The following is a 57,671-nucleotide window of genomic DNA, read 5'->3' as shown; positions in this document are numbered from 1 at the left end:
ATTAATAAAATAACCGCGCGGGGAAAATCAATATTAAATAACGGCGAAGTCGCCTTAGTGGGTTCTGGCCCCGGCGATGCTGAACTATTAACAATTAGAGCCATGCGTTTTATTCAACAAGCCGAAATTGCTATTTACGACAGACTAGTCAGTGACGAAATATTAGCATTGTTACCTGACAACTGTGAACGCTTTTATGTAGGAAAAGAACAAGCTAAACACTGTGTTCCCCAAGATCGTATCAACGAAATTTTAGTAGAAGAAGCTCTTGCAGGTAAAAAAGTATTACGTCTTAAAGGTGGGGACCCTTTTATTTTTGGTCGCGGAGGCGAAGAAGCTGAATATTTGCTCGAACATGGTGTTAGCTGCCACGTTTGCCCAGGCATTACAGCGGCATCAGGTTGTACTACTTATGCTGGCATTCCGCTTACCCATCGTGGTGTGGCACAAGGGTGTACCTTTATCACGGGTCACATCCAAAATAATGGGTTACTTAACTTGCCATGGCAAAGTTTATGTTGTCCAACTCAAACCGTAGTGTTTTACATGGGAATTAATACGCTGCCTAAAATTGCAGAAAAACTAGTAGAAAACGGCCGAGATATTAATACACCCGCCGCTTTAATTCGTAAAGGAACACAGCCAGAACAAAAAACCTACCGTGGTACTATAGGCAACTTAGCTGAGCTTGTTGAAAAACATAATATAACACCACCAACGTTGATTATTATTGGTGATGTGGTGAATCAACTAACTACAGAGCAGTTGGCTACGCCAGGATTTTTAAATGCAAAAAATTACACGTCTCAAACGGATAACACCATTGATTCACAAGCAAAAATAGCATAGTAAGGATGAGTATGAAACAGTTCTTCGTAGTCAAAAAAGCACTCTATTTACTACTCTCTTTGAGTATATTTTCCGTGACAGCCTCAGACAAAGAGCCCAATGCAACTAAACTTTATAAACAACATTGTCAATCTTGTCATGGCGTAGGAAGGCTAGGGGCAATGGGGCCAGCTCTTTTTCCTGAAAACTTATCGCGCTTAAGAAAAACCAAAGCTACAGGTGTTATTCAGCATGGCCGTCCAGCAACGCAAATGCCAGCATTTAACAAAATACTAAAGAAAACGGAAATTGCTAGCTTGGTTGATTACATTTATACACCCGCACAAAAGCTGCCAGAATGGACAATGGCCGATATTAAAGCAACTAATATTCAACATTTTGATCAGAGTAAATTACCTAACAAACCACAATTTGACGCCGATTTAATGAACCTGTTTATTGTGGTTGAACTGGGTGATCACAGTGCAACTTTACTTAATGGAGACACATTTGAGCCTATAACTCGTTTTAAAACTCGCTTTGCCTTACATGGTGGCCCTAAGTATTCGCCTGATGGACGCTTTGTCTATTTTGCCTCGCGCGATGGTTGGATAAGTAAATATGATATTTACAATATGAAAATTGTCTCAGAGATAAGAGCGGGAATTAACACCCGTAATTTAGCCGTATCAAGTGATGGAAAATATGCAATTGTTGGTAATTATTTACCTCATAATATTGTCATTCTCGATACCAAAGATTTATCACCAATAAAAATGGTTGAAACCAAAAACAGCGAAGGTATAAGTTCAAGAGTTAGTGCTGTATATAATGCACCACCACGACATAGTTTTATTGTTGCATTAAAAGACGTTAAAGAAGTTTGGGAAATACCTTATAGCGATAAAGGAGGAGTTGAAGTTTATAAAGGTTGGGCACACGATTACCGTAAAGATGGTGGTGAAGGTAAAGTTGAAAATTGGAAAAGTGATGATGCCTTTCCAATCCGACGTATTAAAACTGAGGATTATTTAGATGATTTTTTCTTCGATCCTGACTACATTAATCTTATTGGCACTGCGCGGAATAGCCACAATGGTCAAGTAATAAATCTTGATACTAAGAAAAAAGTATCCACTATTGAGCTTACTGGCATGCCACATTTAGGATCAGGTATTACTTGGGATTATCAAGGTAAAGCAGTTTTTGCATCACCTAATATTAAGGAAGGCAAAATAACAGTGATTGAAATGGAAAATTGGCAAGTAATAAAAGAAATAAAAACAGAAGGGCCTGGTTTCTTTATGCGTAGTCACAGTAAATCACCTTATGCTTGGGCTGACGTTTTCTTTGGTCCCAATAAAGAAAAAGTACATATAATTAAAAAAGATACCCTTGAAATTGTAAAAACACTCGCGCCAGCGCCAGGTAAAACAGCGGCTCATGTAGAATTTACCAAAGATGGTAAATATGTACTCCTGAGTATTTGGGATAACGATGGTGCTGTTATTGTTTATGATGCTAATACGCTAGAAGAAATTAAGCGTATTCCAATGAATAAACCCTCGGGTAAATATAATGTTTATAACAAGATTAATTATGAACGAGGCACAAGCCATTAAATTTATTCTGAATATCAGTTACTTTATCTGATATTCACTCAGTAATCTTAATGATTGCTTATAGCCAAAAAGCAGAAGTGAACTAGACAAATGAGTAAACTCGTTTGCACCTGCGAGCTTCAACATCTATGATCAAATGTACACCGACGAAAATCACGATATTTTACGTCTTAACTTCGTGCGTCTTGCGATCAAGTCATGGCTTGCAATCCCTTCAACAAAAAATCACTATTTACACTATAAGTAGGGCTTCGGGCTTGTTCAACACCCGAATAAGGTGTCGGCTGCGCGACACCTATTGTTATATTTACGTTTACACCGCACTGTTTTTTAAAAGTAAATGTGACAAAAATAGTGGCAGTAAATTATTAATTAATTGAGAATTGCTTTCGTTAGTTTGATTTAATAAAACCCAGCCATTAGTTCCCATGACTTCAACTGATTTAATATTGATGCTTTCAACTTCAGGTTTTTTAAAGCACCAATCACCTGATACGCGGGATATACCAAAATCTGTATTTATGCAACTAATGTTGAAAAACTGCATCAAACCTCTTTGTAAATATAACAAGCCTTACTAACAGGCTAAAGTAATGGTTGGCTAAAATTGTGTAACGAAGCGAAACGTAGCCAACTGTTACGAGTCCGACTTTAAAGCCTTGTTGGACTAAGTCACTACCTGCTCGGTGTGTCAGAGTTGGTGTTATTTATGCTATGGGAATTTGCTTTTTGTAACGTCAGTTACATCAAGCCAATTTAGTAGAGTTGCCATCACTTTTGAACTATCCCTGCATCACTCAGCGTTTATTACCCAGCTATTACACCTAATTTTTATGTAATAAGCAATCATCTTTTTTAAGCGCACAACTGTTATTAGCCTGAACAATCAAGCACGTTAACTGTTTGATTTTTATCAGCAATCTAGGCTGATACTAAGCGTGATTCAGACATAACACCTTTTCGTTTAGCAAATAATTAAAAATTTCAAAGCCGAGACTAAGTAACTTAGTCTACATCAGCATACTTTTGCGAGGTTTCATAGCATGCCTGTTGAATGCGCATAAATGCATCAACAATTTCAGGATCAAAATGACTACCTTTCCCTTCTAGAATGATTGCCACTGATTTATCATGAGAAAAAGCTGGCTTGTATACCCTTTTACTGATTAATGCATCATAAACATCGGCCAATGCCATTAATCGAGCTGATAATGGAATATCATCTCCTGACAAACCTAATGGATAACCACTACCATCCCACTTTTCATGATGACCGTAAGCAATTTCTTTAGCAAAACGTAAAAAGTTATTATTAGTATGCATTGTGTTAATTGCCGCTTCAATAGCATCGTGCCCATAAGTCGAGTGTAGCTTCATTATTTCAAATTCATCGTCAGTTAACTTTCCTGGCTTAAGCAAGATACTATCGGGTATGCCTACTTTACCAATATCGTGCAGGGGGGCAGATTTATAAAGCATGGTTATATTTTGCGGAGTAAGAAAATCTTTAAATTTGTCTAATTTTCTTAATTCCTCCGCAATAAGTTTAACATAGTACTGTGTTCGTCGAATATGATTGCCTGTTTCAGGATCCCTAGATTCAGCTAATGCGCCCATAGACACCATTGCCACGTCCTGCAATTCTTCCATTTGTTGAGTACGTTCAGCAACTCTTTGTTCTAATATCAAATTTTGTTTTGTGAGTTGTTCACGGGCATCTTTAAGAGCCAAATGGTTCTTAACGCGTCCTGCTAAAATAGCGGGTGAAATTGGTTTAGTAATATAATCAACAGCACCTAACTCTAAGCCTTTTGCTTCATCTTTTATATCAGCTTTAGCGGTTAAAAATATAATGGGAATATCTCTGGTTAATAAATTTTCTTTTAATTTTTTGCAAACTTGAAAACCGTCCATATCAGGCATCATAATATCTAATAATATTAGGTCAGGAAGTTGTTTTTCCATAATTTTCAGAGCAATCGCTCCATTTATGGCTGCCATTATAGAATATTTATCATTTAGCACACTTTTCACAACATTAATGTTACTGGGCGTGTCATCTACCACTAGAATAATTTTTCTAATATTGGTCATTTTTCATCTCGGCTTTGAATAGCAATGTGAATATTTGATAATATAGTAATAATTTCTTCTTTAGCGCTTTCATAATCATAATTCTGTAATGCACTATACAGGTGTTTTAATGATGGGTTGTGAGTTAACTCTGTTTGTTGAAGAAGTTGTAGGCAAGTATCCATGGCTTCTACATCAAAATTATCAATTTGTTCGTTTATCTTAGTAAGCAACCCTTGTACATCAATATTTTCAGTATGAATTATTTCTGGTACATTCCTTACCGCAGAATGGATTGTCTCCAATGTCTGTACAAGTAATTCTATCACTCGTTTTATCTGGGCTTTAGTGTCTAATTTATTTCTAATTGACTGCTCTGCTTTTTCAATAGTTTCATATAAGTGTCTTGCGCCAATATTGCCCGCAATACCTTTTAATTTGTGCAGCTGAAATTCTATCGTAGACCAATCTTGCTGAGCCATTGCTTTTTGTAATTGTTCAGCCGTGTTTTTTTCATCCTCTACAGTCTTGGTTAAAATTTGCAAATAGGTACTGCTGTTACCTGCAACACGTAATAAGGCAGTTTCAACATCAAAACCGGGTAAATCAGGTATGTTCATTTTGTTATCTACTTTTATATCCATTTGATAATCATTGATATTTTGATCTGTTAATATACTGATTAAAGTAGAAAATAGCTGTGATGGGTCGATCGGTTTACTTATATGCTTGTTCATTCCTGCAGCAAAACATTTTTCTCTATCATCTGCCATGACATTGGCAGTCATAGCAATAACAGGAAGACTATCCCATTTTTTGTGTTTACGAATTTCACGTGTTGCCTCGTATCCATCCATTTCAGGCATTTGAATATCCATCAGAACACAATCAAACATATCTATATCTAATTTGTTAAGTGCATCCTTACCATTATTTGCTAAAGTCACAAAGGCATTCGCTTGTAATAGCAATTCCTTTGCAACTTGCTGATTAATTTCATTATCTTCTACAACTAAAATACGTTTGCCAGCTAAGCTTTTTTGATTATTTTTTTGTGTAGCTTTTAGGTGGGCTGTTTTACTGAGTCCTGAACTCAATTGACACTCATGAAAAATACTAATCATTGAATCAAATAAAGTTGAAGGGCTAACTGGTTTTGACAAAAAACTTGAAATACCTACCGCTTTGCTTTGTTCTATTACATCTTCATTATTGTATGCACTCACCATTATAATTCGTGGAATTGAGTTGATGTTAGGATCTGCCTGTATCAAACGACTGGTTTCAATGCCATTAAGTTCAGGCATTCGCCAATCCATTAACACCAAATCAAAGGGAGAAGAAGTTTTTAACGTTATTAATGCTTCTTTACCACTTTTAACAACCGTTGGTTCGCAGCCAAATTGTGCTAGCGTGGTACTTAAAACTTGTCTAGATGTTTGATTATCATCAACAACTAATATTCTAAGGTTCTTGAAATCTTCTGCATGTAGCGGCCAATATTCTTGCTGTTCAACACTCTCAAATTTTGCAGTAAACCAAAATTGGCTGCCTTCGCCAACTTTGCTATTGACACCAATTTCGCCATTCATCATTTCAGCTAAGCGTTTACATATGGCTAACCCTAAGCCTGTACCGCCGTATTTTCGAGTAGTAGATGCATCTGCCTGTGAAAATGATTTAAAAAGCTTTTGGGTTTGTTCCTCATTCAACCCTATACCAGTATCGATAACGCTAAATTTAAGGGTAGTTAACTTATTTGAACGTTGCTCGCAGTATACTTGTACTTCAATTTCCCCTTTATCGGTGAATTTAACTGCATTATTAACTAGGTTTAGTAGAATTTGGCCTAAACGAAGCGGGTCACCATTGATATATTGAGGAACATTTGCATGTATATTTAATACTAACTCTAGTTGCTTCTTCTCTATTTGCATTTGTACTAAATTAGCCATATCTTGCAGCACGTTTTCCACCGAGAATTTGGTTTTTTCAAAGGTGAGTTTACCAGCCTCAATTTTAGAAAAATCTAAAATGTCATTAATTATTCTCAATAGAGTTTTGGCTGAAGTGTCTATATTGAGTAAATAGTCTTCTTGTTTAGCTGTCAACTCTGTGCATAAAGCTAGATGAGACATGCCTAAAATAGCATTCATTGGTGTTCTGATCTCGTGACTCATATTGGCTAAAAAGTCTGATTTTGCTTGAGTAGCTAGTTCTGCGATAGCTTGGGCTTCTTTTAAATCAGAAATATCCACAATGACACCTAATAATCCTCCTCTATTTCCGTCACTTAAATCAAAGGTGTTGACCCAATACAATACATGATGGTCTTTATCATCAGCAAACCGTTGAACCAATTCATGATGTTTTACTCCTCCTGTGGCTAATAGTGAGGAATCTTCATTGTGATAGGCTTGACGATCTGTTAATGGTATATAGTCCAAGTCCAACACCGACTTACCAATTATATCTTTTCTGTCAATGCCATAGGCTTGTTCGTAAGCTTTATTACAACCAATAAAGATACCTTGAGGATTTTTAATAAAAATCGGGTTGGGGATGGTATCGATTAAAGCCGACTGAAAACGAATTTGATTTTGGCGTTCCTGTTCGGCTTTATAGCGAACACTTATATCATCAATTATCCATAATATACCTTTTTCTAAATCTGGAGGATAATTAGAATCTAGTGCTTTCCCCGATAATGAACAATAAATTTCACGCCCTGTATTTGTACACAATAGCTGTTGATATTTAACATTTTTCCCTTGTTTTAATTGGTTTTTAATTTGGCACTTAAAATCTTGATAGTGCTTTATATTAACAAATAAATTTTTTGCTTCTAACCCAAGAATATCTTGGGGAGTATTGAAATCAAGTAATGTCGCTAAGCAATCATTACATCTTTCTATTTTTTCACCTTGACGCAATAACATAATGCCAACTTGAGCATTATCAAAAATATTTTGTAATTCCCATTTTATGTCAACTAATTTTTTTTCAACCCGTTTCCTTTCATCTACTTCTACTCGTAGTTTTCGGTTGGTTCGGCTAATAAAATAGACAATTAGTAATGCGATAAAAATAACCACAGATACGATTTGCCAGAGTCGAGTCCAATCAAACTCTTGTTCAGTTTTAACGTTTATCCATTGGTCATAGAAAGATCGTTTTTGCTCAGTTGGAATGGTTAATAGCGTTTCATTCAATAATTCAACAAATTCTGGCCAATCTTTTCTCACCGCAATAGCTAAATTAAATTGATAAGGTGTGGTTGCAGCAACTTTTAGATTTTCTACATGGCTACTGCGGATGTTATAAGTAGTGGCGGCTAAGGTATCGAAAGCTACATCAGCTTGACCATCACTGACTGCAATAAGAGCTTCAGTTATGGTGTTATAACGTTTTAAACTCAGATCAGGAAAATCTCGACTTAAGGTTTCGGCAGAAACATAGCCATCAACAACAGCCACAGTTTCACCCGTCAGATCTTCTAAACCATTTATGAAGTGAGCCTCTTGCCGAGTAACAAGTACCATAGGCACAGATTGATATATTTGAGTAAACAAATACTTTTTAGCGCGTTCAGGGGAAGGAGTCATGGCTGGGAATATGTCTACTTCTCCTTTGTCGTGAGCTTTAATCACATCAGACCAGGTCTCTCTTTTCACTGGTGACATTTTAATATTAAGCTGTTGTGCGATCCATTTCATATACTCTGAAGCAATACCTATATGTTCATTCTGTTGGGATATAGCTTCAAATGGTAACCAGTTAGGATCAACACCTAGACGAATTTCTTTATGCTCAGCCAACCAATCTTTTTGTTTTTGTGTAAGTTTGAATGATTCAATATAGTCAGTGGAAGCTTTCAGGTAATTGTTTCTTATATTTTCTATTTCTTCAGTTGATAGGGTGTTTAGCCCTTTTTGCAATATTGACAAGAGAAGTGGTTCTGTATTTGTAACTCCGAAGGCCATGCCTATTGGCGCTTGTTGGTATACGCCAACTAGTTTAAGTTGGTTAGGAAAATACTTGCTTGTGAAATATTCACCTACAAAATTATTGCCTATATAAGCATCAACTTTACCTGTTACTACTAGCGTTAATGCTGACAAAGTACTGTCTACAAGTGTAATATTAATTTGTGGAAAATCCCTGATAATAACATCCGTGAGATAATGTCCTTTTTCTAAGACAATGGTTTTATTTAACAAGCTTTGCATATCCGACACTTGTTGATTGCCACGATTAACAAAAATGCCGATTAAAGTTTCCATATAAGGTTGGGTGAAAAGTAATTTTTTTCTCCCTAAATCAGATGGAGTCATAGAAGGCGAAATATGTAACTTACCCGTTTTAAGTTTAGGATAAAGTACACTCCATGAATCTAACACTATATTTGCACTAAGGCCTACACGCTTAAGTACAAGTTGTAGTATTTCCGCGCTAATTCCTTTGTATTGATTTAGTTCAGCTTTATATTCAAAAGGGGGCCAATCAGAAGTGGCTGCGATGTTTATCGACGAATGTGAGACTAGCCATGTCTGTTCTGCTTCGGTAAAATTTATGTTGCTTTGAATTTGACTAAAATTAGCATTTTTTTGAGCAAAAGCGGAAACATTAAAAAAAACAAAAAGAGTGAGGATAAATTGAAAAGTTAAAAAAGAGAGAGATTGTTTATAATATTTCATCCTTGACCCTTGCCGTGCTTAATAAAAATTAATTGCAAACTGAGTTTGTACTATTATTACGCAATAAAAATGACACATTATTTTATCCACACTCCCTCCTCTTTGTTTTAAGTCAGTATTACACATAACAGAAAAATATAACAACTTTTACAATAGCAACAATAATGGTCGCAATTGTAAATATTGCTCATAACAAAGAAAAGTAAGATAAGTTAGGGCTAAAGTATTACAATATCAACTTATCTACCACTTAAAAGGCGCCTCGTTAGTGCTATCAACTTTTTTCAAAACAAAACCACTTATTGATGACACAAGTCGTGAATGGATCTTTGACACTTTTTTGTGGTGTATTGAGCAGCTTGACGGAGCTTTTTTTAAACAACATAGCCAGTTAATATTGCCCAACAATAACTTTTATCCTGGTACTTCAACCAGTGTAGAAGAAATGGCAAATACAATTTTTTCAAATACGACTAAATACACGGGCATGACAGCTTGGCCACTCAGACTCGTACCTTCTGAAAGTTTTATCCCAAAATCATTACCACTGTTATCTTTTGAATCAAGCCTTCGAGGTGACAAATGTAAAATTAATTACCATAGTAACTATGAAATAAACAATGAAGGAGCTGTCCCAGCAATTGACATTGTTTTTCATTCGAGCCAACTAAACCAACCTCAAGATTTAATTGCCTATTTAGTGCAACATCAAGCTGGAATATTGGTGAATCAACATGCAGCAATCTCATCTAATATCAGCTCACCTGGGGGAAAAGAAGTTTTAGCACAAACCATAGACTTGGTAGCCTGCTTTATGGGATTTGGTGTTATTTTTGCTAACACTGCCTATCAATTTAAAGGGGGATGTGGCTCATGTAACAACCGAAGCCTTAATCGCCAAGCGGCCTTACCTGAGTTAGAAACCGTATACGCACTCGCCTTGTTTTGCGTTTTGAAAAACAGTGATATGAAGCCAATCAAAAAGGTACTAAAATCTCATTTATATAAAACATTCAAACAAGCACATAAAGAAATCTCATTATATTTACAACAAACCTCGAATAATAAACATTTAAAATTATTCAGTGTAAATATAAACTAGCGCTTCCAAAAAACGTTGATTAAAGCACCAGCCATAATAAAAGTCCCACCGATAATAGTCGTGAGTATTGGCACTTCACTAAAATATACCCAACCAATAATCACTGCAAATACCACTTGCACATAAGAATATGCTGTCGCTTTATTGGCGTCAGCACAATGCAGTGCTTTAGTTAGCCCTACCTGCCCTACTTGGGTAAAAATACCAACAAGAATTAATAAAATAGATGCAGCTATACTTGGTACAACAAAGTCAGTACCTAGCATCAGCATTGAAACAGGAAAAGCAACGATAGGAAAGTAAAATATAATGACCGAACTATCATCAGTTTTAGTCAGTTTTTTAATTATTACATAAGCAACTGCACTACCAAATGCGCCCAAAATACCAGCACCAATGCTTAACCATGGATACTGAACGGTATTTTCTATTACTAACTTAGACTGAGTTAATTGTGAGTGCTCTAAATTAGGTTGAATAATAATAAATAAACCAAGTAAACTAATCACAATGCACGCAATGGTTGAGCGCTGAATTGTTTCTTTCAAAAAGAATATTGCCAAAATTGCTGTAAATACAGGGTGTAAATATTGTAAAAAAGTAGCTTCTGCCAATGGTAACGTAGTTACAGCATAGTAAACAAACATCAACGCAAATGAGCCAACCGTGCCACGGGCAATTAACAGCTTTTTATTATTTCCCCATATGGGAATCTTTTTACGTTTAATATCAGCATAACTCATGATAGCAGAAACAATAGCTCTGGCAGCAACAATCTCTAACACAGGAATACCTAAACCACTAACCTCTTTTACACAAGCGGCCATCAAGGAAAAACCTAGGGCAGAGATGAGCATATACCAAACACTCATTGGTACTGAATTTTTTATAGATGAAAACATTTACTGTAGTACTCATGCAGTAAGATAAAATGAATAGTTCATGTTAAACTAGGACAACCCAATCAGTCAGTATTAACTAAAACCGAGTTGCAATAGCTTATCACGAATCGCTTGATAACGTTGTTGTTCGCAAGAAGCAAACCCGGTTAACTGCCTAACTTTATTACGCCCAAATAATGGCATAGTCAAACCAGCAAAAAACCTACAATAACTTTCAAGCGTTAATGGCGTTTGCGTTTTCCCTTCAAGATGGCGAGACAATACCCCAGCATTGGCAATGAGCATATCATCACTGGGCCAAGGTACTTGTTGTGAATATTGAAGTTGTGCAATATTGCCACGACAAACACTACAATGCCCACATTGAATTGGCGCATTTATATCATCAAAATAACGGCTTAAGTTATAACTTAAACACCCATCAAGTTGAAAAAATCGCACTAAGGTAGCAATGCGTTTAATTTCTTTTTCTTCTTTATCAAGAAAATAGTCCGTTAAGTTTCTGGCTAACACAGGATTGTTTAATTCATGGGTATTCACCTTAAATACTTCCGTCATCCCTGATGTTTCTAACACAATCATTTGCTGTTCGTGCAGGTACTCCAATGCTGCTATGACTCGGTTTCGTTCAACTGACTTGTCCTGCAACAAGGTTTCAAAATTTAAACTTCCCCATACTTTCTTAAATGCCGTGGCTTTAAAAATAGTGGATAAAAATGCTTTTCTTTGCTCATTAAAGCCAGCAAATATTTGCTCTATCGGTTGTAAAAGTTTGATTTTAAAGTCGGCAAAATAAGCGTACATGGGTTCAATAACGCCCATTAACTCTAATTGTACCAACAAAGTTTTTAACGGAAGTTGTTTAATGTTACTGGCGTTAGATAATGATATTAACTGTAATTCCCACTTGTTTTCATGTTGGTTTATATGAGTTGTTTGGGTTTCTGCTTTTATAGTATCAATTACATATTCTATGCCGCTCAATTCTGGTGTATCACCATAAACAAAGTTTTCTACTGTATTTAAGCCATCTAAATTCGCTAACGTAATACAGTGAGAAAGGTTGCCATCGCGCCCTGCTCGACCTATTTCTTGAGAATAATTTTCAATCGATTTAGGTAAATCGTAATGGAACACAAAACGAATATCACTTTTATCAATACCCATACCAAAAGCAATAGTCGCAACAATAACCTGTATATTACCCATCATAAAATCAGTTTGAATTTGACTACGCATATCACTGTTCAAACCCGCATGATAAGCACAAGCGTTAATACCTGCTTGTTGCAAGTAAGTTGCTACTTGCTCAGCACTGTGCTGTAGAGTGACATAAACAATGCCGCCCCCCGTTTGCTGTTTTATTTGCTCAACTAAACAAGTATTTTTATTGGCGCTACTCACAGGCAATACGGTTAAATCTAGGTTTTGTCGATAAAACCCCGTTTGCACTATGTGGTGATGATTAATGGCAAATTTTTCTGCCATATCCAATTTTACTTTTTTCGTCGCCGTTGCCGTTAATAGTAAAGTTAATGGAATATTCAACTCATTACGGTAATTAGGAAGTTTCAAATAATCTGGTCTAAAATTATGACCCCATTCTGAAATACAATGTGCCTCATCAACCACTAACATAGAAACAGGCACAGATTGAATAAATTGCCTGAAGCGCTCATTTTTAAAACGCTCTACCGACACCATCAATATTTTAATTTCACCATGTCGTACAGCAGTCATCACTTCTTGTACTTCATTTCCCTTTAAAGTGGAATCAATACTCGCTGCCGCAATTCCTTTGCTTGCCAAAAAAGCTAATTGATCTTTGATCAAGGCGAGTAACGGTGAGACAACCAAAGTTAAGTGCGGTAAATGTAAAGCTGTTAATTGATAGCATAGTGATTTACCAGAGCCTGTAGGGAAAATTGATAAAGTTGAATGTCCCGCAAGTAATTGTTTAATGGTTTGTTGTTGTCCATCCCTGAACTGGTCAAATCCAAAAATCGCGTTAAGTGATTGAGAAGGATTTGCTTTAATTCCGTTCATATTTTATTCCTATGACATTATTCCCATTAGTACATGTTATTATATCTTAACTATTCCAAAATGAACCTTTCAAAAATAAAATTTTCAAAGTAAACCGCTCATCACTCAATATTAAGTTCATTATTCAATGTATTAAAAAACATTTTTATTGCCTTGATTTCACTGAGAGTTAATCTTATTCCCAATTGATGCCACCCAGTATCTTCAATTGCTTGATCAATGGTTGTTGCAGCACCATCGTGAAAATAAGGTGCTGTGTTTAATACATTGCGTAATGAAGGCACTTTAAAAAAATAACTATCCGCAATATTACCTGTAGCTTGAGCACGTCCCTTGTCAATTTTATTAGGGTATGGGTGAACTATTCCCATCTTCATAAAAAGCTGCCCCCCTAATGCAGAGCCATTATGACAAGCTACACACCCCTTTGATATAAAAGTAATTAAACCCATTTTTTCTTCATTATTAATAGCATTAAGATCGCCTTGCAAATATTTATCAAAACGATCATCACTAAGCAACGTACGCTGGAAAGAGGCCAGTGCATTTGAAATATTGTCGATATTTATTGGTGAGGCCTGCATAGGAAAAGCATGTTGAAAGTCGCTTAAATAACCGATACTTTTCAGGCGAATAATTACTTCATCTTCTGAGGTCATCGCCATTTCATTTGGATTAAAAATAGGAAAGCTTGCTTGCTCTTCCAGTGTTTTTGCTCGGCCATCCCAAAATTGTGCTACATGCAGGGCTGTATTCCAGGTAGAAGGCGCATTGCGTGTACCTTTATTGCCTAAAGCACCCACTGACTGGGATAAATGGTCAACACCAGGTGCACCATTAATAATATTATGGCAACTATTGCATGATTGAGTCTGATTAATTGATAAAGCAACTTCAAAATACAGACGTTGACCCAGTTTTATTCTTTCAGGTGTGTCAATTTCATGCTTGAGAAGCGACTTAGGTAAAGGAGAAAAATAACTGAGTGCAGTTTCATGCAGTGATTGTTGCGCATTGGCTTGGCAAAGCCCATTAACAAATAACAATAACGTAATCGCAATAAAATATAATTTAGTCATTATGGTTAGGTTATCAAGTAATAAATAAGCTAGCACCCCATTAATGAGGTGCTAGTGAATATAGTGAAGCAAAATTCTGCTTAGTTCTGCTTAATTTAAATCAAAACGATCTAACTGCATCACTTTAACCCACGCCTTAACAAAGTCGTTAACAAACTTTTTATCGGCATCATCCGATGCATATACTTCTGCAATAGCTCGTAATTCAGAGCTAGAGCCAAAGATAAGATCTACAGGTGTTGCCTGCCATTTTAACTTACCTGACGCACGGTCATGACCTTGATAAATTCCTGGAGTCGCAGCATCTTTTGTCCACACCGTAGACATATCTAATAAATTAACAAAGAAGTCATTGGTTAATACACCTGGTTTTTGCGTGAATACACCATAGGAAGAACCATCAAAATTGGCATTTAGTGAACGCATACCACCAATAAGTACGGTCATTTCAGGTACATTTAATCCCAGTGTATTTGCTTTATCTATTAACATCTCAGCAGGTGACATATAGCTTTCATCCGAATAATAATTACGGAATCCGTCAGCCTTAGGTTTCAGGTAGTTAAATGACTGAACATTGGTTTGTGCTTGACTAGCATCTGCACGACCTGGAATAAACGGCACCTCAATGGTTTTACCTGCTTTTTTAGCTGCATTTTCAATTGCGGCTGCACCACCTAATACAATTAAATCAGCTAGTGATACCTGTTTTTTAGAAGACTTTTTATTGAACTTCTCTTGAATTGTACCTAATTTAGCTAACACCTTATTTAACGCTTTCGGGTTATTAACCTCCCAGCTATTTTGCGGCTCAAGTCGAATACGAGCACCATTGGCTCCGCCACGCATATCCGTAACACGATGACTTGCAGCAGCTGCCCAAGCAGTTCTTACTAGTTCAGAATTAGTTAAACCTGAATCAAGAATTTGTTCCTTCAGTGTTTTAATATCCTTGCTAGTAATAGTTTTGTAGTTAACCGTTGGTATAGGATCTTGCCATGACAACACTTCACTTGGTACTTCACTACCAACATATCTAGCACGAGGCCCCATGTCGCGGTGAGTTAATTTAAACCAAGCTTTACCAAAGGCTTTATCAAACTCCGTTGGATCAGCTCTAAAGCGTTCAACTATTTTCCTAAAACTAGGATCTTCTTTTAATGCAATGTCGGTTGTAAACATTATAGGTGCATGACGCTTATTAGGTATATGCGCATCGGGTACTAAATTTTCAGCCGCTTTATTGTCTGGTATCCACTGTTTTGCTCCGGCTGGACTTTTAGTAAGCATCCAATTAAAGTTCATTAAATTATCAAGGTAGTTTGATGACCATTGCGTAGGTGTTACTGTCCATGCGCCTTCTAAGCCACTGGTTGTAGTGTCTGCACCAACACCTGTACCACATTTATTTTTCCACCCTAAGCCTTGTGCTTCAACCTCAGTTGCCGCTGGCTCTGCACCTACACACTCATTTGGTTTTTTTGCTCCATGAGCTTTACCTAAGGTGTGACCACCTGCAATTAGCGCAACAATTTCTTCATCATTCATGGCCATGCGCCCAAATGACATTCTAATATCATCAGCAGCCAATAGTGGGTCTGGTTTACCGTGAGGACCTTCAGGGTTAACATAAATTAAGCCCATTTCTACGGCAGCAAGAGGGCCTTTTAATTTACCCTTTTTATCTCTACGCTCATCGGTAAGCATATTGGTTTCAGGACCCCAATACACTAAATCAGGTTCCCAATCATCGCTTCTACCACCGGCAAAGCCAAACGTTTTAAAGCCCATTGATTCTAAGGCAACATTGCCAGAAAGTACCATTAAATCAGCCCAAGATATTTTACGACCATATTTCTGCTTAACAGGCCACAATAAGCGTCTCGCTTTATCTAAATTGGCATTGTCTGGCCAACTATTAAGTGGATCAAAGCGTTGTTGTCCTCCGGATGCACCACCACGGCCATCATGAACACGATAAACACCCGCACTGTGCCAAGCCATTCTGATCATCAAAGGGCCATAATGACCCCAATCGGCAGGCCACCATGTTTTAGAGTCTGTCAGTGTTGTTTGAATATCTTTTTTTAGCTGATTTATATCAAGACTTGCGAATTCCTTTGCATAATTGTATTGCTCACCATAAGGGTTAGATTCAATGCTATGCTGACGCAAAGGACTTAAGCTTAGTTGCTCAGGCCACCAAAATTGATTTGTTTTAATATTGCTTTCTGCTGATGCCGTTGCCGGCATAGTTAAAGTAAATAACGCCACTGAAATTGCAGCTGCGATAGGGAGTGTTTTTGTAAACATTATTTATTCCTCTCTTTTATGTAATTATTTATAAATAAATTCACACAAAGCTTAAGAGGTTTAATGTTTTTTTTAAAATTGATTAAATCAAAGATAATGTTTAGTTTTTTAGATGGTAGAGGTCAGAATTGAAAAATAAAGCCCAGTAAACCATAACCGTCGCCTGGAGATGACTTTGTGATTTTATTACTATAAAAGCAGGTGGTTACTCTAATTAAGCCCCACCAATTAATCTAGATGTTTTTTCAGCCGCAACCACTGAAATTTCAACTAATAATGCCTCGCGAGCCATTTTAGCGGCAACACAAGCACGTGCAGGTGCATAGCCTTCAGGCACCCATGCATCCCATACGGCATTCATTTCATCAAAATAGCTCATATCCTTAACATAAATAGTGGCAGATAAAATGTGCTCTCTGTCACTACCAGCTTGAAGTAATAACTCATCCACCTTAGCTAACATAGTTTGTGTTTGCTCGGTAATATCTTTAGTAGCGTCTGCGGCGACTTGACCACACAAATAAATAGTACCGTTATGCTTAACAATACGACTCATGCGCTGTTTGGTTTCTAACCTTTCAATTGACACTAATTATTTCTCCAACATATCAATAAATTTTTGGGATTGTTCTATGGCCGCATTCATGTCTTTAATTAACACGGCAACGTCTTTTTTGATTGAAACCATCTCACCTTGCAATGATCCAACCGCTTTTGCATTCAGGTTATGTTTTAAGAAAAGGCTATTATCTTTTAGTGCAGACAGTACAGGCGCCATTTTACTTTCGGCTTTATGCATCGAATTAATTAATGAACGATAACGACGCTGTGTTTCTTTGAATTTGCTTGCACTTTGTCTTCTAAGGTTCGCACTAGAAATTTGCTCTATTTCTTCTTGCCATTCGTCAAATAATGCCTCTGAAACATCTTCTATTTTTTCAATACGCGAGCTAACAAGCTCCGCTGCTTTTTTAGAATCTTCATATTGTTCTTGAATAACATTGTATTGTTCTTCAAGTTCACCGCCGTCAAAATTAATTAAAGCGGTCATTTGTTCTAATGCCGATTTAAACTGTTCTTGTGCTTCTTGCTGAGACTCCTTTGCCTCAACAACACGGTCAACCATAATATCGCGTTTGTGAATACCTACCTTTTCCATAGCAGAATAATAGGCACTAGAGCACGATGCCAAGGCAATAATACTCATAGCAATACATATTTTTTGGGTAAAATTAAACATAAACTTCCTCGGTGATCTTTGTTAGTTAATATGGAGATAGCTAACCATAGTGTTAATGGTATATTGAATAGGCGGATTGGGCAAAATTTTATCTTCCTTATAAAAGCCAATAAAAACCCCAAGGTTTTGCAACATTGGGGTAGCTAACTAATAAAAGGTAAAATAGCTCTATTTGCAAACACTGCATTTAACTAAGAAGAATGCACCAAATTGGCAAATAACCAATAACTACATGCTAAGCTGAAATGAGTTACAACAAAAGAGTGCTATTTTATTCCCATTCAATAGTGGCAGGTGGCTTGCCTGATATGTCATAAACCACGCGAGAAATACCATCGATTTCATTGATAATTCTATTAGATACTAGCCCTAAGAAATCATAGGGTAAATGTGACCAACGTGCGGTCATAAAATCAATAGTTTCAACACAGCGTAAGCTAACTACCCAATCATATTTACGCGCATCGCCCATTACACCAACTGAGCGTACAGGTAAAAATACGGTAAATGCTTGGCTTACTTTGCTGTATAAATCATGCTTATGTAATTCTTCTATAAAGATTGCATCGGCACGGCGTAATAAATCAGCGTATTCTTTTTTAACTTCACCTAAAATACGAACACCTAAACCTGGTCCTGGGAACGGGTGGCGATATAGCATGTCATAAGGTAAACCTAGCTCTAAGCCAATTTTGCGTACTTCATCTTTAAATAATTCGCGTAATGGTTCAACTAAACCTAGTTTCATGTAATCAGGTAAACCACCTACGTTATGATGCGATTTAATAACGTGCGCTTTACCTGTTGCAGAAGCTGCCGATTCAATCACGTCAGGATAGATAGTACCTTGCGCAAGCCACTTTGCATTCTCAAGTTTGTTTGATTCCTCTTCAAAAACATCAATAAAGACATTGCCAATTATTTTACGTTTTTTCTCAGGATCACTTTCACCAGCCAGACGATCTAAGAATCTATCCTCTGCATCAATCTTAATAATGTTTAAGCCAAAATGATCGCCAAACATATCCATGACTTGTTGGCCTTCATTTAGCCTAAGTAAGCCGTTATCAACAAAAACACAGGTGAGTTGCTTGCCAATAGCACGATGTAAAAGCATGGCAACAACTGATGAATCAACCCCACCTGAAAGACCTAAAATAACTTCGTCATCACCCACCTGCTCTTTCATCTTAGCAATAGCATCTTCAATAATTGAAGCCGATGTCCACAATTTTTCACACTGACAGATATCTACAACAAAATGTTCCAATATACGCATACCTTGTTTGGTATGGGTGACTTCAGGATGAAATTGAACACCATAGAATTGCTTGTCTTCATTTGCCATAGCAGCAAATGCACAACTGTCGGTTTTAGCTAAAGTTACAAAACCATCAGGAATAGCAGAAACTTTATCACCGTGACTCATCCATACATCTAGCAACGCATTGCCATTAGTGCTGACTTTGTCTTCAATAGCATTAAACAAGGCTGACTTAGCAACAACTTCAACTGCTGCATAACCAAATTCTTTATGGTCGCTACTTTGTACACTACCACCAAGCTGTTCAGCCATCGTTTGCATACCATAACAAATACCTAACACAGGTACATTGGCGGTAAACACATACTCAGGCGCACGAGGAGAATTTGCTTCTGTTACGGATTCAGGACCACCCGCAAGAATAATTCCAGTAGGGTTAAACGCTTCAATTTGTGCTTCGGTAACATCCCATGACCAAAGTTCACAATAAACGCCAATTTCACGTACACGACGCGCAATAAGCTGCGTATATTGTGAGCCAAAATCTAAAATCAGTATGCGGTGATCATGAATGTCTTTACTCATGTTGGTTTTCCTACTTAGTTACCTAAAAAGGTTCATTTAAAGGTATAGTTATAAATAACAACACCCTGATATTAAAACTAATTCAGGGTGTTCGAATCTTTCGATTTATTGATAAGCAATTAAGAATGTTTTAGTTCAAAGCTAGTTAGCGTTAGAGCAAAGAAGAAGCATGGAGTTGACGCTAGTCAATGAGTACTTCTGATGCAGCTATTACGCTAAATAGCACAGAAATGAAATATTCGACTAACCCATTCTATAATTTGGTGCTTCTTTGGTGATGGTCACATCATGTACATGCGACTCACCCATACCTGCTGAGGTTATTTTCATAAATTCAGGCTTAGTACGCATCACTTCAATGTTTTCGCTCCCCGTTAACCCCATAGATGAACGTAAACCACCCATTTGTTGATGGATAATAGCTGCAACAGGCCCTTTATATGCCACACGGCCTTCAATACCTTCAGGGACGAGTTTATCAGCTTCATCATCATTTTTTTGGAAATAACGATCGCTTGAGCCTTCTTTTTGGCTCATAGCTCCTAAAGAGCCCATTCCACGATAAGATTTATAGTAACGACCCTGATAGAGCTCAACTTCACCTGGCGATTCTTCTGTACCAGCCAACATGCTACCCACCATGACACAGTGCGCGCCAGCAACTAGGGCTTTAGCAATATCACCTGAGAAACGAATACCACCATCTGCAATCACTGGAATGTCAGTACCTTTTAATGCCTCTACTGCATTTGAAATAGCCGTTAATTGCGGTACACCGACACCTGTAACAATACGTGTTGTACAAATTGAACCAGGGCCAATACCTACTTTAACAGCATCAACACCTGCATCTGCTAAGGCTTTTGCGCCAGCACCAGTGGCAACATTGCCCGCAACTATTTGTAAATCAGGGTACTTATCTCGGGTTTCTTTTACACGATCTAATACCCCTTGAGAGTGACCATGTGAGGTATCAATTAATAACACATCAACACCAGCCGCGACTAAGGCATCTATACGTTCGTCTGTACCTGCACCAACGCCTACCGCAGCACCAACACGCAAACGGCCAAGTTCATCTTTGCACGCATTAGGTTTACTTTCTGCTTTTTGATAATCTTTCGCTGTAATTAAACCAACCAGTTTAAATGCATCGTCTACTACCAATATTTTCTCAATACGATTTTCATGCATTAATCCTAAAATTTCTTCACGAGCTGCGCCTGACTTTACCGTGATAAGGTTTTCTTTTGTAGTCATCAACACTGAGGCAGGTTTTGTTAAGTCAGTTTCAAAACGTAAATCTCGCCCGGTAATAATACCAACTAAATTATTATTATCATCAACAACAGGAAAGCCTGAAAAACCTAGCTTGTCAGCTCTGTGCATAATAGTTTCAATTGTGTCAGATGCTTTTACCGTTTTAGGATTCGATACAATACCGCTTTCATACTTTTTAACTTGCTTAACATTGAATGCTTGCTCAGATATAGTCATATTTTTATGAATAAATCCTAATCCACCTTCCTGCGCTAATGTTATAGCTAAACGTGCTTCTGTTACTGTATCCATAGACGCAGAAACAAGCGGCACATTTAAATTAATCTTTCGGGTTAAACGGGTTTGTAAGTTAGCAGTATGGGGCAGTACCTTCGAATGAGCAGGCACTAGTAAAACATCATCAAAAGTTAATGCTTCTTGGGCAATTCGTAACATCGCAATATCACCAGAGTTGAGGAGAAAGTGGATACCAAAAACTTAAAAGTTGGTATCGAATATTGCGGCAGAATTTTAACCGTTTTCTTTAGTTAGGTAAACATAAATTTAGTTTAAAGCACTAATAATTTCAGTCACGAGTGCAAAAAAATGCCCTAAATATTTATCATCGCGATATACTGTCTCTCAAATCCTTTTTTACTTATTCATTAAAGCTCTTTATGACGACACAACATATTCTTCAAGTAAGTGAACTCACTCGAAAAGTTCGTTTAATTTTAGAAAGTCAACTAAATACTGTGTGGTTAACAGGTGAAATATCAAATTTTGTTGCCGCAAGCTCTGGGCATTGGTATTTGTCATTAAAAGATAACAAGTCACAAGTACGCTGCGCAATGTTTAAAGGTAACAATCAAAAAACACTTATTTCTCCACGAAATGGGCAACAAGTGTTAGTTCGAGCCAAAGTTTCTTTGTATGAACCTAGAGGTGATTTTCAACTTATTATTGAGCAAATGGATGACGCAGGCGAAGGGTTATTGCGCCAACAATACGAAAAATTAAAAAATAAACTTAACGCACTTGGGATATTTTCTCCTGCTCATAAAAAAACTATACCATCGCATATTCAAACGGTTGGAGTAGTTACCTCTCCAACTGGCGCGGCAGTGAAAGACATTTTAACGGTTATGAATCGCCGAAATCCTACTATACGCGTAATCATTTACCCTGCTTTAGTACAGGGGGAATACGCTAGTAACGATATATGCCATGCCATTGCCTTAGCGAATAGCCGCAACGAGTGCGATGTACTCATTGTAGGCCGAGGTGGTGGCTCGTTGGAAGATCTTTGGTCATTCAATGAAGAGTGTGTTGTACATGCTATTTATGATTCTGTCATTCCTGTGATCAGTGCCGTTGGCCATGAAGTTGATACAACATTAAGCGATTATGTTGCCGACTTACGCGCAGCAACCCCTTCAGCAGCAGCTGAACTAGTGTCAAGTGACCGAGATGAACTACTGCAAAAAGTCATTCTGCTTTCTCAACGTTTGAATAACGCTATAAATAGAAAAAATACAAATTTAAATCAGCAACTTAGCTATTTTCAGCATAGGTTAGCGCAAGTTCATCCTGAGCAACAATTACGTAGTCATCAGCAAAAATCTGATGAGCTCAACCAGCGCTTGAAACAAGCAATTGCGCGAACCATAACACAAGCGCAATATCAATCAGAGCAACTTCAACAACGATTATTACGCGTATCTCCCAGTAAAAAGATCAGTATGCAACAAATTCATATACAACAATTAACACAAAGATTAATTAATGCTAAACAAAATAGTTTACTGCATAAAAGTGATTTATTTGTACATTTAATAGAACAATTAAATTTGGTAAGTCCATTAGCTACTATTGCTAGGGGGTATGGAGTTATTCGTGACGCCGATAATAAAGTGATAAATTCGTGCAGCCAAGTAGCAACTAACAACGAAATAAGTGTTCAAGTTGCTGACGGTTCATTCAAAGCAACGGTTATCTAGTAAATCATACTATTCTTTTGCTGTAATGGTGCTTAACAGCAATTGACTTACTTGCTCGTTGCTTTCTGCATCAAACATTACACCAAAAGACAAGCCATCATTTTGCTGTTTTAAATTACAAACCGAGCCAATTAATTTTAAATTATCACCGCCTTGTTCATCTTCCACCACAATTTCAAGAGATTTTTTTTCAGACAGCACCAATTTCTCACCATTAACAATATTCAACTGACAACCATTAATTGAAAGATTAGTTATCGTTGTTTGCCAATAGTTCTCATCTACTTTTACTTTCGCATTAATATCGGTTTCTATGCGGATGGATGCTCGCAAGTTTTGTAAACCAACAGTACGAGGGAAATCTAATACCAAAATACGCGATGGCATTTGTAACGTTTGCTTAATAGTACTAACAAAAGCAACAACAGCTCCTTCATGCCCTTCAATCAATCCACGAACGGTAATCGTAGTACCTTGAACTAAATGCTGAGAAAACTTACCTAGCTTACCAGAATCAGGAAATTGAATTAATATATATTTCTTAGGAAGATAGCCTATAAATGTGGTTCTAAATTTACCACGTTGCCCTGCAGGCGTTGCAATATCAATAGTGACCAATGAACCTGCATGCAATAATGCTAAATTACGGTCTAAGCGTGTAACCGTATCAATATCCGTTGGTTTTACAGGCATAGGTGTACTTCCCTTAAGGTATATCAAATAACACTAGCCAAATGAGGGGGTAAAAGCAATCATTTTCAATGATGGATCAACTACGAGTAGCAAGAAAAGCACTGAGTCGTGAAAGAAGAATAAGACTTCAAAAACTCATCTGCAAGTCGTCTTTTACTCAACACTCGTAATAAGGTTATTTATTATCTTTATTATAACCTTGCGTTGCTCTCGCCATTTTCTTTTGCTCGGTAAAAGTAAGCTTTTTCTTGCCCGCAAATGGGTTAGATGTTTCTCTAAATTCTATGCGAATCGGCGTACCCATTATCTTCAATGATTTACGGTAATAATTCATTAAATAACGTTTATATGAACTAGGTAATTTTTTCGCTAAATTGCCATGTATTACAATAATAGGGGGATTATAGCCGCCAGCATGTGCATATTTCAGCTTAATACGACGCCCTTGATGCATAGGTGGTTGGTGATCAAATACCGCCATATCTAATATTTTAGTCACCATCGCAGTAGAAATTCGCTTAGTTGCACTAATAAAGGCTTCTTCAACCGACTCATATAAATGGCCTACGCCTGTACCATGCAATGCTGATATAAAATGGATTTTAGCAAAATCAATAAAACCTAAACGTCGGTCTAATTCTGTTTTTATACGGTCTTTAACATGATCATCCAACCCATCCCATTTATTAACCGCTAACACTAGCGATCGACCCGATTCAAGAATAAAACCTAATAAGCTTAAATCTTGATCCGTAATGCCTTCACGAGCGTCAATAATCAATAAACATACATTGGAGTCTTCAATAGCACGCAAAGTTTTAATCACAGAGAATTTTTCTACAACATCCGTAACATTTTTACGGCGACGAATACCTGCAGTATCAATTAAGGTATAAGAACGGCCATCGTGCTCCATCGGAATATAAACACTATCGCGAGTAGTTCCTGGAGCATCAAATACCACAACACGTTCTTCACCCAATATACGATTAGTAAGTGTTGACTTACCTACATTTGGTTTACCAATAATGGCAAGTTTTATCGTATCATTTTCTTTAGGTGCTTCTGCTACTTGCTTTGCTAACTCCGCCTCTGATAGCTCAATATCAAGTTCATCATTAGTGTAGCCATCAAACTCATCATTAAGGGAGCCTGCATTATCACCTTCAGTTTTAGGTTGACCTAACGCTTCAATGTGCGGTGTTAAGGCTAATGTTAGTAGCTGTGTAACACCACGACCATGAGCAGCAGCGATTTGGTGGACTTCTTCTCCCAAGCTTAAAGCATAAAACTCTGCCGTGGCAGAGTCAGCATCAATTCCGTCGACTTTATTGGCAACTAAAAATATTTTTTTATCTTGTTTTCGCAAATAATCAGCAATGCCAAAATCGGCCGACGTTAAGCCATCTCTCGCATCCACTAAAAAAAGTACCGCATCGGCCTCTGCAACAGCCATCAATGACTGTTCTGCCATCAATGCATCTATACCTTCTTCATCACCATGTATTCCGCCCGTATCAATAACAATAAAGGGGTGCTCTTCAACTTCCGCCTTACCATATTGACGATCACGAGTTAAACCTGGGTAATCTGCAACTAAGGCATTTCTAGAGCGCGTTAAGCGATTAAATAGTGTTGATTTACCAACATTTGGACGCCCAACAAGGGCAACAACAGGAAGCATGAAAACCTCAAAATTCTATAGTAAACGATGGATTAATTTGTAAAGCTAAACAGTACAAAAATCAAAAGTACAAAAACAAGTAACGGCTCCACATGCTATTGCATTGGAGCCGTATATAATTCTAGTATAAAAACTAGTTAGCGGTGAGCTTATTGCTCCACTTTTAAAACTTTAGGTGTTGCAATTGCTTGCAAATCACCATCACGTGATTGACTATATATAATATTATCAACCACTGTTGGCGTAGCGTGAATGCCGCTGCTATCAACTTCGTGACGAGCAACAATCTCGCCCGTTTCTTGGTCTAACCAATGCAAATAACCTTCAAAATCACCTACAACCACATAACCATCAATAATAGCTGGGCCCGTTACACCACGATTAGCAAGCTCTAGGTTACTCCAACGCTCAATGCCGTTAAGTCGATCAATGGCATAAACATGACCACGCACATTCGTTAAGAATATAGTATTACGGTAAATTGAAATTTGACGGTAGGAAGAATATTGACGTTTCCACAGAATACGGCCACTTTTAAGCTCAATGGCAACTAAATTTCCTCGCGATGAAACAGCATAAACTTTATCACCAAAAACGACAGGAGCAGAATCTACATCAATAACACGTTCAAGCTCTGTTGAGCCTGTAGGCTCGCCCACTTCAGTTGACCAACCTTGTTGACCACTATCTAATAAATAGACGTTCACGCCACCTTTGCCAGTACCTACTAACACACCACCTGATGCTAATACAGGTGCACTAATACCCCGTAACGTTAGTGCTGGTACATCTTGCTCTATTTTCCATAACTCTTTACCGTCATCAACATCCATGGCTTTCATTACACCAGAAGCTGAATTGACAACAACAATACCAGAATCGATCGCAGGGGTATTGATCACTTCCCCTTTAATGTTCGCTTGCCAAGATAATTTGCCATTTTCTGCGTCTAACGCAAAAATTTTGCCGTTTTCACTACCTATAAATATTTTATTTAACCCTGCAGCTGGGCCACCAGAAAGTAAAGCTGGAATACGGCTATCCCAAAAACTACGTTCATTTTTAACATCGCTTAAATCTGTTTCCCAAAGCGTTTTTCCTGTTTTTAAATCAAAAGCAATAACATCACCCGCACGATTGGCGCTATAAACTTTGTTATAAGCAACAATAGGTTTTAAACGTGAAAAATAGTCATCAATACCATCGCCAACACTTTCTTCCCATAAAACGTCTGGTTCAAATTTTGGTTCAAGCTCTGTCAGTTCTGCGGGTAATTCACTGATATCTTCATCATCAGTTGAAGAACATGCATGTAAAAAAAACGAAAATAAAAGTACAGAAAATACTTTAACATATTGACGAAGCAAACCACTGCCTATTTGTTTTTTAGAAAAAAGCATTAAACAACCTTATGTTACTTAGTAACTGGAATAGCAGCAGTTATATTAACAGCTGTAGCCAAATCATCTAACTTCATTTGTAAATTTGGACTACTGGCTAAACCGTCAGCATCAATAGCAGCTTGATAAGCATTACGCGCCAATTCTTTTTTACCTTGCAATAAATAGGTATCACCTTTTATTTCTTCAATCGCTGCACGAAAAGATTCAGGTAAGGGCTGAGCCAATGTAGATAATGCTTGCTCATATTGTTCTTGCTGAATTTGTACTCGTGCTAAACGTAAGCTAGCAATAGCCTTAATACCATCACTTGGGGCACTGTTAATTGCTACCGTCAACTGGGCTTGTGTATTTTTCCAATCTTTGTCAGTTGCAAACTCTTTTGCTAAAGCTAGTGCAGTAAGAGATTCATAACTTGTGCCTGCATTTTCATTAATAAATTTTTCAGCATTTTGAGCAAATGTGGCTTTATCATTAACACTTGCCTCTATTAATGTTTGATAACTATCTGAAACCGCAAGTTCCTCTTCAAGCTTACTGTCCTTATAGACATTAAAACCAATAAAACCGGCAAAACCCAGCGCAATACCTGCAATGATCATATTGCCATTTTCGGCCCAATAGCCTTTAATTGCTTCTACTTGCTGCTCTTCTGTTTGATAAATTTCCACTACATCACCTTGACTAAAAACTTTTACATTAAATTACTTAATAAACTTGGCATTTTTTCAAATGCCACACTTTGTTGTTCTTGTTGTACGCGCAAATATTTTACCATAACACTTTGCTCAGCAATTTCATCATCACCTATTATTAACGCGACTTGAGCGCCCGACTTATCGGCACGCTTTAATTGTTTTTTCATGTTGCCGCCACCACAATGGCATTGTAAACGAATATTAGGTACTTGATCGCGCCATTGTTCTGCTAATTGATTCACTTTAATTTGAGCGTCATCACCTAAAATAACGACATACGCATCAACTTGTGAACGAACATTGGCAACCGCTTGGCTATTGCTTAACATCAAGACCAAGCGTTCAATACCTAAAGCAAAACCAAAACCTGGGGTTGCTTTACCGCCAAGTTGTTCAACTAAACCATCGTAACGACCGCCAGCACAAATAGTACCTTGCGCACCAAGACTACTCGTAACCCACTCAAACACGGTGCGATTATAATAATCTAAGCCACGAACTAATCGTTCATTTAATACATAGTTAATGCCTGCAGCATCTAAACGTGCACACAAGCTATCAAAATGTTGCTGTGTTTCTTCACCAAAATAATCTGACAATTTAGGCGCACCTGTTAACACTTCTTGCACTTGTGGGTTTTTACTGTCTAACACCCGTAACGGATTAGTATGCATTCGGCGTTTAGAATCATCATCTAATAAAGCTTCACGCTCAGTTAAAAAACTGACTAATGCTTCTCTGTAATTAGCTCTTTCATCGTTACTACCTAATGAATTCAACTCTAGTGTGACAAATTCATTGATACCAAGTTCCCGCCATAAGCGAGAAGTTAGTAAAATAATTTCCGCATCAATGTCAGGTGTCGCAATACCAAAGGCCTCAAGGCCAAATTGGTGAAATTGACGATAGCGCCCTTTTTGTGGTCTTTCATGACGAAACATAGGCCCCATATACCAAAGGCGCTGCTCTTGGTTATATAAAAGTCCGTGTTGAATACCTGCACGCACACAGCTTGCCGTTCCTTCTGGACGTAATGTTAAACTGTCACCATTTAAATCATCAAAGGTATACATTTCTTTTTCAACAATATCAGTGACTTCACCAATAGAGCGTTTAAATAATGCTGTTGATTCTACGATTGGCATACGAATTTCTGCAAAACCGTAGTTGCTCGCCACACGTCGCAATACTGATTCTACCATTTGCCAGATATTCGTTTCGCTTGGCAAGCAATCATTCATTCCACGAATTGCTTGTAGCGCTTTATTTTTAGCCACGTTTTCTATCTCTCTTTTTAGTTTCTATTCTAGGGTCTGTTGACCTTTCATGTTTAAATTTTGTTCGAATTAAATGCTTTTTGATCGCGGCGCAAGGAATGTAGCATAGTTGTTCTATGTAAATTCCTTGCAACAATGAGCAAGAAGCATTTAAACGAATCCGTAGGACAGCGTTTATTAGCCATTTCTACTTCGTTATCGCTTATTAGAGTAGAACAACTACACAACATAAGCTCTGCCTTGTATAAAAGGCTAATAAACTGCTGCAAAAATAATCAGCAAAGATCAACAGACCCTATTAAAATTCATTGATTTTATGCTGCGCGCATTATACCGAATATCAATTGATTCTCAAACGAGAGAATTAATCGATTGATTTAAAATCAATTTTATTACTTTGTGCGAAACGCACTTCTATGGCTTGTGCTTTTGCTCGAATTCGTTGTTCAAGTTGGTCAACTAAATCGGTATTATCGAAACGTTCTTTTTGTCGAATACCATCTAAATAAAAGCCACTTTTTTTATTGCTACCTGTTAGACCTAAGTCAGAGACCATCGCTTCACCAGGCCCATTGACTATACAACCAATAATAGAAACATCCATAGGAGTCATAATGTCTTCAATACGTTGTTCTAACGCATTAACGGTGGCAACCACATCAAACTCTTGACGAGAACAGCTAGGACAAGCAATTAAATTAATGCCTCGACTGCGCAGTTTTAATGATTTTAAAATATCAAAGCCAACCTTAATTTCTTCCACGGGGTCAGCCGCTAAGGAAATACGTAAGGTATCACCAATGCCTTGCGCTAATAATAAACCTAAGCCAACTGAAGATTTTACTGACCCCGAACGCAACCCACCAGCCTCAGTAATACCAAGATGTAGTGGATTATCTATTTGCTTGGCTAATAACTTATATGATTCTACAGCAAGAAAAACATCGGAAGCTTTTACACTGACTTTAAACTGATTAAAATTGAGCCTATCTAGAATATCCACATGGCGCATCGCCGATTCAAGCAAAGCTTGAGGCGTAGGCTCTGTATATTTTTCTTGTATATCCTTTTCTAAGGAGCCACCATTAACACCAATGCGTATTGGAATGTTTTTATCTCGAGCGCATTCCACTACACTACGAACGCGATCTTCTCGTCCGATATTACCTGGATTAATTCGCAAGCAATCCACTCCGTATTCGGCAACTTTTAACGCAATACGATAATCAAAATGAATATCAGCTACAAGTGGCACATTCACTTGCTTTTTTATCTCTCTAAATGCTTCTGCAGCATCCATCGTTGGTACACTAACACGCACAATATCTGCTCCAACCGCTTCAAGCGATTTAATTTGTGCGACGGTAGCTGCTACATCAGTCGTTTCAGTATTCGTCATTGATTGCACTGTAATAGGTGCATCGCCACCAACAGGCACATTACCCACCATAATTTGGCGAGATTTTCGGCGAATAATTGGAGATTCTTTAAACATAATTTTTCTTACAGGTTTCTTTATGAATAGTTTATAAATTTAACGGTAAAGTGAACTTAGCAATATTTCCCTTACTGAACATAGACATATCTACAGGTTCACCATCAAATACTATGCTTGCTAATTCAGGCTTCCCGAGCGTGATTTTTAATGGTGCCGCACCGCTAATGGTCATAACATAACCCGATTTTTTTACTCCCCATGCAATGCGTTCTCCTGTAGCATCGAAAATATTAACCCAACAATCACCTGAAAAAGTAAAAACTGCGGTGCTAACATTGGCAATAGGTTGTTCATCTTCGTTAGAAAGCGTATTGGTAATTTCTTCTTCAAGTATCTCTGCAAGTGGTTCAACTGCTGTTAAATTACCATTGTTTTGGCTTGCCTGTTCCGGACTTGTTAACGGTTCTATTTGTTCTGACGCAGCCTGTTCCTTTATTGTTTCTGTACTTGGTAAATTATTATCAGGAGATAACTCTTCAGACTTATTTTCTTCATTTTCTACACTTACTGAAGGTGTAGATAATACGGGAGTTGTGAGTTCACTTGAGATTTTTTCATCAACAGATTGTTTAGGTTCTTGCTGCCACCACAGTACCATCAAACCACACAAAATGGCGACTATAAAATAGCTAAACCACATTAATCGGCTATGTTCAGCTTGTTTCTCTGTTAAATTAGAGAAACTTTGCATTTCGCTACGTTGAACTTCTGCTACACCAAGCATGTCATAAGCGTTCAGTACTTCCTTAGCATCAACATTAACTAGTTTTGCATAACTGCATAAATAACCACGATTATAAGTTGCGGGTAATTTCTGATTAAACAAGTCTTGTTCAATATTTTCCACTAAGCTTGTTTTAAACTTTAATTTTTTGGCAACATCCTCAGTGGTAAGCGATAGGTTTTTTCTCGCTTCACTCAACATTTGGCCTGGGCCAACTATCTCTATGTCTTCACTTAGCTCATCAGATTGTTTATCTTCACGAGACGATATTATTGATTTATTATTCATTTACTGATTTACCAATTTAGGGTTTTCTAAAAAAATTATATCTTTAATATGAAGATTTTTATTTTTAGCAATTTTGTTCCATCGACGTAATGCATTTATTTTTACATTATATTTCACCGAAATGCTATACAAAGTATCACCTGCACTAACTACGTGAAAGTCAGGGAAATTTTTAGATTCAACATATTCTTCAGTCGGTTGTTCTGATACCGCTTTTATTTTAATAGCTTCTTCTGCGTTTTTCTCTGCAATCATGCTTTCATCTGACATTTGCTCTGGTTGTTCTGGCTTAGACACATCAAGGAGCACCATTGTTTTTTTCGCAGCCACAACCGTATTTTGACTACTTGCTTCAGAAGCTGGTTGGTTAACTTCATTTACCCGTTGCTTTACTCTTGTTTGCTTTTCTTTAGTCTGATTCTGTTGAACAGCGTCTAACTGAGTAGTCTCAGCCATTACTTGCTTACTTTTCTGTTTTGATGCAACACCCGATGCAGGGCGTTTAATTTTAGGGGCTACTTTATTTTCTTTTTTTGGTGACAATTTCACGGTACGTTTTTTAGGGCTAGACGGTAAATTAGCCTCTTGTGAATTTTGGTATCTTTGAGCTAAATTGTCTGCCTCTATTAATTCCAATTCATTAAGCAGGTATTGTTTAGCTTCCCACGATTGAGGGTACATTTTTACTAACATGGTACCATAATTTTTTGCGACACTGCGTTGCCCAAGTTTATGATGTACTTTATAAGACAAGGCTAAAGATTGAGGACTAAAACGACGCGTTACTTTTGAAAAGCGTTGTTCAAACAGTTTAGCCTGCTGGTAATCACCCATGGCATATTGTAACTGCACCATTTGCAATAACGTAGAAGCACTACTAGGGCTGTGCAAAATAGCTTTATTCAAATATATTTCAGCCTTGCTAAAATCATCTATTTGTAAAAAACAAGACGCTAGGTTGTCATAACTTTTAGCCACTAAAACATAACTGGGTACTGCAATTGCTTTTAACAATTGTTTTTCTGCTTCCTCGACTTTATTTTTTCGACATAAATACACCCCATAATTATTTAGGGTGTCTGCATCATCACTTTTGATAGAAAGCGCCTTTTCATAAGAATCAATTGTTTGTTCGTCTTCACCTACCGTTTCATAATAGTGTGCAAATGCGGTATACACTTGAACCATATTGGGTGCAAAGTTTTTCGCTTTTTCTAAGTTTTGTTTAGCTTGGGACATATTTCCCATTTTCAGATAACCTAATCCTAACGAAATACGTGTGGCTGCCATATCATCTCTATTCGATTGATTTTGTACAACAGGCGTATTGTCATTTTCGTAACTTTGTGTAACACAACCAGATAAAAGCATCGGCAAGGCTACAAAAGCAGTAAAAATAGCTCGTTTTGTCATTAAGTATTTATCCATAATATGCTGAACTTGCTTTATTAATGTCACTTTTATGATAATGGTATTTGATAATAGCGCGATCAGAGTATCTTTACCGATATTTCGTCAGCTTTCATCTGTTTTTTTTGTGTTATAGCATTTTGTTGTAACTGCGTGCGTTTTGTTCGGTCTAATACGTCTCCAGCTAATTGTCCGCAAGCAGCGTCAATATCTTCTCCTCGCGTTCTTCGTGTTATCACCGTTAAACCATAACTCTGCAAAACTTTATCAAAGCGATCAATACGTGAATTACTTGGGCGTTTATAAGGAGAGCCAGGATAAGGATTGAAAGGAATTAAGTTAATTTTACTGGGTAAATCTTTTAAAACATGAGCTAACGCGTGTGCTTGTTCGGTAGAATCATTCACATGGTCGAGCATGACATATTCTATTGTTGCTTGTTTGTTTGCCTTTGAACCGTCAATATAACGCGCCGCCGCTGCTAAAAACTCTTCTAATGGGTATTTTTTATTAATGGGAACTAACTCATCACGCAGTGTATTATCTGGTGCGTGAATAGAAATAGCCAAAGCACAGTCAATTTTCTCTTTTAGCATATCTAACGCAGGCACAACACCCGAGGTACTTACCGTAACTCGACGTTTTGAAAGACCATAACCTAAATCATTCAACATGGTATCAAGGGCTGGAATTAAGTTTTTCATATTCAGTAACGGCTCGCCCATTCCCATCATAACAATATTGGTGATGGGCCGTTTACCTGTTATGCGAGTTGCCCCAATATCATTCGCTACACGCCATACTTGACCGATTATTTCAGCCATTGATAAATTACGATTGAAGCCTTGCTGAGCAGTAGAGCAGAAAGTACACTCAAGAGCGCAGCCTACTTGTGAAGAAACACATAAAGTAGCGCGATCATTTTCTGGTATCCATACGGTTTCAACTTCTTGACCGCCTTCTAACACAAGTGCATATTTAATTGTGCCATCGCTAGAGACTTGTTTTTGTGATATTTCAGGTGATTTAATTTCACAATATCGTTGTAATTTTTCGCGCAGCTTTTTATTTAAGTTTGTCATTTGCTCAAAATCAGAATAACCGAAATGATAGATCCATTTCATTATTTGATCTGCTCTAAAAGGCTTTTCACCTAGGGATGAAAAGTAATCACGTAACCCTTGATGGTCAAGATTCAATAAATTTACTTTAGCGCTTTCTTTGACACTTTCTTTAACGATAGGGTCGCTCATATAACAAACTCTCACAATTTATACGAAAAATAGGGAAGATACCGATGCAAATTGTACGCTTTTTAAGCTTAACTCGCAATTTTACACTTTAACTTAAAATGCAAAAAGGATTTTACTGATAACTCAGCAAAATCCTTTAAATTTAATTCATTACTTAATCAATGCACACCAAATAAATGCTAGAAAGCTTCACAGAGCGTATGGAAATACATGAGTAAAGTTCGCAGCACAACTATAACTGTGCAAAGAGTAACAATGAATTAACGAGTGCGTGGACAAATCTCATCATCAGAGAAGAAATAAGCAATTTCACGTGCTGCAGATTCTAAAGCATCTGAACCGTGACATGCATTCTCATCAATTGAATCTGCATAATCTGCACGTAATGTACCAGCTAACGCGTCGCTTGGGTTAGTAGCGCCCATGATTTCACGATTTTTAAGAACAGCATTTTCGCCTTCTAATACCTGCACCATTACAGGGCCAGACGTCATAAACTCAACTAAAGCACCAAAGAAAGGGCGCTCACTGTGTTCTGCATAAAAGCCTTCTGCTTTTTCTTTGCTTAAATGTAACATTTTAGAAGCAACAATTTTAAGACCCGCAGTTTCAAAACGGTTGTAGATTTGTCCAATAACATTTTTTGCTACTGCATCAGGTTTTACGATAGAAAAAGTACGTTCGATAGCCATGATAAGCCCTTTTTAATAAATTTAATAAATAGTTTAAGTGTAATTTAATAAATACCAAACCATCAGAAATCAAAAACAATCGGTACCTACAAATTTTGGCGCGATTATAAACGAAAAAAGTGTAAACTTCTAATATTAAGCACTCAAATTATGCAAACTCTCCATATATTTTTTTCTGGTCCTTTAGTCGTATACATCGAACATAAAAATAACAACGCATTACATTTAAAACGATGAGAATCGCTGACTAAAAAATTTTTCACCTCCTCTGCAGAGCAAGCAAACTGTCACATTTCTTTTTCTTACCAAAATAGCCCAAGATTTTTCAAATTTTTTCAGCCGAATTCATGATAGTTGGTTGTTACATTTGGTCACATTGTCGAAAAAATTCTGAAATACTTTCATAGTTCACTGCGCGGTAAAATTAAAAACAAAAATAGGAAGATCTATGCAATTTATTAAACGTGTACATGGGCAAGAACAACCTTATTGGCCAGCCGGCCCCTTTAAAATTAGATTACCTTTTATTCATTACCGCTGGGAATTACCAGAAATGATACAAGGGTTTTTCATGTTCGTGGTTGGCTTAGCCATGATCCCTTTACTTGAAAGCTATTTAGGTATGCCCTATGAAGCAGCATTAGCTTTCACCTTTATTGCTGGTATTGGTTATATTTTACCCGCATTGCTCGGTGTACCTTTAGTACCCGGTTGGATAACCCCTGCTATACCGGTTGTATTACTGTATTTAAAAGGTTTTGAACCAGGTCCTGAAGCAATTAGAGCGTTGTTTGCCTTGCAAATTGAAGTCTCTATTATTTTTCTAATTTTAGGCGCTACCCGACTAGGCTCTAAGTTAGTTGACGTCATTCCAAATTCATTAAAATGCGGCATAATAATTGGGGCAGGTATGGCAGCAATGATGGGAGAGCTCAAGGTAGGTGGACGTATTGACTCAACGCCTATTTCATTAATTGTTGGCTCTATCATTTCAGCCTATATTTTATTTTCACTGTCTTTTAAAAATGTTATCAACGAAAATTCTTTAGCACGTAGAATTGCTAATTTCGGTATGGTACCAGGAATGATCATAGCGATGCTCGTTGGCTGGACTGTAGGTGAATATCCATTACCTGAAATAAAATGGGGCATTACTAATCCTGATTTTTCTTTGATGTGGCAATACTTACCTTTTACAGTAGGTTACCCTGACTGGGAAGTATTTTTGCTAGCTATCCCAACCGCTTTAATTGCTTATGTTATTGCTTTTGGCGATATTTTAGTTGGCTTCACTTTAGTTAATCGTGTTGACCATATTAGAGACGATGAAAAAATTGAAGAAAATGTTGACCGTGTGCATTTAGTTACCGCAATTCGTAATGGTTTTCACGCATTTTTAGCACCATGGCCTGGACTCGCAGGGCCATTATGGACTGCAGCACACGCCACCGTTGCTGAGCGATATGCAATGGGTCGAAAGTCTATGGAATCAATTTATAGCGGTGGTGGTACTTTTTGGATGAGCGGTTTACTCGCGTTATTGGCATTACCTTTAGTTACTTTATTTAAACCAGTATTACCCATTGCACTCTCTCTTACGTTAGTTCTTACTGCTTACATCTGTATTATGGTAGGTATGGAACAATTAAAAAGTTCTACAGAACGAGGAGTTGCAGGTATTGTTGCAGTTACATTAGCCATGCCCGATCCTAAATCCACTATGTATGCTGTGTGTATTGGTGTCATACTTTATTTTCTCATTGAACGACCTAGATTGATGGGTAAGCATAATAGCAAAGATAACATCATATTTGCTGATGGTGAGCAGAAAGAAGTCGCACTATCTACTGGCAATAAAACACTAAAATAGGGAGAAATCCAAATGAGTACCATAAACATTTTTGAACAATATTTAGATCCAAATGAAGCAAATTATATGGCGTTAACCCCCATTTCTTTTTTAGAGCGGGCAGCATTTGTGTATCCAGATAAAATTGCAACAATTAATGGAAATATTCGCCACACATGGTTGGAAGTATTCCAGCGCTGTACACGTTTTGCTAGTGCTTTGGCAAAACGGGGAATTACTCGAGGTGATACTGTTTCAATAATAGCCCCCAATATTAGTGAACATTTTGAAGTTCACTTTGGTGTACCCATGAGTGGTGCGGTACTCAACTCAATAAATACTCGCCTTGATGCTGAGGCCATTGCTTTCATACTGGTACATGCTGAAACCAAAGTACTCATCACGGATAAAGAATTTAGCCCCGTTGTAAAAAAAGCACTACGGATGATTCCACATAAACCATTAGTGATTGATATTGATGACCCTCATTTTAATGAGGGCCAGTTAATCGGCTCAGTAACCTATGAAGAATTACTTAATGAGGGCGATAGCGATTATCAGCCATTAAGACCAGTTAATGAATGGGATGCCATCTCCTTAAATTATACTTCTGGCACAACAGGTGATCCTAAGGGCGTAGTTTATCATTACCGTGGCGCATATCTAAATGCAGTCAGCAACGTCATGTCATGGGGAATGACAGAACACCCTGTTTATTTATGGACACTACCTATGTTTCATTGCAATGGCTGGTGTTTTCCATGGTCAATTGCCGCAACAGCAGGCACAAGTGTTAGTTTACGCCATGTACGCGCTGAACCTATATTTGATTTAATAAAAACAGAAAATGTAGGGTATTTTTGTGGTGCCCCTATTGTATTAAATATGCTTAACGGCGCAGACGCATCATTAAAGGCGGGTATCAATCATACTGTAAAAGTAATGACTGCTGGCGCTCCACCGCCAGCTTCAGTGATAGAAGGTATGGAAGAGACAGGCTTTAGCGTTACTCACACCTACGGTTTAACCGAAACCTATGGACCTTCTGTTGTTTGTGCTTGGAATGACAAATGGAATAAAGAAGATGCAGAACAACAAGCTAGATTAAAGTCTAGACAAGGAGTGCGTTCTCCAATGCTTGATCAATTAATGGTAGCAGATCCTGAAACCTTAGTGCCCATGCCAAAAGATGGTAAATCGGTTGGTGAAATTTTTATGCGAGGTAACTTAGTTATGAAGGGGTATTTAAAAAACCCTTCAACGACTCAATCGGCATTTGAAGGCGGTTGGCTACATTCAGGAGATATTGCAGTTTGGCATAGTGATGGATATATTGAGATAAAAGATCGCTCTAAAGACGTTATTATTTCTGGCGGCGAAAATATTTCTAGTGTTGAAGTAGAAGATATTTTATATCGTCACCCTAAGATTCAAGAAGTTGCGGTTGTTGCTAAAAAGGACAATAAATGGGGCGAAACACCTTGCGCATTTATTACACCAATGCCAAATACAGATTTGACAGAGCAAGAAATAATCAGCTTTTGCCGAGATAATATGGCACATTTTAAAACACCAAAAACCTTTGTCTTTGGTGAGTTACCAAAAACTTCAACAGGAAAAATTCAAAAATATGTATTACGTAAACAAGCAAATGAGTAGGTAAATAAAACTCTACCTAATAGTAGTGACTCAACCATTTCCTTCCACTACTATTTTTGGGCTAGCTTCTTGTTAGCCCTTTTTTTATAATTGTCCTTTTATCTTTCATTCATTGAATTTTGCAATTCATTTTCTTAATTCTAGTAGTGTTACACACAGGTGATGAATGTTTTTACAACAAAAACTATCCCGCACTTTCTTTTCTGTTATCACTTCTATTTTATTAGTGTTACTTATTAGTATCTATTGGTACTCAGTGCCCCTAATTAACAAAGATGTTTATCAAATTGAAAAAAATGCTAGTCGCTTAGTGTTAAACAATATTTTTGAATTAGCCAGCAGTATGCAACTAGATTTAAAACCAGGTAAAGAAGCCGCTGTGCAACGATTACGCGAAATTATCAAAAAAAGTGTTGTGGCAAAAACAGGGTATCTTTTCATTTTTGATGAACAAGGTCATATGCTGCATCACCCCAACCCAAACATTAATGGAACCAACGCCCAACAACTTAAAAATGGGCAAACAGGTAGATATATATTACAAGATTTGATGGCTGTTGCAGACACGGGTAAAGAGCTTGAATATAAATGGGATAAACCTGACGATCCAAATAACTATCGTTATAGTAAATTATCTTTAGTGCGTCATTTACCTGAATTAGGTTGGTATATTTGTTCTTCGGTTTACATAGATGAATTACAAAGTAGCGGTAAACTACTTAGCCAACGAATCTTAACCATTGGTTTTATTGCTTTTATGTGCGCAATTTTCTTAGCTTTAATTTTTTCATATTGGGTCACCAAACCAATAAATGCGCTTGCTTTACTTGCAAAAAAAGTCAGTCAAGGCGATTTAACCGTAACCAGTGGCATATCACGTAGTGACGAATTAGGCATTTTAGGCAAGTCATTTGATGATATGGTAAAGCAAATGCGAGAAAATATAGAAATGCTCGATTTAAAAGTGGCTTCTCGTACTAAAACTTTAGCCAAAACCAACACACAATTACAACAAGCAATGACTGAAAGCCAACAGGCACAAAAACAATTGGCTCAAATACAACACATTAATGCCATAGGACAACTTGCTGGCGGTTTAGCTCACGACTTTAATAATATATTGACGATTATTCTGGGTAATCTGCATGCGGCTCAACAAGATAACCAGCATAATGAAGCGCTACTACTACGTTTGCTTCCCGCAATAAAAGCCTCACGCAAAGGTAGTGATATTACTAACCGTTTATTGGCCTTTTCAAGACGACAATATTTAATCCCTTGCAAAGTAGATATTAGCGAATTAGTTAATGAAACAATTGATCTATTAAAGGGATCATTACCCAGCAAAATAACAATTAATACCAATTATTCAAATAAACAACTCACAGCTTATGTTGATGCTAATCAACTAGAAAATTGCTTAATTAATTTAGTTTTAAATGCAAAAGATGCCATGCCAAACGGCGGTGAAATTAGCATTACAGTCAGTAAAAGAACGGTAAATGACATATTACAATTTGATGAATGTGTTAAATTTGGAGACTATGTTGATATTACTATTTTAGATAATGGTTCAGGGTTTTCAGAGCAAGCGATTAATAAAGCATTTGAACCATTTTTCACCTCTAAGGCCACTCACCAAGGTTCTGGTCTTGGTTTGAGTATGGTTTTTGGGTTTATTAAACAATCTAAAGGTTATATTCATATTGCCAATCAAGAAAACAGTGGAGCCAAAATATCATTATTATTGCCTTTACTTGCTTATGAAAAAAACGAGGTAACATCAAAGGCCTCAATACGGGGCAATAGCGAAATATCCAAAGAAACAAACTTCTCAAACAAGCTAATTTTGTTAGTTGAAGATGACAACGATGTCCGTGCTATTATTAGAGAGCAATTAATCTCATTTGGTCTTAATGTTATAGAAGCAAATGATAGTGATGAAGCAGAACAACTTATTGAAACTATAAATGACTTATATGGTATGGTTTCGGATATTAGCATGCCCGGCAATAAAGATGGCTTTGAGTTGGCTGCTCTATTAAAATGCCGCTCACCAAATTGTAAAATTGTGCTCATGAGTGGTTACTTTCAACAAAAGAACAAACCGAATGAAGATGTGCCTATTTTGTTAAAAAAACCTTTTGAAGCAAATAAATTATTTCAAGCATTACAATAAACAACGAGGTAATGACTCTTGTGAACACAAAACCCTTAATTTACGTCATCGATGATGAGCCAGAAATATGTAACTTGGTTTGCCAAGAACTTAACCGCTATAACTTTAATACAAAAGCCTTTTGTACAGGTGAGCAAGCCTTATTAGCAATAAAGAAACAACTGCCATCACTTTGTATTATTGATCTTGGTTTACCTGATATGGATGGTTTATCACTGGTCAAAGAGCTTTTTGATGATAAAAAAACGGGTGTTATTATTTTATCTGGCCGAAATAGCTTACCCGATAAAGTATTAGGCTTAGAATTAGGGGCTGATGATTATATTAGTAAACCTTTTGATCCTAGAGAGCTTGTTGCCCGGGTTAAAAGTATTATTCGTCGTGTTGTAGTGAATGAACTACCAAGAAAAACATCCCATACAGCTAGTTTTGGTGACTGGACATTTGAGCAATCCACGCTTACGTTAAATAACAAAAAAGGTGAAAGTTTCATGCTAAGCGCTGCTGAAGCTGAAATATTCATGATATTACTCAAAGCACCACGACAAATTTTATCACGAGAGCGTTTACTGAGCGAGGATGCGACATCTTTTGATCGAAGTATAGATGTTAGAATGTCAAGATTAAGAAAAAAGATAGAACAAGATCATAAAAACCCAAAGATAATCAAAACAGTATACGGTGCTGGCTATATTTTTACATTAGAAGTTACTTGGCAGTAATGAATATTACCGCCAAGCTAAACGCGTTAAATGATACCCTTTTTTATATTTTTCTTTCAGCCATTTATTTGGTTAACAATGGATGTCTAAAACTTATAAGCTAATACGTTTATATTGACGATATTCAGGCTGCCAAAAATTACGCTCAATTTTAGCCAATATTTTTTCATCAGGTAATTCAAGCGCCAATCCTTGTTCATAGGCCACTTTAGCAACAGCAAAAGCCATATCTTTACTCAACTGCGCTATTTCTGTGAAAGGCGGTAATAATGAGCCTTCACCAGTATTGGCTAACGGCGAAGCCGCTGCTAATGTTTCGCTGGCTACTTGTAACATTCTATCGGTTATGCGTTTAATATTCGCTGAAATAACAGCTAAACCAATGCCAGGGAAAATATAACTATTGTTACATTGCGCAATTGAGAATATTGCACCTTGATATTCAACGGGATCAAATGGGCTACCTGTAGCAATAATCACCTTTCCATTTGTCCAATTAATCACTTGTTCTGGTGTCGCTTCAACTTGTCTTGATGGATTACTCAATGGAAAAATAATGGGCTTATCACAATGTTGCTTCATTGCTTTAATGACGTCTTCACTAAACAAACCAGCTTGACCTGAAACTCCAATTAAAATATCAGGTTTAGCACCGTGCATCACCTCTAATAGCGATGCATATTCTCCGCTGATGTCCCATGAAGAAATCGCCACATTACTCTGTACTAATTTTTGTTGGAAATCTCTTAAGTCATTCATACCTTGAGTTAATAAGCCAAATCGATCAACCATAAATATTTGGCTTCGTGCTTCATTAGGCGAAATACCTTCACTGACCATTTGCGTTATAATTTGTTCTGCAATACCACAACCTGCCGAGCCAGCACCAACAAAGGCCACTTTAAGTTGCGACAATTTAACGCCTTTACTTCTACAAGCAGCAAGCAATGTTCCAACGGTTACTGAAGCTGTACCTTGTATATCATCATTAAAACAGCATATTTGATCACGATAACGATTTAACAATGGCATAGCATTTGGTTGAGCAAAGTCTTCAAACTGCAACATAACATGCGGCCATCGGCGTTTAACAGCAGTAATGAACAACTCTAAAAACTCATCATACTCGGCCTGTCCAATACGTTTATGGCGAGCACCCATATACATAGGATCGTCTAATAATTTTTGGTTATTTGTTCCTACATCTAACATCACGGGTAAAGTATACGCGGGGCTGATCCCCCCACAAGCGGTATACAAAGACAGCTTGCCGATAGGAATACCCATACCACCAATACCTTGATCACCTAGTCCTAAAATGCGTTCTCCATCAGTCACTACAATAACTTTTACTTTATTTTTAGTAGCATTTCTTAAAATATCATCAATTTGGTATCTGTCTTCATAAGAGATAAATAAACCTCGTGAACTTCGATAAATATCTGAGAATTGTTCACAAGCATCCCCTACTGTTGGTGTATAAATAATTGGCAGCATTTCAACTAAATGACGTTGTACTAATTTGAAGAATAAAGTCTCATTATTATCATGTATCGCACGTAAATAAATATGCTTATTGATATCATTATGAAAAGAGCTGTACTGCTGATAGGCTCTGTCAACCTGTTCATCTATTGTTTCAAACCGTGGCGGTAATAATCCTGTTAAGTTAAAATTAATACGTTCTTGGCGATCAAAGGCACTACCTTTATTTAATAAGGGGGTTTCTAATAATGTTGGGCCGGCGTAGGGGATATATAATGGGCGATTACTTTTAGTCATTGGCGTTGGCTACTTCTATTACTATTTATTTTTTTGATAAGTTATTGCTTTGATGAATAGTAGAAATACACCAAATCAATGTTGTGCGGCAGTATAAATGATTTTTGCAATAGAGGATAGACTAGCTTAGTCAACTTCATCAATCCAAGCCAACTGTATAGCTTCTAACACGCGCTCACCACAGTGCGAGGGCTCATCGTCAAAACGTTCAAGATCCAACACCCATTGACGAAGATCGGTAAAATGTAACGTTAAAGGGTCAACATTGGGGTGTTGTTCAATAAGATCCAACGCAATTTCTAATGAATCAACCCACTTTAATCCTGATGAAGTGCTCATAAATATTTCCTGATAATAAGAAGCTAAAGAATTTTGCTAAAATAATAAATGAAACCAAAAGTAATCTACTAGTAACATTAGTACAAGCCATAATAATAGCAACCTTGCTCGTTTACAAAAAGCACAATCCGTATGCCACCATTGGCGAAGCTGACTGAGTAACGTGTTTTGGGTCATTTAACTGAATAACCTTTTTAGCATGGTTCTGCTTTCCCTTGGATTTGCTAACCTTGTAATATTTTCACCACAATGTAACGGTTTAAAACCATTAATACCAATATAAGTTTGTGGTTTATCTTCAAGATTAGTTTTCTTTTGAAAATCACCCGTTGCAGGGTTAAATCGATACTCTTGCGACCATTGTGTAATACTAGCCGTTAGGGTATTAATTGCCTCAATAACATATGTAACTTCCTCGTCGGTGGTTGTTGGATGAAAAGAAGCGCGTATCCAGCCTGGTTTTTCACAGAAATCGCCCTCATCAATTTGTTGAGTAATTTTTTGTGATTTATCATGATCAACATTAAGCAAAATGTGACCATACGTGCCCGCACATGAACAACCACCACGTGTTTGAATACCAAATTTGTCGTTAAGTAAACGTACGACTAAATTATAATGCACGTTTGTAATATAAAACGATACGATAGCTAGGCGGTCGGTAATTCTCGGCTCAAGCATCTTTACCTGCTCATTTTTGCTAAGTTCCCCCATAACATGGTCAACTATCTCTTTCTCACGTACGGCAATATTTTCGGTACCCATAGCCTCTTTAACCTTAATCGCTAAAGCTGTACGTATACATTGTAAGAAACCTGGTGTCCCACCATCTTCACGTATTTCTATATTATTGAAAAAACTATGTGATCCCCACGGATTTGTCCATGTTACAGTGCCACCACCAGGGTGATCTGGCACTTTATTTTTATATAAGGTTTTGTTAAAAATGAGTACACCTGAACTGCCTGGCCCACCAAGGAATTTATGAGGTGAAAAGAATATAGCGTCTAAAGCTTGTGCTTTACTGACTGGGTGCATATCAATATCAACATAAGGTGCTGAGCAAGCAAAATCTACAAAACATAAACCGCCATGCTGGTGCATTATTTCTGCCAGTTGATGATAAGGTGTTTTGATTCCTGTAACATTTGAACACGCTGTAAATGTACCAATTTTTATTTTACGATTTTTATAACGTTCTAATAAATCGACTAAGGCATCTAGTGACGGCAAACCATTGCTATCACTTGCAACAATCTCTAAAGTAACATCACACTCATACCAAGTAGTTTGATTTGAGTGATGCTCCATATGCGTAATAAAAACAACGGGCTTGTCCTCCTCACAAAAGATTACTTGCTCAGCCATCCGCTCTGGAATTCGTAATCCTAAAATTCGTTGAAACTTATTGACCACATCTGTCATGCCTGCACCAGAGGTGATTAAGATATCATTATCACAAGCATTAACATGTCGTTTAATTACTTTTTGAGCATCATGATATGCCAAGGTCATGGTGCTACCCGTTAAATTAGTTTCAGTATGAGTGTTAGCAACATAAGGTCCAAGGGTATTCGTTATATAGTCTTCAATGGGTTGGTATAAACGTCCACTCGCTGTCCAATCTGCATAGATAATATGTTGTTGCTTGCCATTAATTTCATGGGTCAGATTTTGACCAATGATATGTTGGCGAAATTTAGAAAAATGTTGTGCTAACAACATAATAGCATCCTCTTATGCACCACTATTTTGAATAATGGTAAATTAATATAAGAAAGAGCTGTTATACCTACCTTTACCTATTTTCAGGCATAATTAATGGTAATTCTGTAGAACGTTTTATCTCTTCCATAGCAAAACTAGAGGTGACATCAGTCAAGCTTGTTGCCTGAATAAAGCGTTGATAAAACGCATCATAGCTAGCAATGTCTTTGACAACTACCCGAAGCAAATAATCATACTCGCCACTCATACGATAAAAATCCACGACTTCTGGAAATGCTGAAACAGTTTTAGAAAACTGCGCCAGCCAATCACTGTCATGCTTACTGGTTTTTACTTGAACAAACACTGAAACACTTAGGTCTAACAATTTTGCATCAAGCAAGGCCACTTTACGTTTGATGATACCGCTTTGTTCTAGTTTTTGTAGACGACGCCAACAAGGAGTTTTAGTTAACCCGACTCGTTTGGCTAACTCATCTATCGCAATACTAACATCACGCTGTAAAATAGCAACAAGCCGCAAATCTATGTCATTTAAATCCATTTTGTTCCACATATTATAAAATATTTAAAACAAAATACTAAGTAACAACAAAAAAAGCAAGTAAATAGAAAATTTATAAAAAGAAAAAGTAAAAGAGAGGAATTAAGTTTTTTCGAGAATAGAAATAAATAGTAAAAATATTTCATTATTTAGGGAAAATCAATAACGGTTACCTGTGTTTTAGACAAAGCACACGCTTTAACCTATTAACCACTTATCAGACATTTACACTAAAAAGTCATTGGCAATGAGTTAACTAATGTTCCTTTCTTATCATCAAGCCCGTTAATACAAACCCGACCAAAAATTTGCACCCCCTTAAAACCTTAGAGCACTTTAATGCCTTCTACACTAGAAAATCATAATTCAAATCAATTGTTGTTGCTGATGCAGAGCTTATACAAAGAGATATTACAATAGCAACCATCAATTTTTTAACGCTATTAGTAAACATAGAACCCCTTGGTTTTATCTTGATAAATAAACATTCAATTATCTTTTTTATATTGAAAATATTTCAAGAAATTAACATACTAGTTGTCATTATTGATTAAATAGTTAAAGTAAAGGTAACTGGCCCATCATTTAGTAGCTTAACTTTCATATCCGCAGCAAATTCACCTGTTGGTACACTAAAACCTTTTTCACGTAATTGCTGACAAAAATATAGATACAAATCATTGCTAAATTCTGGTTTCGCGGCTGAAGTAAAACTAGGGCGCATAGCGCTATTGGTATCTGCCGCTAAAGTAAACTGTGAAACAACCAAAATATCACCATGAATTTGTTGAACATTAAGATTCATTTTTCCATTTTCATCATTAAATACACGATAACCTGCCACGCGTTCAGAAAGGCGCTTTGCTTTGGCTTGTGTATCTTCAGGTTGAACTGCAAGAAAAACCAGTAAACCTTGGTTAATTTCGCCCACAACTTTCTGGTTTACCGTAACACTCGCCCAACTAACTCTTTGAATTAAAGCTATCATACAAGTTCATCCTCCCCCTCAGATTCGTTTTCTAGTTCATATTCTTGTAAAGACACGGTAATAACTGCGCCACCTAAAACAATAACCCAAGATAAATAAACCCATAAAAACAAAATAGGCACTATTGATAAGGCGCCATATATAGCTTGATAAGATGGAAAGGCTGTAAGGTATTCTGCAAATATTTTTTTGGCAAGCTCAAATAAAACGGCCGCAATTAATGCACCAAAGAAAGCAAATTTAAATGGTACTGGTTTATTGGGTACCAACATATAAAGTAATATAAAAGCCGCCATTGAAGACATTAACGGTAATAAACGGAATAGCGTATTAGTAATACCAAAACTATCTTCCACTCCCGTTGTTACCAGTGACACTATGTAAGAGGTTATGGCAATACTTGCACCAACTAATATTGGTCCTAAGGTCAAGATCATCCAGTACATAGAAAATGACGTAATTACACGTCGCTTTTGGGTTACTTGCCAAATATTATTGAATGTTTTATCGATAGACGATATTAGTAATAAGGCAGCAAAAAACAAAAATGAAATAGCAACAGCAGACATTTTTGACGCGTTATCAACAAAAGAGGATAAATATTTTTGCACCACATCACTTGCCGTTGGCATAAAATTATCATAAACAAATTGTTCTACACTATGATGAATGTCTGCAAAAATAGGAAATGCTGTTGCCACGGATAAAGCAACAACCATCAAAGGGACAAGTGACATTAAACTAACATAAGACAAATAACCTGCAACAACTTGTAATTGCGCTTTTTTTATTCGCACTAATAAATAGTGAAAGAAAGAAACATAATGTCTTAAAGGTAAGGAATTTTGTAGCCGTTTATAATGTGTATACAGTGAACTCATATTTACTAACAATTTGGTTATTTTTAAATGCTTAAGATTATATTATGATAACAGTAATGAGTTTACTAGCAAGGTGTGATATGTCGGAACAAGGTTCAGCAGGCAATGTTATTGCCGCAATTTGTAATGTGTTTTTCCCTGGATTAGGTCAATTAGTGCAAGGAAGAATATTGCCTGCACTTATTTTTGCCATTGTTTGTGTTGGAGGCTATGCTTTGTGGTGGTTTATTATTCCTGCCATTATTGCTGGAATCTTTCACTTATATGCAATTATTGATGCAGCGACTTATAAAAATAACCGTTAGTTAAAATAACTTTTAGCTAAATTTACACAGGGGTGATAAAAAAAGCCGTCTGACTATGCATCAGACGGCTTTTTAATTTCTACAATAATGCGTTTGAAGATTACTTCAACATATTACTTTGCTGAGCGACCTTCACGTTTTCGATCATTCTCTTTCAAGAATTTCTTACGAATACGGATATTCTCTGGCGTCACTTCAACTAACTCATCATTATCGATAAATTCTAATGCTTGCTCTAACGTCATTTTAATCGCTGGCGTTAATACTTGCGCTTCATCAGTACCAGACGAACGCACGTTAGTTAATTGCTTACCTTTTAGAACATTTACAGTTAAATCGTTGTCACGATTATGAATACCAACAACTTGCCCTTCATAAACATCAACACCATGACCAATCATCATACGGCCACGAGATTGAAGGTTAAAAATAGCATTTGTTAACGCTTTACCTGTTGCATTGGCAATCATCACGCCATTTAAGCGTTGACCAATATCGCCACCTTTATGAGGACCATATTCAAAAAATGTGTGGTAAATCAAACCTGAACCCGAAGTAATAGTCATAAATTCAGTTTGGAAACCAATTAAACCACGACTTGGCATGATGAAATCCATGCGGATTCGTCCTGTTCCGTCTGGTGCCATATCAGTTAATTCGGCTTTACGAATACCCATTTTTTCCATGATAGTACCTTGATGTTGCTCTTCAACATCAATCGTTACTGTTTCATAAGGTTCTTGTAATACACCATCAATTTGACGTTCAATCACTTCTGGACGAGATACAGCCAATTCATAACCTTCACGGCGCATATTTTCAATTAATATACCAAGGTGAAGTTCACCACGACCTGAAACTTTAAATTTATCAGGGTCATCTAATTGTTCAACACGTAATGCCACATTATGAACTAATTCTTTTTCTAAACGGTCTTTAATATTACGTGACGTTACAAACTTACCTTCTTTACCACAAAATGGTGAGGTATTAACTTGAAAAGTCATATTAATAGTCGGTTCATCAATTGACAACGCTGGTAAACTTTCAACTTCATTAGGACAACAAATCGTATCAGAAATTTTTAATTCACCTAAACCTGTAATAGCAATAATATCACCAGCCTCAGCAATTTGAGTTTCATGACGATCAAGTCCTAAATAGCCGAAAACTTTACCGACTTTACCATTATGAAGATTACCTGATGCACATTTCACTGTAACTTGTTGGTTTGGTTTTACACTTCCGCGAGTAATACGTCCTACACCGATTACACCTAGGTATGAACTATAATCAAGTTGCGAAATTTGCATTTGAAATGAACCATCGGGATCAGCATTTGGTGAAGGCACTTCATTAATAATTGTATTAAATAAAGGCGTCATATCAGAACCAACTTCACCTTCTTCAAGCGAAGCCCAACCATTAATAGCTGAAGCATAAACAACTTTAAAATCAAGTTGCTCATCAGTTGCTCCTAATTTATCAAATAATTCAAAAACTTGATCCATAACCCAATCAGGACGCGAACCAGGTTTATCAACTTTATTGATAACAAGAATTGGCTTCAAACCTTGCGCAAACGCTTTTTGCGTAACAAAGCGTGTTTGTGGCATAGGGCCTTCTTGAGCATCAACAATAAGTAATACACTATCAACCATAGACATTACACGCTCTACTTCACCACCGAAATCAGCATGGCCAGGAGTGTCAACAATATTGATACGGTAGTCATTCCAGTTAACAGCGGTATTTTTCGCTAAAATTGTGATTCCACGTTCTTTTTCAATATCATTTGAATCCATAACACGTTCGTCATGACCAACACGCGCATCTAAGGTACCCGACTGCTCAAGTAATTTATCTACAAGGGTGGTTTTTCCATGGTCAACGTGGGCAATGATGGCAACGTTACGTAATTTATCTAACACAGGCGTTTACTCGCTGTTACTATTATTTATATCGCAACTAACTAGAAGCTGTGCATAAATAACTATGGCTATAAGTGGGCGCGCATTATACAGTAGATTCGTTTTAAAAGATATTAATTATCCAAAGCTAATTTTGTATTCAAACTACATTTGATCAAATTATTCATAAATTACTTAATCAACAACGAAGCAATATCCACAAAAAGGTAAATTAAATACAACAAAAATATTTAAATACTATATAGTTATTTGCAGATTATTATCGTTCAATGCGATATGCACCAAAAAGATCAGTTGCCGCACCAACATGGTGCTTCAATGTTTTTACACATTAACTAAATCATTGTTTATAAAAGATTAAATTATTGGCATAATAATAGCTTAATATAAAAACAAGAATTGGTGTATACCAAAAGAAATAAAACTAACCTCACTGGAGAGACTAAAAATGTCACAAGCAGTATTTGATTTAATAAAAGAGCACGACGTCAAATTTATTGACCTTCGTTTTACCGACTCAAAAGGTAAAGAGCAACACGTTTCTATTCCTCATCATCAAGTTGATGAAGATTTCTTCGAAGATGGCAAAATGTTTGATGGCTCGTCTATCCAAGGTTGGAAGGGTATCAATGAATCTGACATGGTTATGATGCCTGTAGCTGACTCTGCTGTATTAGACCCTTTCTCTGAAGCATCTACATTAATTATTCGTTGTGACATTTTAGAACCAAGCACAATGCAAGGTTACAGCCGTGATCCTCGTTCAGTAGCAAAACGTGCTGAAGAGTATATGCGTGGTACAGGTCTTGCTGACACCGTGTTAATTGGTCCAGAACCAGAGTTTTTCTTGTTTGATGATGTTCGTTTTAGCACCGATATGAGCGGTTCATTCTATAAAATTGATGATAAAGAAGCTGCATGGAATTCAGGTACTGAATATGAAGAAGGCAATATGGGTCACCGTCCTGGCGTAAAAGGTGGTTATTTCCCTACTTCTCCTGTTGATTCATCACAAGATATTCGCTCAGCCATGTGTTTAGTAATGGAAGATATGGGCCTAGTGGTTGAAGCTCATCACCATGAAGTAGCAACAGCAGGTCAAAACGAAATTGCTTGTCGTTTTAATACGATGGTATTGAAGGCTGATGAAGTACAAACTTATAAATATGTTGTACATAACGTAGCTCACGCTTACGGTAAAACGGCTACTTTCATGCCTAAACCATTAGTAGGTGACAATGGCTCAGGTATGCATGTTCATCAATCACTTGCTAAAGATGGCGTTAACTTATTTGCTGGTGATAAATACGGCGGTTTATCTGAAATGGCGCTTTATTATATTGGTGGTATTATTAAACACGCTAAAGCATTAAATGCGTTCACTAACCCATCAACTAACTCTTATAAGCGTTTGGTTCCTCACTTTGAAGCACCTGTAATGCTTGCTTATTCAGCACGTAACCGTTCTGCATCTATTCGTATCCCAATTGTGCCATCACCAAAAGCAATGCGTATTGAAGCCCGTTTCCCTGATCCAGCGGCAAACCCCTATTTAGCTTTTTCAGCATTATTAATGGCTGGCCTTGATGGTATTAAAAACAAGATACATCCTGGCGATGCAATGGATAAAGATTTATATGACCTGCCAGCAGAAGAAGCAGCAGCTATCCCACAAGTAGCAACCTCTTTGGATGATGCCCTTGACAGTTTAGAAGCAGATTATGAGTTTTTAATCGAGGGCGGTGTTATGGATAAAGACATGATTGATGCATACATAGCACTCAAACGTGAAGAGTCACAACGTGTTAACATGACAACACACCCTGTAGAGTTTGAATTATACTATAGCGTATAATAAAACAGCCTCTTTAAAAAAACTCACTTCGGTGAGTTTTTTTATGCCCAAATATAAAAATAGAAGAAAGTTACTTTTCTGTGGTAAATAGGAACTTTTTTGTATAGATTGTAGATATCTATGTTCACATTTTGTAGAGAATTTGGATATATCTGAAAGTACTGGATATACTTAATTGATTATGACTAAATTTATTTTACTAATATTGCTAACCTTATCGCTCTCAATTCCTGTCAACGCGAGTACAGCAAAAATCTATGTGTGGCGTAATGAAAATGGCGAATTAGTATATTCTGATACCCCTAGACCGGGTGCTGAAGAAGTAAAAACCAGAAAAGGTAATGTAATAAAGTCATCAACAACTTTAGAAACACAAGTTCTTGATATAAAGCCAAAGAAAATTACTGAAGATTATCAAGTAACTATCAGCCATCCGCAAGACAACGCCACTATTAGAGATAATACAGGGTCTGTTTTTGTCAGTGGCATCATTACGCCAATTTTTAAACGCGGTTTAAAAATTCAGCTCATCTTAGATGATAAACCTTATCAACAACCGCAAAGCGACACACGCTTCTCGCTTCGCAATGTAGACCGTGGCGAACACCAAATAAAAATGAAAATATTTAACGAACAAGGCAAGATAATTGCATCATCTAAGCCAATAACGTTTTATATGCACAGAGCTTCTGTAAATTAGTAAAGATTAGCACTAAACTGCAGCATCGAGCACTGCAAATAAAACCTTTCTAGAATATACTAAACTGACCGCACCATATTAGTGCATCGTTAGTGTAAATATGAGGCTTTATGTTGCACACAAGAAAAAAAATCCAACAACTTAAAATTGGTTACCAGCAAACACTGGCTAATCAACTAGTCACGGCTGTGCTTATACTTGATCAAAACTTAACAATTTGTTACGTAAATCCTGCCGCAGAAGCATTATTAATTAAAAGTTTAAATAAATTATATGGGTGCCCTTATGATTTGATTTTTACCAATACTTCATTAACGCGCACTCGCTTAGAACTGCTACTTAAAACAGGTCAAGAGCTTACTGACAGTGAGATTGAAATAGAGCTTGGTGAAAATCATCGATTTACCGCTGAGGTAACTGCTTCTGCAGTAGAATTTAATCATCTACCACATGTACTGATTGAATTTAAACAAATCGATCAGCAAAAACAAATTAGTTTAGAAGTATTTCAGCATCAACAATGGATTGCCGCCCGAGATTTAATTAAAGGCTTAGCCCATGAAATAAAAAACCCCCTTGGAGGACTTCGTGGGGCTGCCCAGCTATTAAATAAAGAACTTGATAAAGAGCAGCAAGAATACACAGAGATGATTATTGAACAAGCCGACAGATTAACAAATTTAGTAGATAGGTTACTAGGGCCAAATCAATTACCTCAAATTGAAAGCCACAATATACATTCAGTATTAGAAAAAGTTTGTCAGGTGGTTAATTTTTCAAATGAAAAAACGATAAAATTAAAGCGGGATTACGACCCATCAATTCCAGCAATAGAGTGCGACCAAGAAAAGATACAACAAGCCGTACTCAATATAGTAAATAATGCCATACAAGCCATTCCAGCTAATAGCACGATCACATTAAAAACACGCATTGCTAGTAACAAAACCATCAATGGTAAGCAAGTAAAACTCGCAATAAAAATTAGCATTATTGATGACGGCCCTGGTATACCTCCTGAAATCCAAGATACGTTATTTTACCCTATGGTGTCAGGGCGTTCGAATGGTACAGGCTTAGGTTTGTCTATTGCACAAACACTCGTCAACCAGCACAACGGTAAATTGGCTTGTCATAGCCGTCCTGGACATACGGAATTTATAATACTACTGCCTTTAACATAATCTAACAGAATAAAACATAGTCCCCGATATATGGGCATAACGTTAACCCGAGAGAAAGCATAATGATCACTGAACAAGTATGGATAGTTGATGACGACAGTTCGATTAGATGGGTTTTAGAAAAAGCCTTCACTAAAGCAAACATTACAAGCGCGTCATTTGAAAGTGCAAATAACTTATTAATTGCACTTGATCATGATCAACCCGAAGTTATTATATCTGACATTCGAATGCCCGAAATTGATGGCATGAGTTTACTTAATGCAATAAGCCAAAATCACCCAGATATCCCCGTAATTATTATGACCGCACACTCTGATTTAGACAGTGCTGTTAATGCTTACCAAGGTGGTGCGTTTGAGTACCTACCAAAACCTTTTGACGTGGATGAAGCGGTCACTCTAACAAAACGTGCTTTGACTCACGCCCGGGAACAAAATGCAAAAAAACAACAGAAAGAAACGGCCCCCCTTGCTTCAGGATTAATCGGTGAAGCTCCAGCAATGCAGGAAGTTTTTCGGGCAATTGGGCGTCTATCTCGTTCAAGTATAAGCGTTTTAATTAACGGTGAGTCTGGTACAGGTAAAGAATTAGTTGCTCACGCCTTACATTCACATAGTCCGCGATCGAAATCACCTTTTATTCCATTAAATATGGCAGCGATACCAAAAGACTTAATAGAGTCAGAATTATTTGGTCATGAAAAAGGTGCCTTTACTGGCGCAAACTCGGTACGCCAAGGCCGGTTTGAACAGGCCCACGGTGGCACTTTATTTTTAGATGAAATTGGCGATATGCCGTTAGAAATTCAAACACGATTATTACGTGTGTTATCAGACGGGCAATTTTACCGTGTGGGTGGGCATTCGCCTGTACAAGTTGATGTACGTATTATAGCTGCAACACACCAGAATTTAGAAGACAGAGTCAATAGTAATGAATTTAGAGAGGATTTATTCCATCGTCTCAATGTGATTCGTATTCAATTACCCAGTTTGCGAGAAAGACGAGAAGATATACCACAGCTTAGCCAGCATTTTCTTAAACAAGCTGCCAATGAATTAAGTGTTGAATCGAAAACAATCAGTAAAAAAGCAGCCGCTTTTTTACAGCAATTTCAATGGCCTGGAAATGTACGCCAACTTGAAAATATTTGTAGGTTTCTCACTGTGATGGCTAGTGGTCAAGAAATATTACTCGAAGATTTACCCAGTGAATTAACAGAGGTCACCACCAAAAACAATGCTGAAGTTTCTTCATGGCAATCAGCATTAAGTGATTGGATGGATCATGAGCTAGCCCAAGGCCATGATGCAATTTTAAACACCGCAATGCCCGAGTTTGAAAAAGTAATGTTAGAACGCGCACTACTATTTACCCAAGGCCACAAACAAGATGCAGCAAAGAAACTAGGCTGGGGAAGAAATACACTAACAAGAAAATTAAAAGAACTAAATTTGTAAGAGAGCATGTTGTTAATGAAAATACTCTCGCAAACGATTTAAAGGATTAATTAAGAGCTACAAGTATCTTCATCACATGACTTACAGCTATTACACAACTTAATATTAATATAATGGGCTGCAATTATTAGGCTTGCGCCACCAAGGATAAAATAAATCTCAACTGATTCGGAGAAATCATGTTTTATCCAATAAAGTGCAACACCTAAATATAGCAAATAAAATGGGTATAGACGTTTGTGATAACGTTTAAACCCTGAAAAAAGAGCCATTGTACCTAATGCAGCTGTCATCAGTAAAAATACATGCTCCCATGTGTGATCAACTAAGAAGCTTAAACCCATCAAGGGTAAAATAGGGATAAGAATAGGCAATAGTATACAATGTAATGCACACAATGATGTTGCTGTAATGCCGATTCGATCTAACATGATATCCCAACGTATAGTTTAAGTAGTGATTTTATTGATTGTTTATTTAGCAAGACCACGCATAGTAACGCTATAATGTAATAATATCACAATTGATATATCATAACATTAGTTTAATAATAAAAGTTTAACTATTTTCAATTGAGAAACTAATAACATCTTTAATATGAGTAGATTTTAACGCTAACATAATCAAACGATCTATACCTAAAGCAACGCCTGCACATTGCGGCATCCCAGACACCAAGGCAGAAATGAAATTTTGATCTATGAGTTTCTCCTCAAGACTTAAAGAAACTCGTTTCTCATTATCTATTTGAAAGCGCTCAATTTGCTTTATACTGTCTGTTAATTCATTAAAGCCATTTGCCAATTCAATGCCTTGATAATAACATTCAAAGCGTTCAGCTACTCTATCATCTCTTGGACACAATTTAGCCAACGATGCTTGAGATTTCGGGAAATTGTAAATAAAACAAGGCGCTTCCAAACCAATATTCGGTTCAATTATTTCGCTGAAAATAAACTGTAATAAAATATCATTATCATCCATCTTGGTAAGCCAATCACTTAATTTACCCCGTTCACTTATCACTACGAGTAATTCATTCCGCGTTGCCGTTAACGGATCCAAACTCACATATTGTTTGAAAATATCTTGATACGTATGGATTGTTGGATCTGAACAATGTAAAACATCCACGAGTAAATCACTGACTTCTTCCATTAAATCAAAATGATTAAAACCCACTCGATACCATTCAAGCATAGTGAATTCTGGATTGTGAAACCGCCCAGCTTCTTCATGTCGAAACGCTTTTGCTATTTGAAAAATACAGCCATACCCTGAAGCTAATAAGCGTTTCATATGAAATTCGGGCGATGTTTGTAGAAAGAAATCAGCAGAGTTTTGGTCAGAACTATCACTAAGAAAGCTATATTTACAACTTAACGCGTCTAGATGTACATCGGTAACTGTACCTTGAGATAAAGCGGGTGTTTCCACTTCCACAACATTACGATCTGCAAAAAACTGTCTGATCCGTTGTAGTATGTTCGCTCGTTTCTGAGCGTTTTCCCAAGAGAGTGTACTTTGCCAAGGCATAATTGTTCCAGTTGCGAGTTTATAAAAATTTAAAACAAAAAAGGCCGCCTCCTAAATTACACAGGAAACGACCTTTTAATAAAACTATCTAGCATTAATTTGCTCGATAACTGATGGTTTAATAAGGCGTAGGCACGGAGTTGACGCTAGTCAATAACTACTTCCAATGCCACCAACATAAATTCTAGCGCAAATTAGTTATCAATTAAGCGATAATTGATGATACTACACCAGCACCTACGGTACGGCCACCTTCACGAATCGCGAAACGTAAACCTTCATCCATCGCTACTGGGTTGATTAGCTCAACAACAAATTTCAAGTTATCACCTGGCATTACCATTTCTACACCTTCTGGTAACTCTACTGAGCCAGTGATGTCAGTTGTACGGAAATAAAACTGTGGACGGTAACCTTTAAAGAATGGCGTATGACGACCACCTTCATCTTTAGAAAGTACGTATACTTCTGATTCAAATTTTGTATGAGGTGAAATTGAACCAGGCTTACATAATACTTGACCACGTTCAACGTCTTCACGTTTAAGACCACGTAGAAGAACACCACAGTTCTCACCAGCACGACCTTCGTCAAGCAATTTACGGAACATTTCAACACCTGTACAAGTAGATTTTTGTGTATCACGGATACCTACTACTTCTACTTCTTCACCTACTTTGATGATTCCACGTTCAACACGGCCTGTTACAACAGTACCACGACCTGAAATTGAGAAAACATCTTCAATTGGCATGATGAATGCGCCATCAATTGCACGTTCTGGCTCTGGAATATAAGAATCAAGTGCATCAGCAAGTTCAACTACTTTTGCTTCCCATTTTTCTTCGCCTTGAAGTGCGCCTAATGCTGAACCTTGAATTACTGGTAAATCATCACCTGGGAATTCATATTCGCTAAGAAGTTCACGAACTTCCATTTCGACTAATTCTAATAATTCTTCATCGTCAACCATGTCACATTTGTTCATGAAAACAATGATGTATGGTACACCAACTTGGCGAGACAATAAGATGTGCTCACGTGTTTGTGGCATAGGACCATCGGTTGCTGCAACTACTAAGATTGCGCCATCCATTTGTGCCGCACCAGTAATCATGTTTTTGATGTAATCAGCATGGCCTGGGCAATCTACGTGTGCGTAGTGACGTGTTTCTGTATCATATTCAATGTGTGATGTATTGATTGTAATACCACGTTCACGCTCTTCTGGTGCATTATCGATTTGTGCGAAATCTTTAACTTCACCACCGTGTACTTTAGTTAATACCGCAGAGATAGCGGCTGTTAAAGTTGTTTTACCGTGATCAACGTGTCCGATAGTACCAACGTTTACATGTGGTTTATTACGTTCAAATTTTTCTTTAGCCATTTTTCAAT

The 57,671-nt window shown here is 37.2% G+C and carries 44 protein-coding genes (1 of these 44 running past the window's edge); 13 read left to right on the top strand and 31 right to left on the bottom strand.

Annotated elements, in window-relative coordinates; all coding sequences use genetic code 11:
- On the top strand, positions 1-849 hold the 3' portion of the coding sequence (cobA, locus tag ACE1OF_RS10665) for a uroporphyrinogen-III C-methyltransferase (protein ID WP_448894390.1). It extends 48 nt beyond the left edge of the window; only the last 849 of its 897 coding nucleotides appear in the window; the start codon falls outside the window, past its left edge; the stop codon is at positions 847-849.
- 11 nt (positions 850-860) lie between these two features.
- The gene (locus tag ACE1OF_RS10660) at positions 861-2,450 is read left to right on the top strand and encodes a cytochrome D1 domain-containing protein (protein ID WP_448894388.1); all 1,590 of its coding nucleotides are present in this window, start codon (positions 861-863) and stop codon (positions 2,448-2,450) included.
- A 313-nt stretch (positions 2,451-2,763) separates the two neighbouring features.
- On the opposite strand, the gene ACE1OF_RS10655 is transcribed toward ACE1OF_RS10660, so the two are convergent.
- The 3 genes from ACE1OF_RS10655 to ACE1OF_RS10645 all read right to left on the bottom strand — a co-directional run bounded on the left by ACE1OF_RS10655 (position 2,764) and on the right by ACE1OF_RS10645 (position 9,220).
- Positions 2,764-2,997, bottom strand: a complete 234-nt coding sequence (locus tag ACE1OF_RS10655; RefSeq protein ID WP_448894386.1) for a hypothetical protein — start codon at positions 2,995-2,997, stop codon at positions 2,764-2,766.
- A gap of 458 nt (positions 2,998-3,455) precedes the next feature.
- Positions 3,456-4,544 carry an HD-GYP domain-containing protein gene (locus tag ACE1OF_RS10650; protein ID WP_448894384.1) on the bottom strand — a complete coding sequence of 363 codons (1,089 nt, stop codon included), beginning with the start codon at positions 4,542-4,544 and terminating at the stop codon, positions 3,456-3,458.
- Positions 4,541-9,220, bottom strand: a complete 4,680-nt coding sequence (locus ACE1OF_RS10645; protein ID WP_448894382.1) for a response regulator — start codon at positions 9,218-9,220, stop codon at positions 4,541-4,543. The genes ACE1OF_RS10650 and ACE1OF_RS10645 overlap by 4 nt, the downstream gene beginning before the upstream one ends.
- A gap of 268 nt (positions 9,221-9,488) precedes the next feature.
- Between ACE1OF_RS10645 and ACE1OF_RS10640 the strand changes: the two genes are divergently transcribed.
- Positions 9,489-10,322 carry a hypothetical protein gene (locus ACE1OF_RS10640; RefSeq protein ID WP_448894380.1) on the top strand — a complete coding sequence of 278 codons (834 nt, stop codon included), beginning with the start codon at positions 9,489-9,491 and terminating at the stop codon, positions 10,320-10,322.
- Here the strand turns inward: ACE1OF_RS10640 and ACE1OF_RS10635 are convergent.
- From ACE1OF_RS10635 to guaB, 8 genes are all read right to left on the bottom strand, one after another.
- Positions 10,319-11,224 carry a DMT family transporter gene (locus ACE1OF_RS10635; RefSeq protein ID WP_448894378.1) on the bottom strand — a complete coding sequence of 302 codons (906 nt, stop codon included), beginning with the start codon at positions 11,222-11,224 and terminating at the stop codon, positions 10,319-10,321. The two genes, ACE1OF_RS10640 and ACE1OF_RS10635, sit on opposite strands and share 4 nt — an antisense overlap.
- Before the next feature lie 72 nt (positions 11,225-11,296).
- Entirely contained in the window at positions 11,297-13,270 is a 1,974-nt protein-coding gene (locus ACE1OF_RS10630) for a RecQ family ATP-dependent DNA helicase (RefSeq protein WP_448894376.1), read from the bottom strand.
- Positions 13,271-13,371: 101 nt separating this feature from the next.
- Positions 13,372-14,349 (bottom strand): cytochrome-c peroxidase, encoded by a 978-nt coding sequence (locus ACE1OF_RS10625; RefSeq protein WP_448894374.1) that lies wholly within the window; start codon positions 14,347-14,349, stop codon positions 13,372-13,374.
- A 90-nt stretch (positions 14,350-14,439) separates the two neighbouring features.
- Positions 14,440-16,662, bottom strand: coding sequence for a catalase/peroxidase HPI (gene katG, locus ACE1OF_RS10620; protein WP_448894372.1), 2,223 nt, complete (start codon positions 16,660-16,662; stop codon positions 14,440-14,442).
- Between the two features lie 214 nt (positions 16,663-16,876).
- Positions 16,877-17,251: a RidA family protein gene (locus tag ACE1OF_RS10615; RefSeq protein WP_448894370.1), complete on the bottom strand. Its 375-nt coding sequence runs from the start codon at positions 17,249-17,251 to the stop codon at positions 16,877-16,879.
- 3 nt (positions 17,252-17,254) lie between these two features.
- Complete coding sequence (locus ACE1OF_RS10610; RefSeq protein WP_448894368.1) at positions 17,255-17,902, bottom strand: DUF2959 domain-containing protein; 648 nt, start codon at positions 17,900-17,902, stop codon at positions 17,255-17,257.
- Between the two features lie 271 nt (positions 17,903-18,173).
- Positions 18,174-19,751, bottom strand: coding sequence for a glutamine-hydrolyzing GMP synthase (guaA, locus tag ACE1OF_RS10605; protein WP_448894366.1), 1,578 nt, complete (start codon positions 19,749-19,751; stop codon positions 18,174-18,176).
- A gap of 243 nt (positions 19,752-19,994) precedes the next feature.
- Positions 19,995-21,467, bottom strand: coding sequence for an IMP dehydrogenase (gene guaB / locus ACE1OF_RS10600; RefSeq protein WP_448894364.1), 1,473 nt, complete (start codon positions 21,465-21,467; stop codon positions 19,995-19,997).
- 221 nt (positions 21,468-21,688) lie between these two features.
- On the opposite strand from guaB, the gene xseA reads away from it, so the two are divergent.
- Entirely contained in the window at positions 21,689-23,011 is a 1,323-nt protein-coding gene (gene xseA, locus ACE1OF_RS10595; RefSeq protein WP_448894362.1) for an exodeoxyribonuclease VII large subunit, read from the top strand.
- Positions 23,012-23,020: 9 nt separating this feature from the next.
- Here the strand turns inward: xseA and ACE1OF_RS10590 are convergent, their stop codons facing one another.
- The 10 genes from ACE1OF_RS10590 to ndk form a co-directional block, all read right to left on the bottom strand.
- Positions 23,021-23,704, bottom strand: a complete 684-nt coding sequence (locus ACE1OF_RS10590) for a flagellar brake domain-containing protein (protein ID WP_448894360.1) — start codon at positions 23,702-23,704, stop codon at positions 23,021-23,023.
- 175 nt (positions 23,705-23,879) lie between these two features.
- Positions 23,880-25,388 carry a ribosome biogenesis GTPase Der gene (gene der / locus ACE1OF_RS10585; protein ID WP_448894358.1) on the bottom strand — a complete coding sequence of 503 codons (1,509 nt, stop codon included), beginning with the start codon at positions 25,386-25,388 and terminating at the stop codon, positions 23,880-23,882.
- Positions 25,389-25,537: 149 nt separating this feature from the next.
- Positions 25,538-26,788, bottom strand: coding sequence for an outer membrane protein assembly factor BamB (gene bamB, locus ACE1OF_RS10580; protein ID WP_448894356.1), 1,251 nt, complete (start codon positions 26,786-26,788; stop codon positions 25,538-25,540).
- Between the two features lie 14 nt (positions 26,789-26,802).
- Complete coding sequence (locus ACE1OF_RS10575; RefSeq protein ID WP_448894354.1) at positions 26,803-27,459, bottom strand: YfgM family protein; 657 nt, start codon at positions 27,457-27,459, stop codon at positions 26,803-26,805.
- Between the two features lie 23 nt (positions 27,460-27,482).
- On the bottom strand, positions 27,483-28,763 hold the full coding sequence (gene hisS, locus ACE1OF_RS10570) for a histidine--tRNA ligase (RefSeq protein ID WP_448894352.1): 1,281 nt from the start codon (positions 28,761-28,763) through the stop codon (positions 27,483-27,485).
- A 364-nt stretch (positions 28,764-29,127) separates the two neighbouring features.
- Positions 29,128-30,258 carry a flavodoxin-dependent (E)-4-hydroxy-3-methylbut-2-enyl-diphosphate synthase gene (gene ispG, locus ACE1OF_RS10565; RefSeq protein WP_448894350.1) on the bottom strand — a complete coding sequence of 377 codons (1,131 nt, stop codon included), beginning with the start codon at positions 30,256-30,258 and terminating at the stop codon, positions 29,128-29,130.
- 31 nt (positions 30,259-30,289) lie between these two features.
- Complete coding sequence (locus tag ACE1OF_RS10560) at positions 30,290-31,273, bottom strand: RodZ domain-containing protein (protein WP_448894348.1); 984 nt, start codon at positions 31,271-31,273, stop codon at positions 30,290-30,292.
- Positions 31,274-32,686, bottom strand: coding sequence for a type IV pilus biogenesis/stability protein PilW (gene pilW / locus ACE1OF_RS10555; protein ID WP_448894347.1), 1,413 nt, complete (start codon positions 32,684-32,686; stop codon positions 31,274-31,276).
- Between the two features lie 77 nt (positions 32,687-32,763).
- Entirely contained in the window at positions 32,764-33,936 is a 1,173-nt protein-coding gene (locus ACE1OF_RS10550) for a bifunctional tRNA (adenosine(37)-C2)-methyltransferase TrmG/ribosomal RNA large subunit methyltransferase RlmN (RefSeq protein ID WP_448894346.1), read from the bottom strand.
- A gap of 260 nt (positions 33,937-34,196) precedes the next feature.
- Positions 34,197-34,628, bottom strand: a complete 432-nt coding sequence (ndk, locus tag ACE1OF_RS10545) for a nucleoside-diphosphate kinase (protein ID WP_242283980.1) — start codon at positions 34,626-34,628, stop codon at positions 34,197-34,199.
- 448 nt (positions 34,629-35,076) lie between these two features.
- On the opposite strand from ndk, the gene ACE1OF_RS10540 reads away from it, so the two are divergent.
- The 4 genes from ACE1OF_RS10540 (at position 35,077) to ACE1OF_RS10525 (ending at position 41,037) form a co-directional block, all read left to right on the top strand.
- The gene (locus ACE1OF_RS10540; RefSeq protein ID WP_448894344.1) at positions 35,077-36,498 is read left to right on the top strand and encodes a solute carrier family 23 protein; all 1,422 of its coding nucleotides are present in this window, start codon (positions 35,077-35,079) and stop codon (positions 36,496-36,498) included.
- A 12-nt stretch (positions 36,499-36,510) separates the two neighbouring features.
- The gene (locus ACE1OF_RS10535; protein ID WP_448894343.1) at positions 36,511-38,136 is read left to right on the top strand and encodes an acyl-CoA synthetase; all 1,626 of its coding nucleotides are present in this window, start codon (positions 36,511-36,513) and stop codon (positions 38,134-38,136) included.
- Positions 38,137-38,302: 166 nt separating this feature from the next.
- Positions 38,303-40,315: a cache domain-containing protein gene (locus ACE1OF_RS10530; RefSeq protein ID WP_448894342.1), complete on the top strand. Its 2,013-nt coding sequence runs from the start codon at positions 38,303-38,305 to the stop codon at positions 40,313-40,315.
- 20 nt (positions 40,316-40,335) lie between these two features.
- Positions 40,336-41,037 carry a response regulator transcription factor gene (locus ACE1OF_RS10525; protein ID WP_448894341.1) on the top strand — a complete coding sequence of 234 codons (702 nt, stop codon included), beginning with the start codon at positions 40,336-40,338 and terminating at the stop codon, positions 41,035-41,037.
- A 93-nt stretch (positions 41,038-41,130) separates the two neighbouring features.
- On the opposite strand, the gene ACE1OF_RS10520 is transcribed toward ACE1OF_RS10525, so the two are convergent.
- The 6 genes from ACE1OF_RS10520 to ACE1OF_RS10495 all read right to left on the bottom strand — a co-directional run bounded on the left by ACE1OF_RS10520 (position 41,131) and on the right by ACE1OF_RS10495 (position 47,299).
- Positions 41,131-42,819, bottom strand: coding sequence for an NAD-dependent malic enzyme (locus ACE1OF_RS10520; RefSeq protein WP_448894340.1), 1,689 nt, complete (start codon positions 42,817-42,819; stop codon positions 41,131-41,133).
- A 126-nt stretch (positions 42,820-42,945) separates the two neighbouring features.
- Positions 42,946-43,158, bottom strand: coding sequence for a Fe-S cluster assembly protein IscX (iscX, locus tag ACE1OF_RS10515; protein ID WP_448894339.1), 213 nt, complete (start codon positions 43,156-43,158; stop codon positions 42,946-42,948).
- 177 nt (positions 43,159-43,335) lie between these two features.
- Positions 43,336-44,883: an aminotransferase class V-fold PLP-dependent enzyme gene (locus tag ACE1OF_RS10510; RefSeq protein WP_448894338.1), complete on the bottom strand. Its 1,548-nt coding sequence runs from the start codon at positions 44,881-44,883 to the stop codon at positions 43,336-43,338.
- Between the two features lie 73 nt (positions 44,884-44,956).
- On the bottom strand, positions 44,957-45,430 hold the full coding sequence (locus tag ACE1OF_RS10505) for an Lrp/AsnC family transcriptional regulator (protein ID WP_448894337.1): 474 nt from the start codon (positions 45,428-45,430) through the stop codon (positions 44,957-44,959).
- A 550-nt stretch (positions 45,431-45,980) separates the two neighbouring features.
- On the bottom strand, positions 45,981-46,418 hold the full coding sequence (gene dtd, locus ACE1OF_RS10500) for a D-aminoacyl-tRNA deacylase (RefSeq protein WP_448894335.1): 438 nt from the start codon (positions 46,416-46,418) through the stop codon (positions 45,981-45,983).
- Positions 46,415-47,299 (bottom strand): virulence factor BrkB family protein, encoded by an 885-nt coding sequence (locus tag ACE1OF_RS10495; protein ID WP_448894334.1) that lies wholly within the window; start codon positions 47,297-47,299, stop codon positions 46,415-46,417. The genes dtd and ACE1OF_RS10495 overlap by 4 nt, the downstream gene beginning before the upstream one ends.
- Positions 47,300-47,379: 80 nt before the next feature.
- Between ACE1OF_RS10495 and ACE1OF_RS10490 the strand changes: the two genes are divergently transcribed.
- Positions 47,380-47,604, top strand: coding sequence for a hypothetical protein (locus ACE1OF_RS10490; protein WP_448894422.1), 225 nt, complete (start codon positions 47,380-47,382; stop codon positions 47,602-47,604).
- Between the two features lie 113 nt (positions 47,605-47,717).
- Here the strand turns inward: ACE1OF_RS10490 and typA are convergent, their stop codons facing one another.
- Positions 47,718-49,535 carry a translational GTPase TypA gene (gene typA / locus ACE1OF_RS10485; protein WP_448894333.1) on the bottom strand — a complete coding sequence of 606 codons (1,818 nt, stop codon included), beginning with the start codon at positions 49,533-49,535 and terminating at the stop codon, positions 47,718-47,720.
- Positions 49,536-49,983: 448 nt separating this feature from the next.
- On the opposite strand from typA, the gene glnA reads away from it, so the two are divergent.
- The 4 genes from glnA to glnG all read left to right on the top strand — a co-directional run bounded on the left by glnA (position 49,984) and on the right by glnG (position 54,737).
- A complete protein-coding gene (glnA, locus tag ACE1OF_RS10480; RefSeq protein ID WP_448894332.1) occupies positions 49,984-51,390 on the top strand; it encodes a glutamate--ammonia ligase in 1,407 nt (468 codons plus the stop codon).
- A gap of 181 nt (positions 51,391-51,571) precedes the next feature.
- Positions 51,572-52,090: a DUF4124 domain-containing protein gene (locus tag ACE1OF_RS10475; RefSeq protein ID WP_448894331.1), complete on the top strand. Its 519-nt coding sequence runs from the start codon at positions 51,572-51,574 to the stop codon at positions 52,088-52,090.
- A gap of 110 nt (positions 52,091-52,200) precedes the next feature.
- On the top strand, positions 52,201-53,274 hold the full coding sequence (glnL, locus tag ACE1OF_RS10470) for a nitrogen regulation protein NR(II) (RefSeq protein ID WP_448894329.1): 1,074 nt from the start codon (positions 52,201-52,203) through the stop codon (positions 53,272-53,274).
- Positions 53,275-53,336: 62 nt separating this feature from the next.
- Positions 53,337-54,737: a nitrogen regulation protein NR(I) gene (glnG, locus tag ACE1OF_RS10465; protein WP_448894327.1), complete on the top strand. Its 1,401-nt coding sequence runs from the start codon at positions 53,337-53,339 to the stop codon at positions 54,735-54,737.
- A 50-nt stretch (positions 54,738-54,787) separates the two neighbouring features.
- Here glnG and ACE1OF_RS10460 read toward each other — a convergent pair whose 3' ends face one another.
- The 3 genes from ACE1OF_RS10460 to tuf all read right to left on the bottom strand — a co-directional run bounded on the left by ACE1OF_RS10460 (position 54,788) and on the right by tuf (position 57,663).
- Complete coding sequence (locus tag ACE1OF_RS10460; protein ID WP_448894325.1) at positions 54,788-55,168, bottom strand: MerC domain-containing protein; 381 nt, start codon at positions 55,166-55,168, stop codon at positions 54,788-54,790.
- A 127-nt stretch (positions 55,169-55,295) separates the two neighbouring features.
- Positions 55,296-56,273 carry an elongation factor P--(R)-beta-lysine ligase gene (gene epmA / locus ACE1OF_RS10455; protein WP_448894323.1) on the bottom strand — a complete coding sequence of 326 codons (978 nt, stop codon included), beginning with the start codon at positions 56,271-56,273 and terminating at the stop codon, positions 55,296-55,298.
- Between the two features lie 205 nt (positions 56,274-56,478).
- The gene (gene tuf / locus ACE1OF_RS10450; RefSeq protein ID WP_448894321.1) at positions 56,479-57,663 is read right to left on the bottom strand and encodes an elongation factor Tu; all 1,185 of its coding nucleotides are present in this window, start codon (positions 57,661-57,663) and stop codon (positions 56,479-56,481) included.
- Between the last annotated feature and the right edge of the window lie 8 nt (positions 57,664-57,671).

Source organism: Colwellia sp. E150_009 (assembly GCF_053543955.1).
Note: the sequence above shows the minus strand (reverse complement) of the source record. Positions and strands in the feature narration are given on the sequence as shown.

What these genes read in the sequence shown, in the direction of transcription:
- bamB (WP_448894356.1), bottom strand. Translation starts at nt 26,788, where the DNA reads ATGCTTTTTTCTAAAAAACAAATAGGCAGTGGTTTGCTTCGTCAATAT.
- glnL (WP_448894329.1), top strand. Translation starts at nt 52,201, where the DNA reads ATGTTGCACACAAGAAAAAAAATCCAACAACTTAAAATTGGTTACCAG.
- ACE1OF_RS10505 (WP_448894337.1), bottom strand. Translation starts at nt 45,430, where the DNA reads ATGGATTTAAATGACATAGATTTGCGGCTTGTTGCTATTTTACAGCGT.
- tuf (WP_448894321.1), bottom strand. Translation starts at nt 57,663, where the DNA reads ATGGCTAAAGAAAAATTTGAACGTAATAAACCACATGTAAACGTTGGT.
- glnA (WP_448894332.1), top strand. Translation starts at nt 49,984, where the DNA reads ATGTCACAAGCAGTATTTGATTTAATAAAAGAGCACGACGTCAAATTT.
- katG (WP_448894372.1), bottom strand. Translation starts at nt 16,662, where the DNA reads ATGTTTACAAAAACACTCCCTATCGCAGCTGCAATTTCAGTGGCGTTA.
- ACE1OF_RS10650 (WP_448894384.1), bottom strand. Translation starts at nt 4,544, where the DNA reads ATGACCAATATTAGAAAAATTATTCTAGTGGTAGATGACACGCCCAGT.
- ACE1OF_RS10535 (WP_448894343.1), top strand. Translation starts at nt 36,511, where the DNA reads ATGAGTACCATAAACATTTTTGAACAATATTTAGATCCAAATGAAGCA.
- ACE1OF_RS10530 (WP_448894342.1), top strand. Translation starts at nt 38,303, where the DNA reads ATGTTTTTACAACAAAAACTATCCCGCACTTTCTTTTCTGTTATCACT.
- ACE1OF_RS10550 (WP_448894346.1), bottom strand. Translation starts at nt 33,936, where the DNA reads ATGAGCGACCCTATCGTTAAAGAAAGTGTCAAAGAAAGCGCTAAAGTA.
- dtd (WP_448894335.1), bottom strand. Translation starts at nt 46,418, where the DNA reads ATGATAGCTTTAATTCAAAGAGTTAGTTGGGCGAGTGTTACGGTAAAC.
- ACE1OF_RS10475 (WP_448894331.1), top strand. Translation starts at nt 51,572, where the DNA reads ATGACTAAATTTATTTTACTAATATTGCTAACCTTATCGCTCTCAATT.
- ACE1OF_RS10630 (WP_448894376.1), bottom strand. Translation starts at nt 13,270, where the DNA reads ATGAACGGAATTAAAGCAAATCCTTCTCAATCACTTAACGCGATTTTT.
- ACE1OF_RS10520 (WP_448894340.1), bottom strand. Translation starts at nt 42,819, where the DNA reads ATGACTAAAAGTAATCGCCCATTATATATCCCCTACGCCGGCCCAACA.
- ndk (WP_242283980.1), bottom strand. Translation starts at nt 34,628, where the DNA reads ATGGCTATCGAACGTACTTTTTCTATCGTAAAACCTGATGCAGTAGCA.
- ispG (WP_448894350.1), bottom strand. Translation starts at nt 30,258, where the DNA reads ATGTTTAAAGAATCTCCAATTATTCGCCGAAAATCTCGCCAAATTATG.
- ACE1OF_RS10660 (WP_448894388.1), top strand. Translation starts at nt 861, where the DNA reads ATGAAACAGTTCTTCGTAGTCAAAAAAGCACTCTATTTACTACTCTCT.
- ACE1OF_RS10490 (WP_448894422.1), top strand. Translation starts at nt 47,380, where the DNA reads ATGTCGGAACAAGGTTCAGCAGGCAATGTTATTGCCGCAATTTGTAAT.
- ACE1OF_RS10495 (WP_448894334.1), bottom strand. Translation starts at nt 47,299, where the DNA reads ATGAGTTCACTGTATACACATTATAAACGGCTACAAAATTCCTTACCT.
- ACE1OF_RS10625 (WP_448894374.1), bottom strand. Translation starts at nt 14,349, where the DNA reads ATGACTAAATTATATTTTATTGCGATTACGTTATTGTTATTTGTTAAT.
- xseA (WP_448894362.1), top strand. Translation starts at nt 21,689, where the DNA reads ATGACGACACAACATATTCTTCAAGTAAGTGAACTCACTCGAAAAGTT.
- ACE1OF_RS10560 (WP_448894348.1), bottom strand. Translation starts at nt 31,273, where the DNA reads ATGAATAATAAATCAATAATATCGTCTCGTGAAGATAAACAATCTGAT.
- iscX (WP_448894339.1), bottom strand. Translation starts at nt 43,158, where the DNA reads ATGAGCACTTCATCAGGATTAAAGTGGGTTGATTCATTAGAAATTGCG.
- glnG (WP_448894327.1), top strand. Translation starts at nt 53,337, where the DNA reads ATGATCACTGAACAAGTATGGATAGTTGATGACGACAGTTCGATTAGA.
- ACE1OF_RS10510 (WP_448894338.1), bottom strand. Translation starts at nt 44,883, where the DNA reads ATGTTGTTAGCACAACATTTTTCTAAATTTCGCCAACATATCATTGGT.
- guaB (WP_448894364.1), bottom strand. Translation starts at nt 21,467, where the DNA reads ATGTTACGAATTGCCCAAGAAGCATTAACTTTTGATGATGTTTTACTA.
- ACE1OF_RS10590 (WP_448894360.1), bottom strand. Translation starts at nt 23,704, where the DNA reads ATGCCTGTAAAACCAACGGATATTGATACGGTTACACGCTTAGACCGT.
- ACE1OF_RS10645 (WP_448894382.1), bottom strand. Translation starts at nt 9,220, where the DNA reads ATGAAATATTATAAACAATCTCTCTCTTTTTTAACTTTTCAATTTATC.
- der (WP_448894358.1), bottom strand. Translation starts at nt 25,388, where the DNA reads ATGCTTCCTGTTGTTGCCCTTGTTGGGCGTCCAAATGTTGGTAAATCA.
- ACE1OF_RS10460 (WP_448894325.1), bottom strand. Translation starts at nt 55,168, where the DNA reads ATGTTAGATCGAATCGGCATTACAGCAACATCATTGTGTGCATTACAT.
- epmA (WP_448894323.1), bottom strand. Translation starts at nt 56,273, where the DNA reads ATGCCTTGGCAAAGTACACTCTCTTGGGAAAACGCTCAGAAACGAGCG.
- ACE1OF_RS10610 (WP_448894368.1), bottom strand. Translation starts at nt 17,902, where the DNA reads ATGTTTAATTTTACCCAAAAAATATGTATTGCTATGAGTATTATTGCC.
- pilW (WP_448894347.1), bottom strand. Translation starts at nt 32,686, where the DNA reads ATGACAAAACGAGCTATTTTTACTGCTTTTGTAGCCTTGCCGATGCTT.
- ACE1OF_RS10655 (WP_448894386.1), bottom strand. Translation starts at nt 2,997, where the DNA reads ATGCAGTTTTTCAACATTAGTTGCATAAATACAGATTTTGGTATATCC.
- guaA (WP_448894366.1), bottom strand. Translation starts at nt 19,751, where the DNA reads ATGAGTAAAGACATTCATGATCACCGCATACTGATTTTAGATTTTGGC.
- ACE1OF_RS10635 (WP_448894378.1), bottom strand. Translation starts at nt 11,224, where the DNA reads ATGTTTTCATCTATAAAAAATTCAGTACCAATGAGTGTTTGGTATATG.
- ACE1OF_RS10540 (WP_448894344.1), top strand. Translation starts at nt 35,077, where the DNA reads ATGCAATTTATTAAACGTGTACATGGGCAAGAACAACCTTATTGGCCA.